Genomic DNA, 55,487 nt, shown 5'->3' on the forward strand with positions numbered 1-55,487 from the left:
TTTGCTGACGATGAAGCCGCAGCTCGCGGTGCTGTTCCCGCTCGCGCTGCTGTGCGCGGGTCAATGGCGCGCGCTGGCCGCGTGGGCCGCGACGATCGCGTGCAGCGTCGCGCTCTCGACCCTCGCGTTCGGGTTCGGCCCGTGGCTCACGTTCGCGCATGTGATCGACAACGTCTACGCGATCGTCGGCGCCGGCCAGGCCAAGTTCGTGCGCATGCCGTCGGTGTTCGCGCTCGCGATGATGGCAGGCTGGCCCGCCATCGTCGCGGACGGCCTCCAGCTGCTGTCGGCCGCGATCGCGTCGATCGCCGTCATCTATGCATGGCGCGGCGCCTGCTCGTACGCGCTGCGCGCCGCGACCCTCGCCTGCGCCTGCCTGCTCGTCAGCCCCTATCTGTACGACTACGACCTGACCGGGTACGGCATCGTGATCGCGTGGTACGCGCGCTATGCGTGGACGCACGGCTGGCGCCGCTTCGATCGCGAATGGCTGCTGCTGCTGTGGCTGATGCCGCTCACGGGCCTCGCGGTCGTGCCGCATCTGTCGTTCCAGTTCATGCCGCTCGTCACGCTGGCGTCGCTCGGACTGCTCGTGAGCCGGATCGCCCGGGAACGACACGACGTGCCGTTGATGCCGGACACACGCGACAACTCGACCGAAACCGCGTTCTCGCATCAGGCCCGAACGCACCACCGCCCGGCGTACGGAATGCGCCGCACCGGCCGACCGACCATCAGCGCGCATCGGTGAAACGACATCACAAGGGGAATCATCATGCGGGAACCACTCTATACACCGCTCATCTCGCTGGTCGTGCCGTTCTATAACGAAGGCGAGGCCGTTGAGCACTTCTTCGACGTCGTGATTCCGCTGATGACGTCCATCGACGCGATCCGTTTCGAGATCGTCTGCGTGAACGACGGCAGCCGCGACGACACGCTCGACCGGCTGATCCGGATCAGCACCGCCGAGCGGCGCGTGCGCGTGATCGACCTCACCCGCAACTTCGGCAAGGAAGCGGCGCTCACGGCCGGCCTCGACGAAGCGCTCGGCGACGCGGTGATCCCGCTCGACGCCGACCTGCAGGATCCGCCGAGCCTGATCCCCGTGATGATCGAGCACTGGCGCGACGGCGCGGAAGTCGTCGCGGCGAAGCGCAGCAACCGCGCGTGCGACTCGTTCGCGAAACGCACGGCGGCCGCGATCTACTATCGCGTGCACAACCTGCTGTCGGACGTGAAACTGCCGGAGAACGTCGGCGATTTCCGGCTGATGGACCGCAAGGTCGTGAACGCGCTGCGCAACCTGCCCGAGCGGCATCGCTTCATGAAGGGGCTGTTCGCGTGGGTCGGCTACCGCACCGTGATCGTCGAATACCAGCGCGACGCGCGCAGCGCCGGGCACTCGAAGTTCTCCGGCTGGAAGCTGTGGAATTTCGCGCTGGAAGGCATCACCAGCTTCAGCACCGTGCCGCTGCGCAGCTGGACCTATATCGGCGTCGGCATCGCCACGCTCGCGTTCCTGTACGGCGCGTTCATCATCTTCCGCACGCTGCTGTTCGGCAATCCGGTGCTCGGCTACGCATCGCTGATCTCGGTCACGCTGTTCATCGGCGGGATCGAGCTCATCGGGATCGGTGTCGTCGGCGAATACGTCGGGCGGATCTACGACGAGTCGAAGCAGCGGCCCGTCTACCTGATCCGCCGCCGCTACCAGGCGCACGGCAAGGTGATCGAACTCCCGGTCGCGCGCGATGCGCGCCGCCAGATCGCGCGCCGGCGCGTGCAGCCGACCCGTGCGCGGATCGGCGCACGCTGACGCGCGCCAACGGCCATGATCGCCCTGCTCCATGCCGAGCGCACGCGGCTCGTGCGCTTCGGCGTGTCCGGGCTCGGCTCGACCGCGATCCACACGCTGGTGGCCGCGGCGCTGTTCGCGCGGTTCGACGCGACGCTGGTGACGGCGAACGCGATCGCCTTCCTCTGCGCGACGGCCTTCTCGTATCTCGCGAATACGCTGTGGAGCTTCTCGTCGACGGTGGGCACGCGCAACGCGGTGCGCTTTCTCGCGGTCACGCTGGCCGGCTTCGTCGAAACGATGCTGCTCGCGCAAGCAGCCGAAGCGCTCGAAGCTTCCCGCGCGATGAGCATCGTCGCGATCGCGCTGCTGGTTCCGCCGACCACGTTCGCGCTGCACCGGCTGTGGACCTACCGGTAAGCGATCCTTCCCCGCCCGCCGCTGCCGGACATCATCGGCCATTCGATTAACAGGTTCAATGTCGTTATATTTATGTAACGCATCGAGCCGACTGAAGCCGATTTTAAAATTACCGCCCGAAATAACATTAATACCCTGTTTACTTTTACAGCTTCCGGAATTAACCGAACGGGATAATCTGCATTCGCCATCTCGCCTGCACGTGCCTTGACCGGCACGAAGCCTTGCAGGACAAGGCGATGGCGGCCGCACGAAGAAATTCGCGCAACAATAAGTCCCATTCATTCAAACGGGAGCTTCTATGTCACGCGTCACTGATGTGCTCGTCTCTTTCGATACCGAAACCATTCTCAAAAAATATCCGAATCCCAGCAAGAACCCGGCCGCACCGACGCTGATCGATTGGCGCTATGTCTATATGGTGACCAACCAGGACAACGTCATCTCCGGGCAGGCAGGCGGCGAACTCGACCTGAAGGCGCAGGTCGGCGACCTGATCCGCTGGCGTGAAACGAGCCTGTCGCTGGGCTTCGAGAACCAGGTCGTGTTCTACAAGTTCGTCGGCAACGTCGGCAACGAACTGATCTCGACGCCGACACCGCGCGTCGCGGAAGCGTCCATTCCGGTGCCGAACACCAGCAAGCCCGAGGTGCCGACCTGCCAGAAGGTCGCGAACTACTACTGGTCGTCGGAGTGCCTGAAAGTCGGCCGCGTAACGTACCACTTCCAGTTCCAGATCATCGATCGCAACTGCCAGAGCCAGGGCTGCTTCTCCTGGGATCCGTTCATCTCGATCCATAACTGATCGCGGCAGGCGGGCGGCCGCGCGGCGGCTGCCCGCATCATCCACTTGTTGCGGAGGAAGCGCTCATGTCTGGTCTTCGTTGCGATGCGCTGGTGATCGTCGACGCCGTCACGTTGCTGTCGGCCTACCCGGAGGCAAGCCGGGATCCAGCCGCGCCGACCGTGATCGACGGCCGGCATCTCTATGTGGTGAGCCCCGGCGACGCCGCGCCGCTCGGCCACAACGACAGCCGCCTCTTTACCGGCCTGTCGCCGGGCGACCAGCTGCGCCTGCGCGAAACCGCGCTGGCCTTGCGCGCCGAGGTAAGCGTGCTGTTCGTCCGGTTCACGTTGAAGGATGCGGGCATCGTCGCGCCGATCGAACCCGAAGTGCGCGACGCGGCCACGCCCGTGCCGAATGCCGACGACCTGCTGCATCCGCCGTGCCATCCGATGAAGGACCACTACTGGCGCAGCGACGTGCTGGCCGCGGGCGCCACCACGTGTACGGCCGATTTCGGCGTATACGACCGCGACGGCACCGTATCGGGCTATTTCCGCTGGGAAACGTCGATCGAGATCGCCGGGAGCCAGGCGGACACGAAGCAGCCCGGTTTCAAACCGTCGTCGGATCGCAATGGCCACTTCACGCTGCCGCCGAATACGGCATTCAAGGCGATCTTCTACGCGAATGCCGCCGACCGGCAGGACCTGAAACTCTTCATCGACGATGCGCCGGAACCGGCCGCATCGTTCGTCGGCAACAGCGAGGACGGCGTCAGGATGTTCACGCTGAACTCGAAAGGCGGCAAGATCCGGATCGACGCGTCGGCCAACGGCAGGCCATCCGCGACCGATGCGCGCCTCGCGCCGCTGTCCGCGGGCGACTCCGTCTGGCTCGGCTGGCTGGGTGCCGAGGACGGCGCCGATGCCGACTACAACGACGGGATCGTGATCCTGCAGTGGCCGATCACGTGAGCGCTGCAGCAATCGGCACGCGGGCGGTTCAGGTACGCGGCAGCCCCGGCGGATTGGTCTGCGACCGCTCGATCGCTTCGGCGTCGAGGCTCCAGCGGCCGAGCACCTTCCGGTAGCTGCCGTTCGCGATCAGCGCATTGATCGCGACCGTCAGCGGATCGGCGAGGCCGCTGCCCTTGCGCGTCGTGATCGCGATGTCCGCGGTGCGCGGCCAGCCGCCGCTCACCGTGCCGATCAGCTTCGCATCGCCGCGCAGCGACGCCTGGTACGCGAGCATCGAATTCACGCTGAAGATCGTGTCGACGCGCCCCGACTGCAGCGCGACCCAGCGCTCGGCCGCATCCGCGTAATACTGGATCTCGACCGGCGCGAGGCCGCGCGCGACGTTCTGCCGGTTCCACTCGAGCAGGATCTTTTCCTGGTTCGTGCCCGAATCGGTCACGACGCGCAGCCCGGCAACATCTTTCGGCTCGCGGATCGCAGCAATCCGGCTGCCGTTCTTCACGTAGAAGCCGAGCTGATCCTTCCGGTAGGTCGAGAAGTCGAATTTCTCCTTGCGCTGTTCGGTCACCGTCACGTTCGAGATCACCGCGTCGACCTTGCCGGACTGCAGCGCGAGCGGCCAGTCGGCCCACGAAAGCGGCACGAGCTTCAGCTTGCGGCCGATGCTGTCCGCGACGAGCTGCGCGAGATCGGGATCGAAGCCGACCACCGTTCGCGCATCGGTCGCATAGGTGCTGAGCGGCGGCAGGTTCGGCGCGATGCCGATCGTCAGCGTGTTCGCCTCGGCAAACCGGAAGCCGGCCGGCAATGCCTGCTCGACCGCGGGGTTCACGGTGCCGCGCTGCCGGCCGGGCTGCTCTGGGCTCAGGTCGAACGTCGCGGCCTGCGCGGCCACGCTGCCGCCGATCAGGACGGCGGCCAGCACGCGAACGACGCGCGCAACGGGAAATGCTGTTCTTTTCATGTCTTCCGGATTCCTTTGTTTTTTTGATGACGCGTGTGCGGAACGCGGGCGGGCCGAACGATGTTCACCGCCCGTCGCCGCCTGGCGCTCCCGGCCCGCTCAGGCGGGCGTCGCTTCGAGTTCGGCCGCGGCCGCGCGTTGCGTCACCGGCTGGGCGACCGGCGACGGGCGCGTTGCTTGCGACTCGCCCGCATACAGCGCCTTCGGATCGAACACGCGCGCCTGCAGCGGCGTGAACGCGCGGAAGTTCCACAGGCTGCGCGCGACGAACACGCGCTGCACCCAGCGGAATGCCCGGTCGTTCTCGTCGTATTGCGGATCGAAGCTGTCACGCGAATGCAGCGTGAAATGGTTGTTGATCAGCACCAGCTTGCCCGGTTGAACCTGCACGCCGAACGACACCTCGCGCACCGCGCGATACAGGTTGGCCAGCGCCTCCTGCGCGCGCGTGTTGACCGCCAGCACCATGTCCGGATAGAACGCGACCGTCACGCGCGGCGCATCGAGCGGCCCCGACAGCACCGCGCTCAGGTCGGTGTTGTCGCGCGGCGTCGGCGCGGCCCCGCGCCACCGGTACGGCACGCGGATGATGTAGTGCTCGCCGTAGAGTTGCGCGATATCGTCCGGCGACAGCAGCTGCAGCGCACGACGCGCATCGGCGAGCCGCGTGTACGGGCCGCCGCCGGCTTCGCTGCGCACGCCGAGCAGCAGCAACGCGAACGGCGACGTATCGCCTTCCGGCATGTGCGCCTGCGCGGCGTTCTCGATATGGAAATCGAGTTCGACCTCGGAGCCCAGGCCCGTATAGTCGCGCGCGGTCGCCTTGTGCGGCGTGAGGTTGTTCACGAGCTCGCGGCCTTCGTGCGCAATCGAATACGGCTCGCCGGCCAGCGTGCTCAACGCGACCAGCACGTTCTCGCTCAACACGCCGGCCTTGAATGAGCGGCCGGTTTCCTCGAACCGCGGGCTGCCCTTCACGTCGTCGTCGATCGGCAGGTTGTCGATCTCGATCGAGCCGTGCGCATCGGCGGTCGGCGCCTTCGCGCGATCGAACGCGTCGACGACCCGGTCGGGAAACGCGGTGTAGGCAAGCTTGCGCACCGCGCTGATGTAGCCCGCACCGCCGGCCGGATCATAGGCCAGTGCGCCGAGCGTCGTCCGGATGTGACTCGATTCCGCTGCCGTCAAAACGATGCGTGCATCTGCGAGATAGGTCATAGGTCTCTCGTATAAAGATCGGAGGTCGATAAGCGGCATGGCACTACCGCCGCGCGTGGCCGTCCTCGGGGCCCGGCGCTCGACAAGACTAGGAGACCGTCATTGCATTGCGAAATGATATTAATTCGATTGCAAACAAAAAATTTCGATATAAGTTCAGCAACGCGGCGAGCGGCGGGCCGCGTCGTTCGTGCCGTCGCTTAACACGAATGGTTGTTAAAAAATCGCTGGTTATTATTTGTATTCGCTAACGGGTCGATGCTAGTTTTCTGTCGGATTCGACGATGCGCCGGCCGTCGATCGGCAGCCGGCGCCCTTCCTCCGCCCCACGGAAACCCGTTAGATGAACCGATTCCATCTGCTGCGCAGTACGCCCGGAAACGACGCGCCGTTGGCTGCATGCCGCCCCACCCGCCACGCGGTGCGGAGGACACGATGAGCGATCGCGCGCCGGCACTCGAGCGCACGCTAGCCGCCGGCGTGCCGCCGCACCGCACGTCGCTGCGTGCGATCTTCCCGACCGTCGCGGCCGCGAGCCTTGGCTTCGCGATCGTCCAGCTCGACGTGACCGTGGTCAACGTCGCGATTCCGAGCCTCGGCCATTCATTCGGATCGAGCGTCCACGGGCTGCAGTGGATCGTCGATGCGTACACGCTATCGTTCGCCGCGCTGCTGCTGACGTCCGGCACGCTGGCCGACCGCTTCGGCAGCCGCCGGCTGTTCGCGTACGGCCTTGCGCTGTTCCTGCTGGCATCGCTCGGCTGCGCGCTCGCGCCGTCGCTGGCCGCGCTGATCGTCGCGCGCGTCGCGCAGGGCGTGGGCGCCGCGATGATCCTGCCCACGTCGCTCGCGCTCATCACGCACGCGTGCGCCAACGATGCCGCCGCACGCGTGCGGGCCGTCGCGTGGTGGAGCGCGACGGGCGGCGCGATCAGCGCGGCCGGGCCGACGCTCGGCGGCCTGCTGATCGATTCGCTCGGCTGGCGTGCGATCTTCTTCATCAATCTGCCGATCTGTGCGGCCGGCCTGTGGCTCACGCTGCGCCACGTGCGCGATTCGGCCGCCGCGCGCACGCGGCTGTTCGATCCGGCCGGCCAGATCGTCGCGGTGCTCGTGCTCGCGCTGCTGACGGGCGGGATCATCCGGGCCGGCGCGCAGGGGGTGGGCGATCCGTATGCGGCCGGTGCGCTGGCCGCGTCGGTCGTGCTCGGCGCGCTGTTCGTCGCGATCGAGCGGCGCGTGGCCGCGCCGATGCTGCAGCTCGCCTTCTTCCGGATCGCGCGCGTGCCGGGCGTGCTCGCGATCGGCGCGGTCACGAATGCCGCGTTCTACGGGCTGATCTTCTCGCTGAGCCTCTATTTCCAGAACGCGCGCGGCTTCACCGCGACCGAGTCGGGGCTCGCGCTCGCGCCGCTCACGATCATCATGCTCGCCAACATCGCGAGCGCGCGTCTCGCCGTCCGCCATGGCTTCCGCGCGACCGTCATCGTCGGCCTCGCCGTATCGCTCGCGGGCTACGTGTGGCTGTGGCAGACGCTCGGCGCGCACACGCCGTATGCGCTGCTGGCGCCCGGGCTCGCGGCGATGGCGATCGGCGGCGGGATCGCGATTCCCGCGCTGACCTCGACGATGCTCGGCAGCGTCGAGGCCGGCCGCGCGGCCACCGCGTCGGCGATCCTCAATACCGCGCGCCAGGTGGGCGCAGCCGTCGGCGTCGCGGCGCTCGGCGCACTGGTCGCGGGCCAGGGCGCGGCGATCGTGGCCGGCGCGGCACGCGGGTTCGCGGTCGCGGCCGTGCTCGTCGCCCTCTGCATCGTGCTGGCCGCGCGCTGGCCCGGCGATGCGCCCAGCAATGCGCCCGATAGCGGCCCGCGGGCCTGAGCCCAAGCCCCCTTCAACCGATCCCACAGCCCAGCGAGGAATCCATGCCGCACCGCTTCATCGATACCGTCCTGATCGTCGACGGCGCGTCGACAGCCGCCTATCTGGCGCCCGCGTTCCGCGCCTACGGCATCCGTTGCGCGCACGTGATCAGCGACCCCGACCTGCCGGAAATCTACCGGAACCAGTTCGTCCCGTCCGACTATATCCGCCAGGTCCAGCATCACGGCGATATCGACGCGACGCTCGCGCAGTTGAGCGACCTGCGGATCGGCGCGGTGCTGCACGGCCTCGACGCGGCGCTGGAGCTGGCCGACACGCTCGCCGAACGGCTCGACGTGCCGACGCGCAATCCGCTCGCGACGTCGGCCGCGCGGCGCGACAAGTACGCGATGAACGAGCGGATTCGCCAGGCCGGCCTGCGTGCCCCGGCCCATTTCCACAGCACGTCGGTCGACGCCGCACTCGAATGGGCACGCGCGTACGGCAAGCTGCCGCTCGTGGTGAAGCCGGCGCGCAGCGCGGGCGTGACCGGCGTGAAGATCTGCCGGACGCTCGATCAGGTCGAGGCCGCCGCGCGCGACGTGCTGGCCACCCGTTCGCTGTACAACCAGCCGAACGACGACATCGTGATCCAGAGCTATTCGGAGGGGCAGGAATACATCATCGATTCGGTGTCGTTCGAAGGCCGCCACCGGGTGGTCAGCCTGTGGGAAGTGCACCGCGACCGCACGCATGCGCCGCGGCTCGACAAGATGCTGGTGCTGAATCACGCCGATCCGCGCTACGCGCCGCTGCTCGACTACGCGGCCGCCGTGCTCGACGCGCTGGACGTGCGCTTCGGGCCGACCCATCTCGAACTGTTCGATACCGCCGACGGCCCGACGATCGTCGAGCTGAACGCGCGACTGCACGGCAGCCTCGATCCGCGGCTGACGAGCGCGGTCAGCGGCGAGAATCATGTGTCGGCTGCCGTGGAAGCGGTGCTGCATCCGGAGCGGCTGTTCGGTGACGTCGCCGCACCGACGGATTTTCGGGGTTACTGCGGGCACGTGCTGCTGCTGTCGTCGCGCAACGGCGTGCTGCGGCAGGACTTCACGTGGCAGGCGATCCAGGCGCTGCCGTCGTTCGTCGGGCTCAAGCAATGGGCGAGGGTGGGCGACACGCTGCGCGTGACGACCGACCTGCAGACAGCGCTCGGCACCGTCGGCCTGTACAGCCCGACGTTCGAGCGGCTGCTGGAGGATTGCCGGCGGATTCGCGAGATCGAGGCTGAATTCTTCGCGGATGAACGGGCGGTTGCGCCGGCGTAGCGCGATCGGCACCGCGCGTGCGGCGCGGTGCGGCGCGCCGAGTTGCGCCCCGCTAGCGCCCGAGCAGCGCCCCCGCCTGCCGCCCCAGCACCGCACGCAATGTATCGAGCTCGGGCAGCTCAGGCGCTTCCTCGGACGTGACGAGATAAGTCGTCACAATGTCGAGATCGTCGAACGAATGCGCCCGCAGTTCCTTGCGCGCCACGTGCTCGGTCGTGATCCGCTTCGGCAGGATCGCGACGCCCATGCCGGCCGCCACGCAGCCGAGGATCGCGCCGAACGTGCCGAACGACGCCACCGACTCGATCGCGATGCCGCGCGCCTTCAGCCAGTGCTCCGCGACCGCGCGATACGGGCAACCGTCGTGAAACGCGAGCAGCCGCACCGGGTTGTCGGCCAGCACCTGCCGCCGCGTGGCCGTGGTCGCGCTCACCAGCACCATCTCTTCGGCGAACGCCGGCTCGTAGCGCAACCCGGGGCGCACGACCGCGCGCGCGGTGAGCGCGGCGTCGATCCGGCCGCGCAGCAGTGCATCGGCCAGATCCGGTTCGCTGCCGATCTGCACCGCAAGGCCGAGCGCCGGGTCGCGCGCCTTCAATGCAGCGGCGAGCGCCGGCAGCCGCGTGGCCGCCGTGCTTTCCATCGAGCCGAGCCGAAAGCTGCGCGCGACCGGTGCCTCGCGCACCACCTGCGTCGCTTCGTCGACGAGGCGCAGGATGCGATCGCAATACGGAATCAGCCGACGCCCGGCGTCGTTCAGCACCAGCCGCTTGCCGTGCCGGTCGAACAGCGGCGCGTCGAGCGACGCTTCGAGCAGGCGCAGCCGCGCGGTGACGTTCGACTGCGTGCAGCCGAGCCGTTCGGCCGCGCGCAGCGCGCTGCCTTCCTGAACGACGGCCCGGAAGGTTTCGAGCAGAGGGATGTTCATATCACTTTCTCTTGTTACTGATCGCAGTTATATCATTTTACTTCGCCAAAAATCCGAATTAGCCTTGCGGATACCCGGTGCCCGACGGCCCGCTCCCGAGGAATCCGCATGCCCTTCTCCGCCTGCCCAGGTCGTACGACCGTCCGCCGTCGTCCCGAGGCTCGCCCGTGCGCACGCTGATCGCCGCGCTGGTGCGGCGCGGCCCGACCGTGCTCGCGTGCGGCGTCGGCCTCGGGCTGCTGGTGCCGCCGCTCGCGGCTCTCGCGCGACCGCTGATGCCCGTCACCGTGTTCCTGTTCGTGCTCGGCACGCTGCTGCGCGTCGAGCCCAGCGCGGTGCGCGCGGTCGCGCGGCGGCCGGCCGTGTCGCTGCTGCTGCCCGCCGCGACGATGATCGCGTGCCCGGTCGCGCTCGGCATCGCCGCGCGGCTCGCCGGCATGCCGTACGACTGGGTCGTCGCGCTGGTGATCGCGTACTGCGCGCCGCCGTCGAGCGGCACGTCGACGATCGCGCGGATGCTGTCGCTCGACGCGAGCGTCGCGCTCGTCGCGACCCTCGCATCGATGGTGTTCGTCCCGCTCACCGCGCCGCTGCTGACGGCCTGGTTCAGCCACGATGCGGCCGTGTCGATCTCGCCGCTGAATCTCGCGGTGCGGCTCGCGCTGCTGATCGGCAGCGCCGAGGGCGTTGCGCTGCTCGTGCGGCGCTTCGCCGGCGCCCGGCTCGACCGCTATGCGACACCGATCGATGCAACCGTCGTCGTTGCGCTGCTGGTGTTCGCGCTCGGCACGATGGCCGGCATGCAGCAATCGATCATCGACGCGCCGCACCGCGCGCTGACCGCGATCGCCCTCGCGTTCGCCGTCAACGCGGGCTTCCAGGTCATCGCGTACGGGCTCACGCCCGGCGACGTCCGCACGCGGCTCAATGTCGCGCTGATCGTCGCCAATCGCAACGTCGGCCTGATGTGGGCCGCGCTCGGGCTCGCGGCGACGCCCACCATGGCGCTCGTGTTCACCTGCGCGCAGCTGCCGATCTACACGCTGCCGCGCGTCGTCCAGCATCTGCTGCCGCGCCTCGAAGCACAGCGCCTGCGCCGCCGCGCACGCTAGCCGGCACGCGATGCCGTTCCCCTCTTCCGCCCTCGATCAAGGATCCAGCATGAAGCGACTCATCGTGATCGGCGCCCGCGCCACCGGCAGCAGCCTCGCGCTCGTGCGTGGCGCGCTTGCGCGGCAAGCGGCCGTGACCGTGATCACCGCCCCCGGGCACCGTCTCGACGGCGTCTTTCCGGCGGGCGTCGAGACGATCAACCTCGAACCCGATGCCGGCCAGCTCGCCGGCTGGCTGCGCACGCGCTATCCGGACGAGATCGACACGCTGCGCGTGACGACCGCGCACGACACCTACGCGCGCACCGCCGCGTGGGTCGCCGACGCGCTCGGCCTGCCCGGCCCCGATGCGCGCCACGTCGCGCACGCGGTGTCGAAGTCGAACCAGAAGGCGCTGCTCGCCGCGCACGGCATCCCGGCCGCACAATTCGTCACGGGCACGCTGGCCGCGCCGGCGGCGCTCGCGGCCGCGGCAGACCCGCTGCGTTTCCCGGTGGTCGTCAAGCCGTCGGAAGGCTCGGCGAGCGACGGCGTGCGGCGCTGCGAGGACATCGCCGAGGTCCGTGCGCAGCTCGACGCCCTCGCTGCCGGGCAAGCCGACGCTCAAGCGCTCGCGACCGAGCGCGTCGTGATCGAGGAATTTCTGAGCGGCAGCGAATACTGCGTCGAGTATTTCGACGGCCGGTACGTCGGCGCGCTGCGCAAGCTGAAACGGCACGGGGCGGGCTTTCTCGAGCGCGGCTATACGTCCGAACTCGACCTCGACGCGAGCACGCTGCGCGCACTGATCGACGTCGGGACGCGCGCCACGGCCGCCGCCGGGCTGACCTGGGGGCCCGTGCACCTGGACTGCATCGTGCACGACGGCGTGCCGCACGTGATCGAACTGAATCCGCGCATCGCGGGCAGCTTCATCTGCGACATCGTGCGCGACGGCTATGGCTTCAACGTGGTCGAAGCGTTGCTCGACAGGCTCGACGGACGCCCGGTGGAGATTCCCGAGCGGTTCGAACCGCAGGCGTATGCGCGCGCCGAATTCCTGCTCGACAGCGACCCCCGCGCGTGGCGTTTCGCGCAGGCGGGCGAGATTCACGACGGCACGGTCACGATCAGTTACGGGCCGCAGGTGCTGCCCGATCGCGAGCGGCGTGCGTTTCTCTATGTGCGGGTGGCACTGCCGGTCGCGCACGGTGTGGACGGCGCGCCCGCGCATCCCGGTTCGTCGGCCCACGGAAATCCCGTCGGGCAGCACGCCGTTTCCGGCTCGCCTTGAAACGGCCAACTGCACGCCCTCCCGGGCTCGGCCGAACGCTGTCGTGCCGCGTGGCTTCGGTCAGGCACCGTCACAAACGACGCCCCAGCAACTGCCCCGGCCACCCTTCCACGTCGAAGGGTGAAATTCGCTCATAGCCGCACGACTCGTAGAAACGCACCAGCGCGCCGGTCCCGCCGCCGTAGCAGTCCACCCGCAAGCGCGCCACCCCGGCCGCCCGGGCGCGCTCGTCCGCGAAGGCCATCAGGCGCCGGCCGACACCCCGCGCCCGCGCATCGCGCGACGCCACCAGCACGCGCACGTAGATTTCCGGCTCGGTCGCGGGCGGCACGTAGGGCATGGACTCGCCGAGGATCAATGCGCCGAGGACGCGGCCGTCCTGATCCTCTGCGACCCACGCGTCGGGCAGCGCGCAGGCGTCGGTCACGAGCGCGATCCGCCGGGGTTGCGTCGACCAGGGCTCGCGGCCCCATTGCCCGTCGTTGCCGATGGCGACGAACCACGCAATCACGTCGTCGAAGATCGCCAGCACGGCCGGGGCATCGCGTGCGCTGGCACGACGGATTCTCACCTTGTCCACGCCTGTCACCGTCACGTTCAACACTCCTTCGCCTGCGTCATCGACCGGCGCGCAATGGGATGTCAAGCCGGGCTGCCCAGGGACACGCGATGGAAGCCCGGCGATCAAGCCTGCTACGGTACTGACATTCCACCCGATTGATCAAGGTGTGACGGCCCGCGATTCGACATGACGGGTTGTCTTCGTGAAAAACCCGGGCCAACGAGCCGCCACGCTGCCGGCGGATCAACACGGCAACGTGGTTCGAGGCGTAGTAAGGAAGCCGAAAGATCGTGCTGCAGCGCATTGCCCACGACGCTCCGCCGATCCGGCGCAACGCCCCGCCGCCTGCTCCGCCCCGGATCGCAGCGAATCGCTTCCCGCGCGAATGTCGGCGTTCACGGCAAAAATATACAATCGACGCGATGCATCGCAGGCATGAAGCGCCAGCCGCCCACTCTCGCTCGCCACCATGAACGCACCCGCTGATTCCACCTCCTCCGCCCCGTCGGTACTCGGCGTCTATCGTCAACTGGCGGACCCGTCCGCCGGGCAATGGATCGTCAGCCGCTCCGAACGCGCGCACATGTACCGCATCCAGCATCACCGCCCTGACGGCAGCACCTCGGTCGATACGGTCGTCGATGCGGACAACCTCGATGCGAAGCTGCACAAGTGGATCCAGGAGGGCTTCGTCCGGCGTGAAGCCGGCGATCGCGTGGCGCCCACTCATCGCGGCGCGTTCATGCAGGCGCTGCGAAGCGCGCACGCGGCGCGACCGGCGGCAGCCGGCGACGCAGCGCACGTCGCGCAGGTGGGCGGCGTGCCGATGCCGCGCGGCCCGGGCGGGCCGCTCGTGCCGCCGGTGAACCTGGCCTACCTGTTCACCGCGCGCGTGACGAACGTGCTGGAAGACATCGTCGAGAACCGGCGCATCCTGCTGATCGGCCACACCGGCACGGGCAAGACGAGCCTCATCGAGCAGGCCGCCGCGCTGGCCGGCCATGGCGTACTGCGCTCGAACATGAACGGGCAGACGACGGTCGGCGACTTCGTCGGGTTCTGGACCGTCAAGGGCGGCGAGACGATCTGGGTCGACGGCGTGCTGCCGACCGCGATGCGTGAAGGGCTGTGGCTCATCGTCGACGAGATCGACTTCGCGGAGCCGGCGATCCTCGCGGTGCTGACCGCCGTGCTCGAACCGGCCGGCCGCTTGTTGCTGAAGGAGAAAGGCAACGAGATCGTCGTCCCGCATCCGTCGTTCCGGCTGTTCGCGACGGCCAACGCGGTGGGCGCGATGGGCCAGTTCCGCCATCTATACCAGGGCGCCAACGTGATGAACGAGGCGTTTCTCGACCGCTGGCGCGTCTACCGCCTCGACTACCTGCCGCCGCCCGATGAGGCGCGCGTGCTGCAGCGCACGTTCGGCCCGGCCATGACCGCGGCGATGGCCGACACGCTCGCGGCCATCGCGGCCGACTGCCGCGCCGCGTTCGTCCGCGAGGATCTGGCCAGCGCGTTCTCGACGCGACGCCTGATCGACTGGGCCGAGCTGATGCTGCGCACCGGCGATCCCGAATCGGCCGCCGGCCCGACGATCTATGCGAAGGTCGGCGCGGAAGACGCCGACCTGATCCGCAGCATCATCCGCCACTACATCGACGTCGAGGCCTGACGCGATGGACCGGGACGACGACGCGCGGTCGCTCCACCTGACCCGGCTGGCCCGCACGCTCACGCAACGGCACGGCATCGAGGTGCGGTTTGCACGCCACGGGCCGGTCGCGCGGCACGACTTGCTGGTGCTGCCCGACACGCTGCTCGCCGGCGACGCCGATGTCGACGTCGACGACGATGCGATCACCGGCCTCGTCGACCTCCATGCAGCGCGCATCCGCTTCGGTGCAATCGATGACATTGCCGCACTGTCGTCGCCCGCGGTGCAGGCCATTGCGCAGGCGATCGACGACCGGCGCGCGGCCGGCTGCCTCGCTGCGATCTATCCCGGTGCGATGACGTTCCTGCGGCGGATGCGCGCGGCGACGGCCGCCGACGTGCGCCATCGGTGGCCTCGCATGGCATGGCGCGACAGGCTGGTGTGGCGCATCGAACGGGCGCTATGGGACGAACCGCCGCCTTCCATCGAGCGCATGCCGTCGCTCGACGCGACGATGGCTGCATCGGGCGATCTCGTCGACGCAGCGCGTGCAGCCACGTCGACCGCCGACAGCATCCGCGCCGCACGCCGGATCGTCGAACGCGTGCGCGCGCTGGCGTCGGCCGGTGCGAACAACATGATGTTCACGGCCGATACGGGCAGCACGATCGACAGCGACAGCATCGCCGCCGAATTCGAATCGGACGGACAGCGCGCGCCGGACGACTCACGCGCGCCCGTTTCCGCCGAATCGGGCGCCGGTGCGATCGCCGACACGGCATCGTCCACCGAAGCACCGACGCCGGCCGATGCGATGCCCGGCACGATCCGCCTGTCCGCGGACAGCCGGCCGCTGCTGTCGGTCCCGCTGACCACCGCGTTCGACACGGTGACGGACTTCACCGGCAACGGCGAACCGGCGCGCTGGCACCGCCTGCGAAGCGCGGCCCGCGCGCAGACCGAGCCGCTCAAGCTACGACTCGAACGGGCGTTGAAAGTGGACGAGCAGACGCGCTGGAAACGCGAACAGGAACGCGGCGAGCTCGACCGGATGTCGCTCGCCCGCCTCGTCACGTCGCCCGGCTATCGCACGCCATTCCGCATCCGGCGCGCCGCACCCGGGCGCGACGCGGCCGTCAGCCTGCTGATCGATTGCAGCGGGTCGATGGCCGGCAGGAAGATCGAACTCGCCAGGCTGTGCGCGTCAGCGCTGTGCGATGCGCTGACGCAGCTCGGCTTCGCGTGCGAAGTGCTCGGCTACAGCTCCGTCGAAGACGCGGCGATGCGCGCGCACTACCAGCGCTGGATCGACGCCGGCCGCGACACCTTCGGCTATAACCGGTTCGTCGAACGGCTCGACCTGCGCGTCTACAAGCGGTTCGATTCCGACAACCCGAGCGGCCTCGCGTGCATCGAATGCGGCCACGAGAATCCCGACGGCGAGGCGTTGAGCTGGGCCGCCGAGCGGCTGCTGGCGAAGCGGGCGCGGCGGCGAATCCTGATGGTGCTGTCGGACGGCTATCCGGCCACCGGCGACGGCAACCCGGCGATCCTGCGCACCGACCTGCGTGCCCGCGTCGACGCGCTGCACGAGCGGCGCGTCGAACTGATCGGTGTCGGGATACTCGACGATGCGGTGGAGACCTTCTATCCGGTCAGCAGCGTGGTCGAGCATCTGCATGAATTGCCGGGCGCGGCGTTCAGTGTATTGAGCGATACACTGCTGGATCGGCGCTAGCCTCGCGCGCGACAGGGTCGAAGCACACTTCGATTCGCCGGCGCGTCACATCGGACGGTTAGCATCGCCGATGGCCGACTCGAATCGCCGCGATGACGCAGGATCCCGCGTTCCGTTGCATTCGACCGGCCGACCGGTTTCGATGTGCACGCGGCCGGCAGCACGATCCTTGCTCCGCGCCCCCTTTCGATTGTCAACGCGACGGCGGAGTCGGCCGCATCTTCCTGCCACGGTCGGCCGCCGGCACGAAACTGCACATGCCCAGGAAAAAAACCAGCCTCTGGTTGCGGCCCCTCGAACTGCTCTCCGTCGCCGCCGGCGCGCGCCCGACGAAGCGCACGAGCAAGCCGCGACCGGCCGCCAAGCGGGCGGTCAAGCCGGTCGCCCGGCCGGCCGCCACCGTGCGTCCCGCCAGACGCACCGGCACCGTGCATCCGGCCCGCGCCCCGGCGGACAAGGCGCCCGGCACGTGGCTCCGCTCGTTTCATTCCGCCGGCCCGAGTGCCGGCCGCTACGTGAACCATCTTGCCTACGCGTTGTATCTCCCCGCCGCACCGGCGACGACAGCCGGCATGCCGGTCGTCGTCATGCTGCACGGCTGCAAGCAGAGTGCCGAATCGTTTGCCGCGGGCACGCGCATGTGCCGTCTCGCCGAGCGCTCGGGGTTCGCCGTGCTGTTCCCCGAACAGGCCAAGACCGCGCATGCGCACCGCTGCTGGCACTGGCATGGCGACGCGACGCAGTCGGAAGCCGCGGCCGTCACGTCGCTGGTCGACGCCATCGTGCGACAGCACGGCTTCGACCGCGACCGGATCTACCTGGCCGGCATGTCCGCCGGAGCCGGGCTCGCCGCGGCACTGGCCATCCGGTATCCCGACCGCTTCGCGGCCGTCGGCCTGCACTCCGGCCCGGCCATCGCCCCGTCGTCGTCGACGTTGGCGGCGATGAACCTGATGCGTCGTGGCCTGCGCGACGACCCGATATGCGCGGTCGATGCGTGCACCGACGTCGCGTCCTATCCCGGCATGCCGGCCCTCGTCATGCACGGCGCACTCGATACGGTCGTGACCGACCGGAACGCGACGCAGCTCGGCATCGCGTTCGCGCGGCTCAACCGGCTCGTCGACGAGCACGGCGCGATGCGGGTGGGCGAGCAACGCACCTATGCGCGCGACGATGCCGACTATGTCGACTATCTCAAGGCCGGGCGTCTCGTCGTCCGGGTCTGCATCGTCCGCCGGCTGCCGCATGCGTGGAGCGGCGGCGACCCGCGCGAGCCGTTTCATTCCGCCACGGGGCCGGACGCCACCGCGATGTTCTGGCAATTCTTTCGTCGCCAACGCCGCAAGCGGCTGCGATGACGTGCGACAACCGCGCCGGCCCGCGGCACGCGGCGCCGTCACGCGATCACGCCCGGTGCGCCAGCTCCGCCGTGTTCTCGCGCTCGCCGGCGCGCCGGATCGGGATCCGGACGCAGAACGTCGTGCCCCGCCCGGGCTCGCTCGTCACGTCGATGGTGCCGCGATGGCGCTTGACGATGCCATGCGATACCGACAAGCCCAGCCCCGTGCCCTGCCCGACCGGCTTCGTCGTGAAGAACGGATCGAAGATCCGCCGGACGACGTCGGGCGTCATCCCCGTCCCGGTGTCGCTGATCGCGATCGACACCTGCTCGCCGTCGCTCGATGTGCGGATCGTGATCACGCCGCGCTCGGGAATCGCGTGCGCCGCGTTTACCAGCAGGTTCATGAACACCTGGTTCAACTGCGACGGCAGGCATTCGACCTGCGGCACCTCACCGTAATCGCGCACGATGTCGGCCTTGTACTTGAGTTCGTTGTGGACGACGTTGAGCGTGCTTTCCAGGCCCGCGCGGAGATCGACCACGCTCCACTCGTCGCTGGCCGGGCGCGAGAAATCGCGCAAGTCCTGCACGATGCGCCGCACGCGCAGCGCGCCGTCGATCGATTCGTCGATCAGCGTCTCGATCTCGCCGCGCACGTAGTCCAGGTCCGCCGCGCGGCCCGTCGCCGCCAGCGCATCGCGCGCGGCCGGGTCGAGTTGCGGCAGCGCGGCTTCATGCGCGGCGATCACGTCGAGCAGACTGCGCACCCATGTCTTCAACGTGTTGAGGTTCGCACTGACGAAGCCGATCGGATTGTTGATCTCGTGCGCGACACCGGCCGCGAGCTGACCGATCGACGCGAGCTTTTCCGACTGCAGTAGTTGCACGTGGGTTTCCTCGAGCACATGCAGCAGGCGCCGCTGCTCGTCCTTCTCCTGTTCGAGCCGCGCCTGCGCGGCCTTGCGTTCGTCGATCTCGGTCGCCATGTTCTCGCGCGTGCGCTGCAGCATCGCCGTCGTCTGCTCGTAGCGATGCAGCGCGCGTTCCAGTTCGACGGTACGCAAGCGCACGAGCCGCTCGAGCGTGTCGGTCATCCCGCGCAGGAAAGTTGTGCGCGCATCGAATCGGGTCAGCAACAGCGTGACGACCAGGGTTCCCGTCGTGAACAGCGTGACCGTCGTCGCGAGCCAGGGCGTATCGACCCCGTTCGCGGCCCCGCACCGCGCGTCCGGCGCGAAATGCGCGGCCGCCATCGCCGTGTAGTGCATGCCGGTGATGCCGACACCCATGATGAAAGCCGCACCGACCCGCTGGGCGGTCGCATGGCGCGCCTGCTGCACGCGCAACGCCTGCGCGATCCAGAGCGCGGCCGTCGACGCGATCACCGCGATGCCGATCGACGCGGCGAACAGCGCGGCATCGTAGCGGATGCCGGGTTCCATGCGCATCGCGGCCATCCCCGCGTAATGCATGCCGGCAATCCCGGCGCCCATCAGCGCGCCGCCCACGAGCAGCCGCCGCCAGCCCAGCCGTGCGCGCGTGACGACCGTCAGCGCGAAGTACGACACGAGCACGGCAATCGCCAGCGACGCGCCCGTATCCGGCCATGCATAGCCGAGCGGAATCGGCAGCGAAAACGCGAGCATGCCGACGAAATGCATCGACCAGATGCCGGTGCCCATGGCCACCGCGCCGCCGCCCAGCCACGCACGCTTGAGCTTCGGGTTGTCGAGCAGCGAAATGAAGGCGGCCAGGTCGAGTGTCGTATACGAGGCCAGCGTCGCGATCGCGAGCGACAGCAGGACGAGCGGGAGATGGTAGGTGCCGTACATGATCGAGCGCCCGGATCGAGGTGAGTGCGTTGCCGCGGCGCGCAGTCGTGCGCCGCGGCCATCAGGCCGCGCGGCCGGGCTCAGGCCGGCGCCGCCCCCGCATTCGGCGCGCTCTGCGCCGGCTTCGCCGCAGTCTGGCCGGCCAGCACGAGGATGTCGAACGACGTCCCCTCGCGCGTCTCGAAGCGGCGCACGAGCTCGATCTGGTGCGCCGACATCACGCTGCCCTTGGTCATCAGCAGCACGCCGCGATGCGTGCGCAGATCGTCGGCGAGCTGCATCCCCTCGCGCAGCTGCGCGGACTTGACCTCCGCGACGGACGCCGCGATGCCGAGGCTCGCCGGGTCCCGCATCAGTTCGGTCAGGCCGTCGACGATTCGCGGGTCGTAACGCACGCCGGCCTGCGAGCGCAACGCGTCGAGCGCCTGCTCGACCGAATGCGGCGCGCCGATGTCGCCATTGCGCAGCCCTTCGAAGTCGCGCGCGATCGCCAGGATTCGCGAGCCGAGCGGGATCGTGTCGCCCGCCAGGCCGTCCGGCGTGCCGCGTCCGTTGAAGCGCTCGTACTGGTGCAGCACGATCGACGCGACCTTGTGCAGTTGCGCGACCGGTGTCAGCACCATCTGCGCGCGCAGCGGATGCTGCAGGAACAGGCCGTGCTCTTCCGCCGTCATCTTCGCGAGCGGCTTGCGCAGCAATTCGTCCGGCAGCGACAACTTGCCGATGCCGTGCAGCAGCCCCGCGAAATAGACGTCCTGCGCATGCAGCTCGCTCATCCCGGACGCCAGCGCGAGCCGCCGTGCGATCTCGCCGACCCGCATCGCGTGACCGCTGGCCGACCCGCAGCGTATCTCGATCATGCTCGCGCAGACCTGGACCATCGCGGTGAAGCTGCTTTTCAGGTCGCGTTGCGCGGCTTCGAGGAACATCACGGTCTGGCCGAGTTCCTCCGTGCGTGCGCGCACCTGCGTTTCGAGTTCCGTGTTGAAACGGCGCAGCGCTTCGTTCTGCGCTTCCGTCAGCGCGGCCAGCCGGGCCGCTTCGCGCCGCAAGTGCCGCTGCTCCAGTGCGTGTTCGATGGTCAGCAGCAGGTCGTGGTCGTCCCACGGCTTGTTCAGGTAGCGATAGACGCCGCCGTCGTTGACGGCCTGCACGACCGACGCGATCTCCGCATAGCCGGTCAGCAGGATGCGCATCGTGTCCGGGTAGAGCGCCCGTGCGCGAGCCAGAAACTCCGCGCCGCTCATGCCCGGCATCCGCATGTCGGACACGATCAGGTCGACTTCGGTCGACGCCAGGATCTCGAGGGCCGCCTCGCCGCTTTCCGCGGTCAGGATCGCGTAGCCGGCGGGACGGAACACGCGGCTGAGCGCCGACAGCACGCTCGGCTCGTCGTCGACCAGCAGGATCGTCGGTACGCCACCCGCATCGTCGGATGTCGCTGCCGCCCCGGTCGTTTCAGGCGATACCGCATTCGGTCCGTTTGTTGCAGATGTCGTCATGATTGGCCTCGGATCATGTATTTGTATTCTCTCTGCATCATCGGCATGCGCCGCGCATTCCGTATCCGGGAAAACGCTGACGCGCTCTCCCGAATCACACCGCGAACGCGATCTACACCGTCGCCGAACCCGGTGCGCGCACGTAATAGATGTCCCACTCCGCTTCGTCGGCCTGCACGAAGCCGTGCCGGGCATAGAAGCGGTTCGAATCGCTGCCGCGCAGCGCGCCGACGCGAACGGGCACCTGCTGCGAATCGGCGTCGGCAAAGATCTTGCGCAGCACCGCCGCGCCGATCCCCTTTCCCTGATGCTCGGGCACGATGTACAGATGGTCGAGCAGCCAGTGATCCTCCTGCGGCCGGACCACGAAAAAGCCCGCGCTCACGCCGTCGACTTCGATCAAGCGACATCGCGCCGGATCGAACGACGCGAGAAACCGGTCGCGCGCACGCTGGGGATCGAAGCGACCGATGCGTTCGAGGCTGTCACGCATCGCGGCGATGCGGATGGCGACCAGCGTCTCGGCGTCGGATCGGGTGGCGAGGGGAAAGGTCAGGTTCATTGGCAAGTTGTGCTCATGCGGAGAAAAGCCCGGCATCCCGGCGCGGGCGTCGAAGCCTGCTCGCGACGCCGGCCGGCACGAACCACGCGCGTCAGGGCGTCTCGATGCCGTCTGCCCGCGTCGCCAGGAATCGCAGGTACTTGCCGTCCTCGTCCTCGAACAGTTCCGGCCCGCCGCTCGCATAGGCGCGCATCAGTTCGTCGGCCGCGCGATCGAGATCGCCCAGCTCGAACTGGCACTGACCGAGCCTCAGGTGCAGGAACGGGTTGCCGATCGCGTTGGGGAAATGCATCGACTGGGCGAGATTGTCGCGTCCGGCCGCGTAGTTCTCTTGATGGAAATTCACGTCGCCGATGGCGGCCATTAACCACGTGCCGGCTTCCCAGTTGGTCTTGGGTTCGGGAAGCAGGTCGAATCCCGCCCAGAATTTCTCGAGCGCGCCTGCGTAGTCGCCGTCTTCCATCAACGCATCGCCCGCGTCGCTCAGCGCGCCGATCCGTTCGTACAGCGCGTTGTCCAGTTCTGCCATGTCGAGTCCCTGTTTCCGAGTTGAAGTCGGCCCGGTGCGGCCAGTGGTTGCGATACGATCGCGGTGATTGTTTGCAGTTTTGCCGTCCTGATCGCCGATCCGGCCGGCCTTCATCCAGCATACTCGAGCTGCATGACGCGCGTGCCGCGACTTTCGGCGCACCGTCGTCTGCCCGGGCGCGTCGCTTGTCGCATTACACTATCTGCCGCCACGCTACGCGTCCCGACAATCCGTGTTGCCAGGCCTGCCGCTGACCATGATGTGGGTCGCGCTCACCTGGCGAATTTTCGTTTGACTATCGATCCATGCTCCGCTTCGACAAACTCGGCAAGCGCTACGACAAGCGCGTCATCTTCAAGGGACTCCACTACGCATCCGGCGCCGGATGCGTGGCGCTGTGCGACGAAACCGGCAGTGGCAAATCGACGTTGCTCGCCATTCTCGCCGGCACGCTCGACGCGGACGAGGGCGAGGTGTGGATCGGCGGCCATTCGCTGCGCACCGCGCCGCACGATGCGAAATCCGCACTGGCGTACGTGCCTGACGATTGCCTGGCGTATCCGCACCGGACGGGGCGCGAGTTTCTCGATCTCGTGGCGGCCGGCAGGAAGACCGTCGTCGACGCCCGCACGCTCGAGCTGGCCGATCGATTCGGGCTCGGCCCGCATCTTGAGAAGCGCTTCGAGCAGATGTCGTTCGGCACGCGCAAGAAACTGTTCCTGACGGCCACGACGCTCGGCGCGCCCGCCGTCGTGATCGCCGACGATCCGGACAGCGGGCTCGATGCCGCGTCGCGTGCGGTGCTGATCGATCTGTTCAAGACACTGGCTACAGACCGTGCGGTCTTTTTTTCGACTTACGATCCGGCGCTGGCGCGCGCCTGTGACGCAAGGGTCACCACTTTTGCGGAGCTTGGATTCGCTGGATAGACGGCATCGTCGCCGGCGCAGTCGCGGGGAAGGATCGGGGGTGGCTGATGGTTGGAGGGAGAACGACGCAGCGACAATCGATCGCCGTCTTTTGCCGCAAGGAAGTGCGAAACGGCCCCTCCCGCCTCGCACTTCCGTGACCTTCGCGATACGCACGGCCGCCGCACCGGGCTTCGATCAACCGACTGTCCGACACCCGAGCCGGTTATCGTTCGCCCCGCGCACGCGCCCGGCCATGGGCGCCGTCAGGCCTTCAACGCCCCGAACACCTCGTCCAGCATCTTCTTCGCGTCGCCGAACAGCATCCGGTTGTTGTCCTTGTAGAACAGCGGATTGTCGACGCCCGCATAGCCGGACGCCATGCTGCGCTTCATCACGATCGAGGTCTTGGCCTTCCACACCTCGAGCACCGGCATGCCGGCGATCGGGCTGCCCGGATCTTCCTGCGCCGCCGGGTTCACGATGTCGTTCGCGCCGATCACCATCGACACGTCGGCTTCGGGGAAGTCGGCGTTGATCTCGTCCATCTCCATCACGATGTCGTACGGCACCTTCGCCTCGGCGAGCAGCACGTTCATGTGCCCCGGCATGCGGCCGGCCACCGGATGGATCGCGAAACGCACGTCGACGCCCTTCTCGCGCAGCACCTTCGTGAGTTCATGCACGGTGTGCTGGGCTTGCGCCACGGCCATCCCGTACCCGGGCACGATGATCACGCTCTTCGCATCGCGCAGCAGCTCGGCCGTCTCCAGCGCACTCACCGCCACCACTTCGCCGGCCGGCTGCGCACTGCCGCCGGCCGCCGCGGGCGCACCGCTGCCGGTGCCGAAGCCGCCGGCAATCACGCTGATGAAGTTGCGGTTCATCGCGCGGCACATGATGTACGACAGGATCGCACCCGACGAGCCCACCAGCGCGCCGATCACGATCAGCAGGTCGTTGCCGAGCATGAAGCCGGTGGCGGCCGCCGCCCAGCCCGAGTAGCTGTTGAGCATCGACACCACGACGGGCATGTCCGCGCCGCCGATCGCCATCACCATGTGCACGCCGAACAGCAGCGACACCACCGTCATCACGATGAGCGGCGTCATGCCGTCCTGGACCGTCTCCGCATGCAGGAACGCGCGGCCGAACACGATCACCACCACCAGCGCGGCCAGGTTGAGCCAGTGCCGGGCCGGCAGCAGCAGCGGCTTGCCGCCGATCTTGCCGGAGAGCTTGCCGAATGCAATGACCGAGCCCGCGAAGGTCACCGCACCGATCAGGATGCCGACGTAAATTTCCACTTCGTGGATCGCGTGCTCGGCACCCGTGAACTGCACCGACGTATCGATGTAGCTCGCGAAGCCCACCAGGCACGCCGCCAGGCCGACCAGGCTGTGCATCAGCGCCACCAGTTCGGGCATCTGCGTCATCTGCACCTTCTTCGCGGCGTAGAGCCCCACCGCGCCGCCGACGACCAGCGCAGCCACGATATACGGAACGCCCTCAACCGACACGCGCGGGCCGAGTACCGTGGCGAGCACGGCGATCAGCATGCCGATCATGCCGAGCAGGTTGCCGCGCCGTGCGGTCTCGGGATTGGCCAGCCCACCGAGGCTGAGGATGAAGAGGATGGCCGCGCCGATATAGGAGACGGTAGTCAGATTGGAAGTCATTGTTATCGTCTCCTTACTTGCGGAACATCGCCAGCATGCGACGCGTCACCGCGAAGCCGCCGAACATGTTGACGGCCGTGAGCGTCAGCGCGCCCACCGCGAGGCCCAGGATCAGCCCGGACGGACGCCCCCCCGCCGCCGTGTCGCCCAACGGCGGCGCGACCTGCACCAGCGCGCCGATCGCGATGATCGACGAGATCGCATTGGTGACGCTCATCAGCGGCGTATGCAGCGACGGCGTGACGTTCCAGATCACCATGTAGCCGACGAAGCAGGCCAGCACGAACACCGTGAAGTGCGCGAGGAACGTGGCCGGCGCGAACTGGCCGACCAGCAGGAACAACAGTGCGCCGACCGCGAACGTGATGGCGAGCGACTTCGCCGACATCGGCGCGCCGCTGCCGTGGCCGTGGCCCTTGGACGCGGTTGCCGCGACCGGCGGCGTGGCGGGTTTCGGGGCGGCGGCCGGCTGCTGGATCGGCGGCGGCGGCCAGGTGACGTTGCCTTCCTTGACGACCGTGAGGCCACGGATCGCGTCGTCGTTGAAATCGACGTTGATCGTGCCGTCCTTGCCCTTGCACAGCTCCTCGACCACGCGCAGCAGGTTGGTCGCATACAGCGTCGACGACTGTCGTGCCAGGCGCGACGCGAGATCCGTGTAGCCGACGATGGTCACGCCATGACGCACCACGGCTTCGCCCGGCACCGTCAGTTCGCAGTTGCCGCCTTGCTCGCCGGCCATGTCGACGATCACGCTGCCCGGCTTCATCGACTGCACCATCTCGGCCGTGATGAGCTTCGGCGCCGGCTTGCCGGGGATCAGCGCGGTGGTGATGATGATGTCCGCCTCCTTGGCCTGCTGCGCGTACATCGCGCGCTGCGCCTGCTGGAAGCCTTCGCTCATCACCTTCGCGTAGCCGCCGCCGCCCGAGCCTTCCTCCTCGTAGTCGACCTTGACGAACTCACCGCCGAGCGACTTGACCTGGTCGGCCACTTCCGCGCGCGTGTCGTTGGCGCGCACGATCGCGCCGAGGCCCGCGGCCGTGCCGATCGCCGCGAGGCCGGCGACGCCCGCGCCGGCGATGAACACCTTGGCCGGCGGCACCTTGCCCGCGGCCGTGATCTGCCCGTTGAAGTAGCGGCCGAACGCATGAGCCGCCTCGATGACGGCGCGGTAGCCGCTCACGCCGGCCATCGACGTGAGGGCATCCATCTTCTGCGCGCGCGACAGCGTGCGCGGCAGCGAATCGATCGCCAGCACCGTGGCCCGCTTCGCGGTCAGCTGCTGCATCAGTTCAGGGTTCTGGGCCGGCCAGACGAAGCCGATCAGCGTGCCGCCCTCGCGCATCAGCGCGACTTCGTCGCTGCTCGGCGGGCGCACCTTGAGGACGATGTCGCTGCGGCCCCATAGATCGGCGGCCGTCGGCACGACTTCGGCGCCGGCCGTGCGGTAGTCGTCATCACTGAAGTTCGCGCCGGTGCCGGCACCGCTTTGCACGGCCACCGAGAACCCGAGCTTGATCAGCTTTTCGACCACGTCGGGAACGGTCGCTACGCGCCGCTCCTCGTGGGCCGTCTCCAGAGGGACCCCAATCAGTAATGTCATATCCTGAACTGTCAGTAGTGGCCGTCGCGAGGAATTACGGCCTGCGTTTCACGTCACCCAACTCAATCCGTGTACGACTTTGCTCCGCGCGCAGCTTGGCACTCCCGCGCAGATTTCACAAACGATCGGTCCTCTAATCGATGGTCTTGTCAGGGCAAACCGGTTCATGCTCTTGCCGGATTATGCTGACGAATATCCGGCGCAGGTTCCGATCGGATAAAACCCGTCAAGCATATCCCGTGCCAGAGTCTTTCCAAAATTTATCTTTTGAATCGGCGCGCATTCAATCCATGAATCCCCTGTCTGGACACGACGGGGCTGGCACCCTCGCGCTCACCGGCCAGAACCGCGCGGCACGGGCCGCCGGCACGTGAATCCGTTTGAAACGTGAATAATCGGCGATCGGCACACGAGCACCGGAATCGGTTTCATCGAGAATGCCCTTGCCTACCGGAACAATGCCATTTGTCGCGCGCCAACGACATAATCCGTGTGGCCGACGCGCTTCAGTGCCGGCGAGTTTAATGGAGAATGCTGACTGACTGTTGCCCCCCATCCGGTGACGATCATTCACGCAGCGCATCGACGTGGGCACGAATGCGGCGCGCGCCTTCCTCCGGCGTGCAGGTCGATGTGTCGATGCGCAGCGAGTAGGGCCGTGAATATGCCGGATGCCCGAACTGCGATCGCGCCATGCCTTCGCCTCGATCCACTCTCGCGCGTTCGCGCTGTTCGAGGATGTCCAGCGGGCACGTCACACCGATGACGAAGGTCTGACGCGGCGACAGCGCAGCAATGCATGCGTCGAGCGCGCACTGATCCCGAAGCACGAGGTCCAGCACGATCTCGAAATGGCTGGCCGCAATCCGCGCGAGCGTCGACTGCAGGTTGTGGTGGTGAAGCCTCAGCGCCTGATTCAGTTCTTCTTCCGATCGCATGTCACGCCGGCGCGACATTTCGACGAACGCGTCGAGCGATACGTGAAACATCGGCACGTCCGAACACTGTTGGAGCGCGCGTGCCAGACTGCTCTTCCCTGCACTGGTCGGGCCGTGCAATACGACAGCGACGGGTTTCATGGCGATGGTCCGCGGGAGAGATTGCCGGTTGTCCGGGTGCAACGCTAGATCAGCTCGGCGACGCGCACGATGACGAGCGCGGCCGGCACGAGCACCGCTTGCGCACACAACGTGCCGAGCACGCGCGCGCCCGCGAGTGTCGTGATGGCCCGCCGAAAGCTGTTCTCCGAGATCCGCCCTTCGATGACGTCGTCGGTCATGACCGAAACCTGCGGGTCGATGACGACCGCCAGCACGACGGTCGCGAAACCGTTGATGACGGACGACAGGTTCGCGCACGTCACTCTCAGGTCGGGCTTCAGGTAGCCCGCATAGAGCGACGCGAACACGCCGACCGTCCAGATCGCCATCGCGGCGACGTTCAGCGCAATGACGCCCCATGACACACCGGTGTTCGCGGTCAGTTGCGTGACGTTCTGGCTGGAAGGCAGTCGTGCGCCGACGCGCAGATAGTTGATCCCGGCGCGACTGCACGCATCCAGCAGCAAGCGGGGAATCGAGCGGTTCACCTGGAAGTGTTCGACGGCGCGACTGAAATAACGCTGGAACGTCGGGATCAGGAACGACCCGACGACGGTCGCCACGGTGGCGGACAGCAGGAACCACCGGAAGTCGGCCAGCAACCCGCTCCCCATCCGGTGCGCGATATCCATTTCAACGCGTTTCGCGATGAACGGCCCCTGAAAGGAATTGGCCGTTCGCGACACGAGCGCGATGATCCCGAACAACGAAAACGACAACGCGATGCGTCGCGTGCGCACGCCGGCGATCCGCACGGCATAAGCCAGCGTCGCGATCACATGGATGACGAAGGTAAGCCCGCAGATGATCCAAAGCTGACTGTCCATGCTGGTGCCGCGTGCGTGACGGGATCACGAGTGTACCCGAGCACGGCGCATCAGCCTGGCGACGCCGCCGTCGCAAGCGTAACGGTTGGACGATGCGCGTCAGCCGCTGCCGCCCGGCGCCAATCCCCGCGCTTCATCCAGCATCCATGTCGCGAAAGCCCGCAACGGCCCGTCGGCCAGCTCGATCGGTTCGGGCAGGACGAGGCAGAAGTTTTTCGTCACCGTCTTGCCCTCCGGCCAAGGCGCAACCAGCCGCCCCTGCTCGAGCTCCGCGTCGATGTACAGGCGCGGCACCAGCGCGACACCCAGGCCGGCCAGCGCCGCTTCGATCAGCATCGAATGGAGGTCGTAGCGCGCGCCCACCGCCGAATTGGTCAGCACGATGCCGGCCGCCTGCGCATAGGCCTGCCATGCGTCGGGATTCTGTCGTCGATGAAGACGCGGCAGTGCATCCAGTGACGGCGTCGCCCCGGCGCCCGCGAGCAACGCCGGACTGCAGACGGGCACCAGCACCTCCTCCAGCAGCGGGTGCAGGTGCATCCCCGCCCATGCCGGATGCTCGAAATGAATCGCTGCGTCGAAACCGCTCCCGGCCAGCAGGAACGGCTCCATCCGCTCGGCGATATGCACTGTGATGTTCGGATGCCGCGCCTGAAAATGTTTCAGCCGCGGGATCAGCCAGCGCGTCGCGAAGGTTGGGATGGCGGCGATATCGAGGCTCGCGCCTTCGATCGGCTGCCCCATCAGGTACAGGCTGTCCCGTTCGAGCCGATCCAGAATCTCGCGAACCTGCACCGCGTATCGCGCACCGTTCGGCGCCAGCCGCACCCGATTGCCGATCCGCTCGAACAGCGTGACGCCCAGGAACGCCTCCAGCCGGCCGATCTGGCGACTGACGGCACCCTCGGTCCGCGCCAGCTCTTCGGCGGCTCGGGCAAAGCTGCCGTGTCGGGCCGCGGCTTCAAACGCCTGGAGCGCGGAATTGCTTGGGATCTTGCGGGACATGGACGTCTCGTTGGTCGAAGTGTGTTCGCCATCAGCTTGAGCAAATATCACTGAAGGCTGACTTTATTTCGTTTTATGGCGCGGAATCACGAGCTTAGCATTACGTTACCGCACTGAACATCACACGTTCCCAGATGGACGTGCATCCTGCCCAAAGGACAATCCCATGATCTACACCGTGGAATGCAGCTTCGCCGACCTCGACAGCGAAGCCGAATGGAACGACTTCTACAGCCTTGAAAAGCTGCCCGCGCTGATCTCGGTCACGGGGTTTCACACGTCGCAGCGGTTCAAGGCGATCACCGGCGGTTGCCCGGTTTATCTGGCGATCCACACGATCGACGGCCTCGATGTCCTGACCGGCGACGAGTATCGCCGCAAAGGCGGCGGCAATTTCGCGAAGTGGCAACGACACATCACCGACTGGCACCGGAATCTCTACAGCGATATCGGCTTCGCGCCGGCGGTAAAGGACGGTGAACATCTCGCAGTAAGCGCCGGCGGCCCTGATTCGCTGATTCAATTGGGCCTCCAACCGCTGGCCATGCAGGCCGTTGCGCTCGAGAAGTGTCCGGCACGCCGTTGGCTCGCCGTCGTGCCACGGAACAGCGCGCAGCTTGTCGAGGCGCTCCCGGAAGGCATTCACCTTTACGCGCCGATGACGGAGCAGTTGACAAGCACACGCGCCCTTTCGATTGCACAGGAGTAGACCGCGATGCCGAACGTCACTTTCTCGATCGATGCGACGCGGATGCCGGCTGATGAAAGCCTTGCCGAGCTGTCGCGCGATTGCGTCGAACTCTGCACGCAGGTGCTTGAGGCTGAACTCAAGAACGTCCATGTCATTTTCCTGGCGGTTCGGCACGGGCATGGACATCCCGTCTTCGCCGACATCCGGTATCGCGTCGGCACGCGTCGCACGCCGGAGGTCATGAACCGGTACATGGACGCGCTGGATCAGGCGATCGTTCGCCGCACCGGCCTCACCGCGCGCATTCGGTGCTTTGGTTATACCGCGTCGAGCATTCACGCTCGCAACTAGCCGATTCGGAGCAACACGATGTCCACCCTTACCTTTCCTGTTCAGCAAGTCGGGGATTTCATGATCACCGCCATCAGCGATGGATATCTCACTGCCAGTCTCGACTTCCTGTCGAATATCGCTTCGGATGACGCATCAAAAATGCAGCGTGATGCCGGACAGAAAGAGCCGACGGCCGTCCATATCAATTGCTATGTCGTACGCGGAGCGGGCCGCACCGTTCTCATCGACGGTGGGGCTGGCGGGTTCAAGCAATGGAGTGGCCAGCTCAAAACGAACCTGATACTTGCCGGCATAGAACCCGCTGCGATCGACACCATTCTGCTTACCCATGCGCATCCCGATCATGTCGGTGGGCTGGTGAATGGTGCGGGACAGGCCGCGTTTCCACATGCGGAACTGGTCGTGCATCAGCGAGAGGTCAGGTTCTGGCAGGACGACGGAAATCTCAGTCGCGCCAGTGAGCGGGCTCGCGGCAACTTTGCGAAGGCGCGTCAGGTGTTCGATGCCTATGACGACCGGCTTCGCCTGTTCGAAGACGGACACGTGCTCCCCGGCATCAGCGCGCTGCCGTTGCCGGGACACACCGATGGACACACCGGATATGTTCTCGAATCCCGCGATCAAGGCCTGCTTGTGTGGGGGGATGTGGTGCATTTCCCGCATATCCAGATTCAGCGGCCGGACGTCTCGATTGCGTTCGATCACGATGCGTCGCTGGCAGCTGCTACACGGTCACGCATTCTCGATCAGGTCAGCGCGGACGGCCTTCTGATCGCCGGCATGCATCTGGGGGAACTCGGGTTCGCACGTATCAAGCGGACGAGCGACGGGTATGGGTTGCTTTACGAGAACGAAGGCTGAAGCCACACGTGTACCGATGTGCGATGCCGCCACCTCACGCCGACGTGCTTGAGTCACTCGTTTGATCCAGGTGTCGTTTTTTGAGGGTTATACGACCTTTGCGCCATCCGCTTCGCGTTCCATACTGCACGTGGAAGAGCGAGCAGCGAAAAGCACAAACGCCATCGCGTCTTGCGCTTTCGGCCCGATCAATCACGACGTAGAAAGGAGCAGAAGATGAGGCTTAAAGACAAGTCGGCGTTAATCACCGGTGGGACCAGTGGCATCGGTCTTGCCACCGCGAAGCGGTTCATTGCGGAAGGCGCCCGCGTCGCGGTGACGGGTCGCGACGAGGCGGTGTTCGAGCGCGTGAGGGCCGAACTCGGCGAGCATGCGCTCGTTCTCAAGGGCGACGTCCGTTCGATCAACGACATGCGGGCGATTGCCGCCGAAGTCGGCGAACAGTTCGGCGGCCTGGATATCGTATTCGCGAACGCCGGCTGGGCGTTCCCGTCGGCAGTCGACGATATCGACGATGCGCTTTACGACGAGATCATGGACATCAACGTCAAAGGCGTGGTGTTCACGCTTCAAGCGGTGCTGCCGCAATTGCGAGCGGGCTCGTCCTTCATTCTCAACACCTCGTTCGTCGCGCAGACCGGCAAGCATGGCATCTCGTTGACGGCAGCCGCGAAGGCCGCCGCGCGATCGCTTGCCCGCAGTTGGTCCTACGAGTTTCTCGACCGGAAAATCCGCTTCAACGCGATCGCGCCCGGCGCGATCGACACGCCGCTGCTGACCAAGTGGGGCATGCCGGACGAATGGGTTCGCGACCGCAAGGCCGAGTTCGCCGACACCATTCCGGTGGGTCGCATGGGTACGGCCGAGGACATCGCCAACGCCGCGCTCTATCTCGCCAGCGACGAATCCGCGTACGTCGTCGGCACCGAACTGGTCGTCGACGGCGGTGCCTCGCAGCTTTGACCTGCGGCGCACGCACGGTTCCGGAGCCCGGCATGTCATCGCGGCTCATCCACCTATCCGACCTCACGTTCGCCACGCTTTGAGTCACGGCGGCTATTTCATCCGGCCCAGCCTCGTAACGCTCGCAGCAGGGCCGACCCGCAAGGAGAATTGATCTTGACCGACAGTAGCGAAAACAATGCTTCCGGACCGCCGCTCACCCAAGCCGGTCGTTCGCGCCGGGATGTGCTCAAGTTCGGCAGCATCGCGACGCTCGGCGCCGTCCTCGGTGGCGGCGCCCTGCTTGGACACGCCGCCCCTGCGCTTGCCCAGACCGGCGGCGACGGCGCACTTGCCCCGAACGACCCGCTCGATATCCTGATCGTCAATTACGACGGCGGCACGCTGCTCGACTTCGCCGGCCCCAGCGAAGTCTTCCATCGGCTACCGAATACGAACGTTCGCTACGCGAGCCTCGATGGCGGCAACGTCACGCTCGAATTCGGCGTCGTGTACGGCAAGACCGAGCGGCTGGCCGATATCGACAAGACGGACGTGCTGCTGGTCCCCGGCGGGTCCGACCTGTCGGCGCCGATGCGCCCCGCCTATCAAGCGCAGATCCGGCGCCTGGCAGAAAGTGCCCAGCATGTGACGTCCGTCTGCAACGGATCGCTCGTGCTAGCCGCAACGGGAATTCTCAACGGCAAGCGAAGCGCCTGCCATTGGGCCTTCGTCAACAAGCTGGCCGAATACGGCGCCATTCCCGTGCCCGATCGCTTCGTCGAAGACGACAACGGCCGGTTCATGAGCGGCGGCGGCGTGACGGCGGGCATCGACTTCGCCCTTCGCGTGGCGGCGAAGCTGCGCGGTCGACAGGCCGCCGAACTCACTCAGCTCGTGATCGAATATGATCCCGCGCCGCCGTTCCACTCCGGCCATCCGAGAGATGCACGGCCGGAAGTCATCGCGATGGTCGACAAGAAACTGCCCGGTGCATCCAGGGGGCTCGCACGCGTCCCGGGCGTTCGTTGAATCGCTTGCAGGCAATGTGAGCCAACCCATCGACAGACTGCGATGAACACCGCGACCGACATTGCCTGCTTCATCCTCCACTTTCGCAGTCCTTTCCATTCAAACCATGCACGAAAATCACTCGATGCAACAGACCCGTGTTTTCACCGCTGCTCTTGCAGCCTGCTTCACCTTTTTTGCGTTTGCCGCGCCCGCGACTGCCGCTGGTTCGCCACGTCCGCCCGAAGCGGCCATCAAGGCCGAGAATGCGCGCTGGGCGGATGCCTTTGCGCGAGGGGATTACGAGGCGATCGGCCGCCTCTACACCCGCGACGGCACGCTCTTGCCGCCCGGAGGCAACAAGATCACGGGACGCAACGCGATCATCGGGTACTTCACCAAGGGGTATGCCGGATCAAAGCCCGCCACCGTATCGTTCAGCAATGACGAGTTCTACGGTAACGACCGGGTCGTGACAGAGGTGTCGGATGTGGAGGTCCGCGACCACGACGGACAACTCAAATTCCGCGGCAAGCAGACGCTCGTCTTTCTGAAAGAGGACGGCGCGTGGAAGTTGCATCGCGACATGTGGAACGATGACGGCCCGCTGACGGCGGATGGCCATTGAGCGTCTGGTGAAACGCATGGCCATCTACCCAACGCGCCGCTAGTCCGCGAGAGGGACCTCGGCCAGGCAGCGCGCGGATCGGCCGGCAGACGCTGGTCGATCAGCGCGCGCCGTTCGATCGGCTCTCGCGTCGAATCGCTTGCGGCGGGTGCCCATGCAGTTTGATGAAGGCCCGCCGCATCCGTTCCGGGTCGGTGAACCCGACAGCCAGCGCGATCTGCTCGATCGGTTCGCTGCCGCCCTGCAGGCGCAGCCGCGCCGCTTCGACACGCAAGCGCTCGACCGCCTTCGCCGGTGTTTCTCCGGTTTCCCGGCGAAATGCGCGCCCGAACTGCCGCAAACTCAAACTTGCGGCCTCGGCGAGCCGCTCGACGGGCAACGCTTCCGCCAGGTGTTCCCGCGCAAAATTCAGCGCGATGCGGATGCGATCCGATTCCGGCTCCATCTGCGACATCGCCGAGAATTGGGACTGACCGCCCGGCCGACGATACGGAACCACCAAAAGCCGGGAGACAGCGCGCGCAACCTCCGCGCCCATATCTTTTTCAATCAAGCCGAGTGCCAGGTCGATTCCGGATGCGATGCCCGCCGACGTCCAGATGCGGCCCGCCTCGATATAGATACTGTCACCCTCGACCCTGGCGCGCGGGAAGCGCGACTGCAATTGGGCCGCGTATCGCCAGTGCGTCGTCACGCTCACGCCGTCCAGCAAGCCGGTTTCCGCAAGCAGAAACGCCCCCGTACACACGCTTGCCACCCGCGCAGCCCTGGCGCCCAGTTTCTTGGCGGCGGCGATGTTCTCCGGCGTCTGCATCGGATCGATGTCACCGCCCACGAAGATGACGGTGTCGAACGTGCGCCTCCCGATCGGCTTCGTGTCGACCGACAGGCCCGTATTGCCGGGAACCGGGCCGCCGGACTGCGAGATGACGTGGAGCTCATAGGGCGCGTGGCCCGCCGCCGTGGCGACCTGGTTGAAGGCCGACAGTGGCCCGCCCAGATCGAGCGCATCGTAGCCACGGCAAACGAAGAATCCGATTCGATGCATGACGAAGTCGTTAACTGGAAATCCCGAAAAGTCGCATTTTATAAGGAACCCTCAAATAGCGCCACTCAGCCTGAAATAAGGGAAATACGTCGTTTACGTCGTGATCGATTGTCCGTACGTCTAACCGCCGACATCTGCCGTGCCAGGATGGCAGCCAGCCCCACCCTACTCCGCATTCACCTTCCGCCACTGCATCGGCGACATCTCGTACCGTCCTCGAAACGCGCGACTGAACGCCGCTTCCGACGTATACCCAACCCGCCCGGCAATATCCGAAATCGGCGCGCGGCTGTACCGCAACAACTCCGCCGCCCGGTCGAGGCGCCAGGTCGTGAGGTAGCTCAGCGGCGCCTGCCCCACGACACGCTGGAACCGGTCTGCAAAAGCCGACCGCGACAGATTCGACAACTCGGCAAGATCACTCACGCTCCACGCCCGCCCGGGATCCGCATGAATGGCCGACATCGCCGGGTTGATCCGGCTGTCGATCGCGCCGGACAGCCACCCGTGCCCCGCCGAGCCCTCCGTCGCCCAGGTGCGCAGCAACTGGACGAAGATGACGTCCAGCAATCGGGAGATCATCGCGGCGGCGCCCGCGCGCGGACTCAACGCCTCGTCGAGGATGAAATGACAGCTCAGCTCCAGCCACTCGAACGGCCGTTCCCGCAACCCTTTCAGCACCAGCACCGGCGGCAGCACGGACAGCAACCGTTGCGACAGCACGCCGTCGAATCCGAAGTCGCCGCACAGCCAGGTAGTGTCGCCGCTCCCGATCGTCAGGCGCTCGCGATCGTAGTACTGTGGCGCGAGATCCGTGACGAGACGCGCGGAGCGGCCCGGCCGGTCGGAGATGACATGGCCGTGGCCATGCATCAGCATGACCAGGTCTCCCTGCGACGCGTGATAGCGCTCGTCGATCCCGTCCACTTCGATCGCCACGCTGCCGCTGCGGATGATGTGCAGACGATACTTGCCGGCAGGAAAGCGCAATCCGAAAGGCGCCGATGCCGCGCACGTGAAGACCGTGTTGCCGCGGATGCGGATCAGCTCCAGCACGTCGGAAAAGGCATCCCGCTTGAAGGCGAACGGATCTGCGTCATCGTCCAGCGCCGTCGGCGTTTGAGCAAAGAATTCCGGCTTTTTGGCCATGTCGCGTACTCGGATGGTCTTTATGATGGACACATCATTCACGCTGAACGACGCCGGTGTCAAAGACTATTCTCAAGGTGCGTGGCATTCGGCAATCGCGTAGTACCCCTTGTTTCGTTGCTGGCAAGCATGGGGCGGACGGATCCGGAAACACGAGGTCTCACGGGCGCGATGTTCGTCATCCAGCAATCACAGGAGCAGGGATATGAATCCGGAAACGCGTACCGATACGGTTGTACTGATTCACGGCCTGTGGATGACGCCGTTGTCGTGGGAACATTGGGTCACGCGCTACGAGCAGCGCGGCATGCGCGTCATCACGCCGGGATATCCGGGTGTCCAGCCGGGCACGGCCGGCGTCGAGGCGCTCCGCCGCGACCCGTCGCCGCTGGTGAATCTCGGCGTGCGCGAGATCTTCGATCACCTGGCCCGAACGATCGCCGCGCTCGACACCAAGCCGATCATCATGGGGCATTCGTTCGGCGGCGCGTTCGCCCAGCTTCTTCTCGACGCGGGCTACGGCTCGGCCGGTGTGTCGATCGACGGCGCCGCGGTGAAGGGTGTATGGGCGCTACCGTTCAGCCAGATCAAGGCGGCGTTCCCGGTCCTGCGCAATCCGGCCAACCTGCATCGTGCGGTGCCCATCACCGAGCACGAGTTTCACTATGCGTTCACGAACAACCTGAGCCTCGAGGAATCGAAGAAGGTCTATGACCGCTACGCGGTGCCCGTGTCGGGGCGGATCCTGTTTCAAGGCGCGTTCGCGAACGTCAACCCGAATGCCCCGACGCGCTACAACTTCGCGAACGACACTCGCGCACCGCTGCTCTTTATCGCCGGTGGGAACGACAACATCCTGCCGCCGGCCGTACAGCGCGAGAATTTCGAAAGGAATGCGAAGGGCTCGCGTACGATCTCGGCGTACAAGCTGTTCGACGGCCGCAGCCATTACACCTGTGGCGAGAAAGGCTGGGAGGAGGTTGCCGACTTCGCGCTCGACTGGGCGCAGGCGCCTGCGGCAGGGGATCTCGGCAAGGGTTGAGTTGCTGGTCAATGGCCCCATAAACGGCTATGGCCGTGAACCCGCCTGCTCTCCTTCAACAACTCTACCGGGCGGCCGATCCAGCCTCGCACGTCGATTCTTTTATCGCTCGTGCATGAGGCGAGTCGCGCACGATATGTGAACCCCGTGGAATCCTGAACGACGTCTTGTAGCGTCAACAGACCGTTGAACGACTTGTCGGCCTGACGCATTCTCCGGTTCGCCATTCGAGGCAGGCACCCCGTCGCGTTCCGTTTTCAATGCGCGAGCGGCACGTCGGCGGACATGGTGTTGGATTGCCCCGTCCTGGCACCCTCGGCCACGGGTGCAGGTCAGGCAATCCATCCTGGCACGCGTCACGCGCGCCGGCTTACGCGGCCTTGGCCAGCTCCGCGTCGATGGCGGCGACCAGCTTCGGGTCGTCCGCGGTCGTATCGGGCGAGAAACGCGCGACCACTTCACCCGTTCGGCTCACGAGAAACTTCTCGAAGTTCCACAGCACTTCGGGCGCCGGGTTCGGTTGAATGCCGTAGCCTTCGAGGCGCGCACGGAACGGGCCGTCGCCGGTCGCCTGCGGCTGCGCCTGGGTGAGCGAGCGATAGAGCGGATGCTTGTCGTCGCCGATCACGGAGATTTTCGAGAACAACGGAAACTTCACGCCGAAGGTGCCGGTGCAGAACGACTGGATTTCCGCATCGGTGCCCGGCTCCTGGCCCTTGAAGTTGTTGGCGGGGAACGCCAGCACTTCGAGACCTTCCGCGCGCTTGCCTTCGTAGAGCGCCTCAAGCCCTTCGTATTGCGGCGTCAGCCCGCATTTGGACGCCACGTTCACCACCAGCAGCACTTTGCCTTCGTAGGAACGCAGGGTTGTTTGCGCGCCGTCGATGGCGTTGACAGGAATATCGTAAATCGTGCCCATGTCTGCATCCTTCAATTGATCAAATCGGTTGGCGAGCCGCAGGAATCGCGGTGTATCGCGTTCATTGGAAAACTTTGGACGTCGGTCGGCAAAGGCGCGTTGTCGACGCTCGTGATCTGCGCGTGGCAGAGCCCTATCCTACTGCGATCGGTCAACTTCCTGCTTGCAGGCGCAGCCCGTGGGGGCCAACAGGCGACCTGGAAAGGCCCAGGCTTCGATACAACGACAGAATGGCTGCATAAGCATCGCCCCGTTGCCGGGGTACGCCATCAGCGGATGCGGTGCGTGGCAATATCCGAACCTTGGTCAGACTTCGGAACGCTCTACGACCACCTCGCTGATTTGAAGCACGGGCTGTATATCCGTGTAATTGGCGATGTCGGCCATGATCTCCTGCGCATGCGGGTCGCGCGCCGCCTGGAAAGCTTCGATAGAAGTGCAGACGAAGTCGCACTTGGCCACGTAGACAGGATCAGTGCCCGGGGCACCGCCTGCGATGCCCTTGTCCACCGTGTAGTACAGACATGCCGCACCGAGCCGCTGCTTCACCATTGGCATGTGCTTGTCGCGGTAGTAAGCATGATCGAATCGCGCGCCTGCGGCGTACGGGTACATGACACTGACTTTGATCATCGGGTTCTCCTGTTGCTTCATGGGAATCGAGGCGCCAACGCTCGCGAGACGACATCGAGGTCGCTGATACAGAGCGCGGCGGTTCTCGATTTTGCAAAAAACTCATCGAATTAACGATCCTATCCGATCAATGCGAGGCGAAGGCGGCAGTTGTATCGCTTTCAGATCGTCGCGGTCAGCGCTTCTTTTCTGCCGGGCGCACCAGACTCTCTCCAGTATCCGTCAACCTGGCAATGCTGTCTTTATCTAGCGCTGCGCTACTCATGGCCCACTTGCTTGAGCCACGCGTTTAATTCGCGCGTACGATCACGTGTTCGGTCGATTTCGCAAGTCAGTAGATCAAGATTACGATCTGCGCCTGCCTCGTTTATCAGATACCAGGCGGTACACTCGTTGTCGAGAAAACGGACCCATTGCCGCTGAGTCTGGACAAATTTCACCTTGAGTGCCGGATAGTCGACGTACTCGTCACGTGGGCGAGACATCGACTTCAAAACCTTTTGGTACGTGCGATTCAATTCGTCGTCTGCTTGCTGATATTCTTCTTGGCTACGCTGCAGCAAGCACTCGGGCGCCACGCTATCAGGTGTGCAATTCCGCGCTTGCGCAGCAGTGAACCACGAACATGTCAGCGCCATGGCGACGCCGAGCGCTGCGCGACGACGGCTGAACGCCGATGCGCGAGCATGCACGCTTGCTCCCATTCCTGTCTTTCCCGTTCAAATTGTGATCTGAGTCATTCTCGCATCGATCGCGGTCAACAGCGCCGACCGAAGCAGATACCGCCGACTTGCTTTCAACAAGCGCGACCAACGTTGAAAAACCGCTTGTCAACGAACGGCACGACCATGTCGGGTGACTGAAAATGGCCGATCGCAGCCACCCATCCACTGCGACAACTGGTCGGATTCGTCTTTACGAAGAGGACGATTCGACGCAATCACTTCGACGAATCAGGACCCTTATCGCGCGCAACAGATGTTGGTTTATCGTCGGAATCAGAGTTGCCGGAATCTCATGAGGTCCTGCGGTTCGGAAATCGGCCGCTCGCAGGATGTGAGCCTGTCCGCCGTTGAATTGCACGAACGCTTCGATCGTCGGGTCGTCCCGTATTGCCGCTTTCATGGCATCTTCATCGAACCAGTTTGACGAATAGAGGGTGAATGTCGGTGTATCGACTGGCGGAAGCGCCCGGAAACCTGCGTGAACGAGCCAGTCGAATTGCGCCCGGTCCATCTTGACGATACTGGACGCGCCGTAAAGACTGCTACCGTTGCGCGCGAGATGGTCGATCCACCAGTCGTTTTGCCATCGCTCGTAACCGAGCAACGCACCTTCCAGGCGCTCCATGTTCTCGCAGCCATCGCCGTGCAAGTTGATGTTCTGACGAAAAAATTCCAGAGCCGGGATGCGCCACTCCTCGCCTTTGAGCGTATACAGGATTTGCCCAATTCGACGCGCTGAACGGCCTGGTCGGGCCGGTGCATCAACGATGATTTCGTGCGAGTGCAAGACGCCTTGAGCCACATACTCGTCGAAGCGCGCCTTGAGTAGGACCGACGGCCGCCATTCGCTGTTGAATTCGATGAACCCGAATGGTTTGCGCCCTTGCACCATCAAAGCCAGCTCGTAACCTGTATGGACAAGGTATGGGATACGAACACCAATATCGACATACTTCGAGATAACGGCATCGCGCGAACCATGATCAAACTCGATCGCAAAGGCGTCGCATACGGCCGCGACCTGTGCCGGCGACAGAAGATAATAGTCATCGAGGTCCGCATCCTCGGGTGCGTCCGGGTCGACCAGCCGCCGCAGCGCATCCAGGTCGTCGGTTTCGAATCGAATCTCGAGGCACGGATACAGAAGATCCGGATCGATCGCCGACAGAATGAACGGGGTGCTCGGATAGGCCATGGCAGTTTCCGGTGCGTCAGTTTGAAGACATCGACATACGCCAGGTCACCTTCGATCGCCGATGTTTCCAAGTTGATCGCAGAAATCCACGGACATCACACGCAATCGGAGACGGCTTGGCGCAGAAACGCTGGACTAGACCACGCAGACACCATCTGGTCGTCTGACGTCAGTAGCAAACGAAAATCAGCTCCCGATCTGGCGCTGCATGAGATAGAACCTCATGTCGTCGCGCCCCTGCATTGAAACCGGTTTCGGATCGCGATTAAAGCCGAGCATCTCATAAAATGGGTATGCCGATTCCCGCGCCGTACACCAGAGCAATAATCCACGCTGTTCGCGGACATGGCGAATGGACAGATTGACCAGAAGGCGTCCGAATCCCAGACCACGCACCGATGGATGGACGGCCATGCCGCGAAGGCGCCAGGCTTCAGCGTTCAAAACACCGGATTGTCCTTCTTGACACACCGACGCCACCGCCACAATGCCGTCGTTATCACGCACGGCAAAGTGCCTTGTCGTCGGGGCGAGGTCTCCGGGTAGCGCACTCCCTTCTTCATCTCCGGCCATCAAGATTGCGGCCCTGAGGGGATAGGTTTCTTCCGCGCGAACGGCGCAGATGGTAAAGCGCACATCTTGTGAAGTCATCTAATTGTCGGCTCGCTTCATCACGCAGATAGTCTTCCGGTTCGCTTTCAGCATACCCACTCGCAAAATTATCAGTTGCCGGGCGTAACCAGTAAGGGTAATTTCCTATCCGTTATCTCTTTTTCAATCATACGCTAACTGCGATCACAGATGACGTCGAAAGTCTCGACAGATGCAGAGCTTGCCTACGACGAGATCCGATCGAGGATCTTTGACGGCCGCCTTGCGCCTGGGCAGAAAGTATCCCATCGAGGATTATCGGACGAACTCGGTTTCGGCCAAATGCCCGTGCGCAGCGCATTGCATTTGCTCGAGTCCGAAGGGCTGGTCGTGGTGATCGAAAAGAGTGGGACCTATGTCGCCTCGCCGACTACGAGCGATCTCCGCGAAATTTTTGAAATGCGGCTGGCCCTCGAGAGTACAGCGGCGTTTCTTGCAGCCAGGTCGGGCGTAACGGCAGACCTTCGCGACGCGGCAGAGAAAATGCAGGTGCTGATTGACCAGGACGTCGCGGACATCATGCTCGAGCAACGTGTCGGTTGGGTATTTCATCAAGCATTGTTTGCCGCCGCAAGAAACGTGCGAATCTCATCCGCGTATAGTCTATTGCGAGCCCAAACCTTGGCGCTAAACGAACTCCCGCGTAGCGACGCCGAAACCGTTCGGCGCGGCACGATCGAGCACCTGAAAATCTTTCACGCAATCGAAGCAAACGACGGCGAGCTTGCGCGTCAGCATATGTGGAATCACATCGTTGACGGCACGCCCGCCCGGATAAAACTACTAAAGGCGCGGCATGAACACGAAAAATAAGGGGCTTTCCCTCCCGCTGCAAATGCTTGGCGGGCTTGTCCTGGGCGTCGCTTGCGGCGTATTTGCTCCTGGCTTTGCCGGGAAGCTGGGCTTTCTCAGTGCGATGTTCGGCCACGCGATCAAGATGGTCGTCATGCCGTTGATCTTCCTGTCGGTCACGGTCGGTGTCTTTCGTGCGGGCCGACTGCGCGAACGGCTCGGAAAGGTCGCACTATCCAGCATCGTCTTCTTCGTTTTGATGACTGGCCTGGCTGCGTCGCTCGGCCTGCTGCTCAACTTCGCATTTCGGCCGGGTCTCGGTGCGAGCCTCACGCACTCCGGATCGATGCCAGCAGCACTCGCATCCAGCATCGACTGGACGAAATTTCTCGTTGATTTGATCCCCGCGAACATCGTCGCTGCGCTCGCCGCAGGGAATTCTCTCCCGGTGCTCGTTTTCGGCGTCATTTTCGGTGCGGCATTGGCGGCTGCCCCGGAGCGTGCCGAGCCTGCGATTGCCGTTTTCGAGGCGCTGCTGTCGGGACTGTTCAAGATGACCCAGTGGGTGATCGCATGGTCGCCGCTCGCGATCTTCGCCGCGATCGCGCAGCTGTTGTCAGCCAAGGGCTTTGCCGGCGTGCACTCGCTCGTCGAGCTTCTGGGCGTGGCCTATCTCGGCATGGCGATTCTGGCGGTGGTACTCACCCTCGTCATTCGCGTCGCCGGTCAGTCGCCTCTCGCCGTTCTCAGGAAAGTGAAGGAACCGCTGATCCTGGGTTTCACGACGCGTTCGTCCGAAATTACCTACCCGTTGCACCTGAAGAAGCTGGTTGAATTCGGCGTTCCCCACGGCGTGGCGTCCACGATCTTGCCGCTCGCCTATATTTTCAATCGCGACGGCGCGGTCCTCTACACGGCCCTCGCGGTCGGCTATCTGGCTGACGCCTATCATCTCGCCTGGTCCTGGCCGCTGGTGATCACGATTTTGATTTTGACGATCATCACCATCGACGGCGCAGCCAACGTGCCCTCCGGAGCAATCGTCGCCATCACCATCGTGCTGACGTCGATCGGGTTGCCGGCCGATGCGGTGCTGCTGCTGTTGGGCGTCGACGCCTTTTTCGACATGGGGAGAACTGCCCTGAACGTCTACGGGAGCACGGCGGCGGCGGCTGTCGCGGTGAGGCTTTCCGGTTCGGAGGACGGTATCGCCGCCGAAACCGTAACGCGTCAGGCAAGCGTGTGAGTGCTTCGGAAGCGACGGGCAGGGGGCGCTTCACTGTTGCGCCCGCCCATTGCAAGGCGCCGGGGCACATCTACTCGAGCATCCGGGTACGGCGACGAGAACAGGATTGGATGATCGTTCGTTTCCATTGATCTTCGGTTAGCAGAACGACGGATCTTTTGCAGGAGAAACAGTATGGTTGGTTCAGAGTCCGCAGATTATTTCATGCTGCGCCTAGGCACGCCGCATCCGACATGGGCGTTGACTGATGACAGCAACATGATTGGCATCGGCAATTGTGACGGCGTGGTGAGTGCCCTGTTCGAGCTGGATCGCAACCAGATCGCACGGATTAGAGCATTGGGCCAAGCGGTGGAGAGAATCAGGTGTATTTGCGACCGCGCGGGCCGGGAGCTGCACTTTTATCTCCACGGCAGACAGGTGTCGCCCGGCGTGTGGGCCGGAGTCGCGTCGGCCGATCCCGACTATCTGCCGACCGCCGCGATGATCTCAACATGGACAGTACCGACGAAGCCCTGCGATGCCTTCAAGTTTCCGAGCGTGAGTGCACGTGTGGTCGCATCCGTTAGCCCAGCCTAAACTGCGATCACAGATTATTGCGCAAGGTCGAGCCGGATAAGCCCCGACTTTCGGGGGCCGATCGTTTGACATGTTCGTCCGGCCGCGCGCGCACGCCGTTCAGTGCCTTTGGTTCTGGCACACTCAACCTCGGATCGCCAGGACCATTTTGCTGGCCAGTTCATCGGCCAGCACTTTTCATTCATGGGTATTCGGTCATCGAGCGACGCCCTTTCATCGCGAAGCTCAAGCACGAGACTACGCGGAAGCCCGCAAAAAACATCCCGCCAACCCTGCAGCAGAGCCTGCGCCGCACGTGACGAGACGCAACGCGTGACGTTCGCCAAGCCCCACGCCCGCCCGCTCCAAGACCGAAAACTCTGCGCTCCTCAACCGCCCTACGGCGCTCACCGCATCACCGCCCAGGCCCCCTGCTCGCCCCGAGCGCTCCCCGTTCGAACATAATCCGAAACATTCAGCGAAACCGTATCGGCCTTCGCCTTTGAGCGCGTCTTCCGCGCGACTGCCAGGATCGGCGTCAAATGCTCGTAAAAGCATTCGAGCTGTCGTGCGTCAGACGCCAGTCGCTCAAGATCGCACGCCCGCTCGAGAATCAATCGAGCAATATGAAAACGCTGAAGCCCGTGGCCGACCCGAATCTGAAACACGACGCCATCGCTGCTATGCGGCACCCCCGCCCACACAAGCGAACTGCGATCCATAAAGCCTCCGAAAAATCCCAATCGTCACACCAATATGCCAGCCATCTCCGACGTTGCATATTTGTATTTCAAAATTGTGGCGTTTCACACATTGGCATTTTCGTAAAACTCGAATATTGCGCCGCAGCAAAAGTATCCGTAGACTGGGTTTGCGCGTCCGATGTAGTTGCCCCGCAGTCGTCCCATGACGGGAGAGCACGCGATGACGACTTCTTCACCAGCACTGAACCAGGCACCCCCTGCGCTCCACGTGTTCCAGCAAGATGGCGGCTGGCACTGGGGCATCACGGTTCCTCGCTCCGCGGGATCCGGCTTCAAACTGATCGCATTCAGTACCGACATCTTTTCCACGGAAGACACCGCACAACGCGACGGTGATCGGGCGTTGGCCTCCATCGTCGCCAGGAACGTGCATTGAATCTGGCGGATCGGGCAAGTGCGCCTTCCTTGAATTTTCACAGCCAACTGCAATACTCCTATCACCCTTCGTTGCGGGACCCTTTACCGCGCGCGATGACGGACTTCGCCCCTTGTCTGACCTACCCGATCGTCGGTGACGATCCAGGCCAGCCGGTCGCTGCCTGCGGCCTCGGTTGCGGTACGTTGCAATCAAGCTCCCGGCGAACGTCATACGAGAAAAATGCGGCACAGCGGCTGCTGCAACCACGCAATGACGCACCGTGCTCGAAAGCAATCGAGAGACGATCACTGCCGCGGTCAATCGACAGACGTTGCCGAAAGGCGGCCGACAGCCCCCACCCAACCAGTCAGACTGCTCAACCGAGGCCCGCTTGCGGCCGGCATGCCGATAGCAGACAGGAGACGTTACGTGAACATCCGGATCTTGATGCCCTGCACCCTGGTTCTTGTTGCCCTCCATGCTCACGCGGCAGATATCACCGGCGCAGGCAGCACTTTCGCAGCACCGATTTATGCAAAGTGGGCCGATGCGTACAAGAAGGCGGGCGGCGGCAAGGTCAACTATCAAGGCATCGGCTCGTCGGGCGGCCTGAAGCAGATCAACGCGAAGACGGTCGACTTTGCCGGTTCGGACGCTCCGCTGAAGGATGACGAGCTCGCGAAGGCAGGCCTGTTCCAGTTCCCGACGGTGGTCGGTGGCGTGGTGCCGGTCGTCAACGTGCCGGGCGTGAAGGCCGGCGAACTGACACTGTCGGGCCCGGTGCTCGGCGACATCTACCTCGGCAAGATCAAGAAGTGGAACGACCCGGCGATCGTCGCGCTGAATCCGAAGGTCAAGCTGCCGGACACGGACATCGCCGTGGTTCGTCGTGCTGACGGCTCGGGCACGAGCTTCATCTGGACGAACTACCTGTCGAAGGTCAACGGCGAGTGGAAGTCGAAGGTCGGCGAAGGCACGGCGGTCAACTGGCCGACGGGCACGGGCGGCAAGGGCAACGACGGCGTCGCAGCGTTCGTGCAGCGCCTGCCGGGCGCAGTCGGCTACGTCGAATGGGCATACGCGAAGAAGAACAACATGGTCTACACGGCCCTGAAGAACTCGACGGGCACGGTGGTCGAGCCGAAGACGGAAACGTTCAAGGCCGCTGCTGCCGGCGCGAACTGGTCGAAGTCGTTCTACCAGATCCTGACGAACCAGCCGGGCAAGGACGCGTGGCCGGTCGTCGGCGCGACGTTCGTGCTGCTGCACGCAACGCAAGAGAAGCCGGCACAAGGTGCGGAAACGCTGAAGTTCTTCGACTGGGCATTCCACAACGGCAACCAGGCCGCCACGGAATTGGACTACATCTCGCTTCCCGAATCGGTGGTGTCCGAAATCCGCACGCAATGGAAAGCGAAAATCAAGGATGCTTCCGGTAAGCCGGTTGCAAACTGAGGATTCCGGATGAGACGCGCAATCGCCCGCATTCACCTCGCAGCGCAGGAGGACGCAACCGCCGATCGACGCACACCGCGATGGCGAGCGGGCCTGATTGAAGCATGAGACGGACGCACTGCCGATTACGTTGCAATCAGCGGACGATTTGAGCCATGCGCGAAGAAAGCGCTTCACCGAACCAACGCGCTCCTGAAAAGCTGACCCCCATGCCTTGCGAAGCCTGCACGACCATGCACGCGACTTCCGATCCTGTCGCCCATCGGGAAATGGTGGAATTGCACAAGCCAACGAAACTGCGGCCGCTAGGACGGCCCGCAATCGTCGTGCGACAGTATCGCTGCCGTCTTTGTCATACGAACTGGCTGGTGGAGTCCGATCCGTTGCAAGCCGGCGTCACTGAATGGCTCTGCCTGAACGGGTCAGCGAACATTCTCGCGCCCTCTTCCACACCGCAGCCGGATGACGTGGCAACCGGGCGCGCCGAAGAAGCCGCTATCGGGAACACGACGTTGCGGCTGAACCCGGCGCCTTGCGATGGAGGGAACGCCATTTTTTATCGCACTACGGCAGGTAAGGCGTGATGTTCGTCAACGCGCGAGAAACGTACTCCTCCTTCTCCCCCACCGGCGCCACGTAGTGCAGTGCGCTCCGTGCGGCTTCCTCGCCTTCCAGGCGCGCGATGATCCACGCGGCCAGATACTGCGAAGCAAAGCAGCCACCTGCCGTTGCGACGTTGCCTTGTGCGAAGAATGGCTGATTGAGGACTGCGACGCCCGCCTCGACGACCCAGGGTTTGGTCGTGAGGTCCGTGCACGCCGGGATGTTGTCGAGAAGGCCGAGCTTTGCCAGCACCAGCGTGCCCGAACATTGGGCGCCAATCAGTTGCCGGGTCGGATCGAGATTCAGTTGCTCCATCAGCGTCGCGTCGTTGACGACATCCCGGGTTTGAATACCGCTCCCGACGATGACGGCATCCGCCGCGCGTGCGTCCGCCAACGTCGACTGCGCCTGCACGGTCACCCCGTTCATCGATGTGACGAAATGCTCCGGGCATGACAGCGTCACCCGCCAGTCGGGCTTCTTGATTCGGTTGAGTACGCCCAGCGCGATGAGGGAATCGAGTTCGTTGAAGCCCTGAAAGGTCAGAATGGCGATGTGCATGGGGTGCCCTGGCTGAGGTCTGTCGATGCATATTGCCAGATCGGCGCGATGTACGGATTGACGTTGGCGAAAACTGACGGTTGCTGTTTCGGCCACGGGGGCCTGGTCGGAAGGTGCACGTCGCGTTCTCACATCGGCGCTGCTTTCCGGGGCGGCAGTTCATGAAGCGTAGCCTCACCGAGGAATCGCTTTCCGTTTGGCCCCGTGGGTTCGGAAAGTCAGTGGATTGGCTGTCCGACAACCCGGGCCCACATCGCCCGAACGCGTCGCGCGCGGTCTTCGAAGAGATATGACGCCGCAAGCGTCAAGACACCTGAAATGGCACCCGTCACGATGTGCTCGACGTAGGGGATGCGGTAGTGACTCGTGTGCGAGTAGGCATCGCCCACCGTGGTCAGGACGCCAACAACCAGCGCATTGCCGTATCGATTCGCGTAGAGTTTTGCCACGGGCGTGAAAGTCAGAAGGACAGCCAGGAGTCCGGTCAGCAGCCCCGTCTGAAATGCGATAGTCCAGTGGGCGAGGCTCATGATATTTCCCCAGCTCCCCGGCATGCACGTCATGCACGCACTGGTCGGCTGCCAGAAACGCTGGACAAACAGTCTGACGCGGTGATTCCACTCGGTTGACATGATGCATTCCCATCCATGCCGTCGCCGCGGCCGGAGCCGCCACACGTATCGTTGAAGCAGTTTTCGAACTTTTCGGCGAGCTCGCCGCCGTCGTCACGGATGGGTCGGCTGTGTGCCGTGGAGACTTGGCAATGCCGGACATGGGGGAATACTACTCCACGATTAGACGGCCGCTGTTTCGATCGAGACCGAAATTTCAACGCTCGAGTCTATCGGGGCGGCCCCGTCCGTGATGCCTGTCGAACGAGGTGCTTGCGCGCGAAGTCGCCGGCCGGCATCGACCCGAAGGGTCGGTCGCCTTGCCAGTAAGCGGCCGTTCGAACTATCTATACTTCCCCGACAACATGCTGCCTCCCTGAGCCAGAACGCAAAAGGACGCTCCCATGAGACTGCTAACAACTGCTGAAGCTGATGAATACCTTCAGAAGATTGGCATGCACATCGGAAGTTGGAATCAAATCGCCGACATACCGCGTGAAAGTACTGTACGCACCTACCTGCCGTACAGTGCGCCCACTAACTCGAGGGAACTGTACGTGTTTGCGCATCACGCGGCCGGCTGGTTGCCCGCAGGCAAGTGGAAAATATTCCAGATCGACAATTCGAGCGCATTCCGCGGGGACGAGCTTCGGTTCATCGATACCCTGCTCGGATCAAATACGGACCTGGACCGTGAAATCGATGTTGGGTCCCGATCTCTTTTGTTCGATGGGGCCGCAAACGCGAACCTCGATGTTTCTACTGAACTGACCATCGCAAGGCTCATCTATCTTTTCTTGCTTTTCGAACAGCATGCCTATGTGGTCTCCTCGGCGAGTTTGAATGGTCAACGGCTAGGCGTACAAGACGGCGTTATCTATTTCGAGTCCGATGTCTTCTATCGCCCTATAGCTGACCAACTGATTCGCGTGTTCGAGTCTGAGCCATTGCGGCTTCCGTCATGGATGGACCGCTTTTTAGATATCGCTTGATTGACCGCCGCTGGCCGGCCGCTGTTCAATGCGGCCGCCCAAATACGCCCCGTTGCTGCAGATCGAGCCGTTGCACCTCAAGGGCAAGTATCAGAGCACTACGGTCACGCGCTCCGAAGCGCCGAAAGCTTGCCCTCCTTTGACGGATCGGCTTCAGCAACCGAAAGCCCGGCACACCTCGCAATTGACCTGACTCCAGCCCTGCACCCATCACGACTTGCGGCCCCAATGGCAAGCAACGATCAGAGATCTCCGCGCACTTCACCGGTTCCCAGCGCGCTCCGCTGCCGGTTGACTTCCGCCCAAAGCTCATCGCTGTCGTCGTTGCGCAGCACGACCATCCAGTCCAGTTGATCGTCGGTCACGCCGAAGTATTCCAGGATTTCCCGTCGAGCCGCATCGATGAACTGCGCGTATTCCGGGGTTGCCTGGGCCCGCGCGTGCAAGGCGTCGTATTCGGCATCGTCCGCGCCGCCGCCGTGCTCGTCGATATAGCGCGAGATCCACTGGTCCCGTTCGTGGTCGTAGTCCGCCTCGGCGCGCATCGCCTGCAACGCCGTGTAGAAATCCAATTGGGCAAACGCGGCGATCGCCGCCGTTGTCGCCTCGTCGAATGGTGTCGTCATTTCATCTCTCAAGTCAGTCATCGCACATCATCGCACGGGCCGCACCCGGGCCGGCCCCTCGAATACGAACCGCGCGCACATGCCATAATTCGCCCGTTCCCGAGCTACCGGATGCATCGTGTCATACGCGAAATGATTTTGATCAGATCACTTGCCGCCTGTCTGTTGATGGCTGGATGTCTTGCTGCAGCGCACGCCGAGACGTATCCACCCGAAGTATCGAGAAGCATCGACAAGCTTCAGTCCCAATGTTCCCGCAAGTCCAACGATCCCAAGGCGCCAGCCTGCATCGAATACAAGGCCACGTTGGCCCGCACCATTCCCTCTGCCGTCCAGGCATTGATGCATCAGGAAGAAGTCGCCAATGACCAATGCCGGAACGGTCCGGCGCCGAAGTTGTTGCCTGACGGGCAATATGCGCCGGGAAGCGCGTGCGCACAACGCGAACAACTGATGAAGACCCTTCACCAGCACGGCTGGTGCTGGGGCCATACGGACATGGATAGCTACCTTCCAGGTTGGGTGATCTGTCATCCCGGTGAATGGCAGTAAGACCGCCCCCATAGCGGGACAGCATTCCGCAAGGCTGCGGCGGCGGATTGGAGGTTCCAGCCTTCGCCGGCGAAGCTCGCACCCGCTGTTGCCGCAGCAAAGAGTCGAACAGGTTTCCCGGCCATCCGTTCAGTCGCTCGATCTGCCTTTGCAGCGCTAATCCTCGCCGCCGTCCTGGCATCAGCAACGGGCGCTTGTCCCGGCGGACTTTCCTGAACCTCCCGTTTCAGCCTGAAACGGTGGCCCTGAAATTTACGTCGACGGATCGCAATGGGCTGCAGATTCAACCCGACGACGCCACGCACTCGAAGTTGCCTTCAGCCGCCAAACCGCCAGCCATATTCAATGGCTGGCGAGCCGCATCCCCACGCATCAGGACGGACGTTTCCCGCGAGCGCCAGCGGGTTTGCCAGCCGGCTTGCGCGCGCCCGCCGCCGGCTTGCCGGCAGATTTGCCACGCGGCTTCTGCACGCTGAACGGGCTGCCGATGGTGTAGGCCGGTCCGTTACCGGCCGGCTTCGCATGCGGCGCCGCAGCCTTGTGCTTGTTCTCACCACCTTGCGGACGCGACTTTTTGCCCGACACCGGCATGGCAGCCGACGCAGCGTGCGGCACTTTCGGCTTCTTGGGCTTTTTCGGTTTCTTGATGATCTCGCCGGTCGCGCTGGTTTCCGGCACGCGGTGTTCGGCCTCGAAACCCGGCTCTTCTTCGCGGCGCAGCGTTTGCTTGATCAGCGCTTCGATCGCGGCCAGTTGCGGCGCTTCATCCGCGCACACCAGGGACACCGCCACGCCACTGGCACCCGCGCGGCCGGTACGGCCGATGCGGTGCACATAGTCTTGCGCCACGATCGGCAGGTCGACGTTGATCACCAGCGGCAGGTCGTCGATATCCAGCCCGCGCGCCGCCACATCGGTGGCCACCAGCATCTGGACTTCGCCCGTCTTGAAGCGCTCCAGCGCACGCAGGCGCGCCGGTTGCGGCTTGTCGCCGTGAATGGTGTCGACGGCATAGCCCGCTTCGTCCAGCATCGCCGCCAGGTAATCCACGCCGTTGCGCGTCTTGACGAACACCAGCGCATGCGCCCACTTGTTCTCGGCCACGAGGTGCATGAAAAGATCGGGCTTGTTCCGCTTGTCCACCGTCACCACCCACTGCTTGATCTTGCTGGCCGTGGCATTGGGCGGACTGACGCTGATGTTGACCGGACTGCGCAGAATGGTCGCCGCCATCGCGCGGATATCGTCGGTAAACGTGGCCGAAAACAGCAGCGTCTGACGCTGCGCGGGCAGCGCGGCAAAGACGGCGTTGAGTTCGCGCGCAAAGCCGAGATCCAGCATGCGGTCGGCTTCGTCCAGCACCAGCGTCTGCACCTGATCGAACTGCACCGCGTTCTGGCGATTGAGGTCCAGCAAACGGCCCGGCGTGGCCACGAGCACATCCACGCCCTTGCGCAACTTCATCATCTGCGGATTGATGCTCACGCCGCCGTAAGCGGCCAGAAACCGCAAATCGAGGCCCTTGCCGTACGCGATGAAGCTTTGCAGCACCTGTTCAGCCAGTTCCCGCGTCGGCACCAGCACCAGCACACGTGCGCGGTTGCTGGACACCGCCGGGCCGTGTTGCACCAGCCGCTGCAGCAGCGGCAGCGCAAAACCCGCGGTCTTGCCCGTGCCGGTCTGGGCGCCCGCCATCACGTCCTTGCCACCGAGCACGGCAGGAATCGCCTTGGCCTGCACCGGCGTGGGGGCCTGGTAATTGAGGTCCTGCAGGTTACGCAGCAAGGGATCGATCAGGCCGAGCGAGGCAAAAGACATGGACGTATTCCGGACTAAAACCGCAATTCTAGCGGTTGCCGGGCGAATCAAGGCCCACTGCACCCGGCTGGACGGCGCCGACGGCGAGCGACGCCACGGCCAACCGACAGCCGCCGCTGGCGCGAAGCAAGCAAATCGCCTCCCTCTTCCCGCATCAAATCGCCTCTCGCAGTCACGCAATCCCTTTGCCCGTCCATCACTGTTGGGGCCACAAGATGAGGGGAACGCACCTGTCTCGCGTCGCCCGATTGGCGCCGAAGGCAGGCTTGCGCCGCTCGATGACGCTCGATGACGAAAGCCAGGTGATAAGCTCGATGCCGACGCGCGGTCGCGCATCGCCGCGCGCCACACCCCGCCCCTACGACCGTCACGAGCCTGCCATGCCCCTCGCCCCTTCCGTCCTCTCCGCGTTCACGCCGACCGGCAAGCTGCGCGCGTCGATCAACCTCGGCAACCCGATCCTCGCGAACCGCGACCCGGCGACGGGCGAACCGTTCGGCGTGTCGATCGACCTTGCGCGCGCGTTCGCCGAGCGTCTGTCGGCCGAGCTGGAACTGGTCGTGTTCGACACTGCCGGCAAATCGGTGCAGGCGCTGACCGACGAGCGCGCCGACTTCGGCTTCTTCGCGGTCGATCCGCTGCGCGGCGAAACGGTCGCGTTCACGGCGCCGTACGTGCTGATCGAGGGGTTCTATCTGGTGCGTGACGCGTCACCGATCCGCGCGAACGCGGACGTCGACCAGCCGGACCACCGCGTGACCGTCGGCAAGGGCAGCGCCTACGACCTGTTCCTCACGCGCGAACTGAAGGCCGCGCAGATCGTGCGTGCGCCGACGTCGCAAGCCGTCGTGCAGACCTTCGTCGAACAGCAACTGGAAGTGGCCGCAGGCGTGAAGCAGCAGCTCGAGGCCGACGCCGCTAAAACACCCGGCCTGCGCCTGCTCGACGAGCGGTTCATGGTGATCCGGCAGGCCATGGGCGTGCCGAAGAGCCGCGGCGAAGCGGCCGCGGCGGCATTGAATGCGTTCGTCGAGGAAATGAAGGCGTCAGGCTTCGTCGCGGATTCGCTGCGGCGGCATGGCATCTCTGGGGCATCCGTCGCGCCGCAAGCGTGATTGCATCGGGCGTGACGCAGCGATCTACAGCTGCGATCCCCCCGCTTTGCGGCCGCCCGACTTCGCGCGGCCGCGTCGGGTGCAGGAAGCGGTGATCGAGATGAAGTCGTCGGGCATGGGCGGAACCGATCTTCGCGACCTTCGATACAGATCGGACCGCAGATCAGCGCTTTCGATTGTCCAACTCGGCAGGGTGGATACGACCGGCCGGAACAAGGCCCCTTCGCTCAGTACGACTTGACCGCCACCGTGGCCGGAGACTCGCTCAACGGGACGAATCGGCGCGTGGTGCCGTCGAGTGCGTCGATGCGCCCCATCTCGATGTCGTAGACCCAACCGTGCAGATTCATGCGTCCTTGCTCGAGCGCGAGCGCAACCGACGGATGCGTGCGCAGATTGGCGAGCTGTGCGATCACGTTCTCTCGCACCAGACCGTCGAGCTTGTCCCGAGGGGAGTCGAACTGATGCGCGGCATTGATGGCTTTCGCGGCATCGGAATGGCGCAACCAGTTCGCAACAGCCGGCATATGGTCGAGACACGTACACCGTGAGATCGCGCCCATCGCGCCGCAATCCGAGTGCCCGCAAATGACGATATCCCGCACGCCGAGCACGGCGACCGCATACTCGACCGTGGCCGACACGCCGCCCGGTTCCGGTCCGTACGACGGGACGATGTTGCCCGCGTTGCGAATCACGAACAGTTCGCCGGGCTCGCGCTGCGTCAGCAGCTCGGGCACCACGCGGCTGTCCGAGCACGTCACGAACAGCGCCTTGGGATTTTGGGCGGTTGCGAGCTGCTTGAACAGCTCGACACGTTGCGGATAGACCTCGCGCTGAAAGCGCAGGAAGCCGTCGATGATGTCGCGCACGGGACTCTCCTGATACGAATTCACGGCGGGCGGGCAACGAGATCGTACGCTGCCGTCCGCCAAGGCGGCCGACATTATCGCAGATCGGCGACGTCGTGATGAGGCTGGCGCGGACGTCGGCCAGCCGGACTTACCTCGACGCGCCCCCATGCGCGCACGGCACCTCCAATCCGGTCCGCCCGGGACCGAAAACCGGCACGATCCGGGGACGTCCGTCGCACCGACGCACCACCCTAAGTCGGCAGCGGCGCCCTTGATTCGATCCCGGGTTTCGGTATATTTGCGGGACACACGAGGGGATGGCGCACTCGCAAAAACAGGGCGCCCTCAAACGACCAAAAAGCCTATAACCGAGAATAACGATCATGTCCGGCACCTACGACCTTACGCTCGTCGTACTTTCCTGCCTGCTTTCGATCCTCGCATCGTTCACGGCACTCAATATCTCCGATCGCCTGAATCTCATCGGGAATCGTTCGATCTGGCCCTGGATCGCGTTCGGCGGGTGCATCATGGGGCTCGGCATCTGGTCGATGCATTTCGTCGCCATGCTGGCATTTCATCTGCCGGTGGCTGTCGGATACGATATTCCCACCACCGTCGCTTCCTTGCTGATTGCGATTGCAGCTTCGGCCGTCGGCTTCGTCCCGCTCGCCCGCTTCGCCCTGCACTGGCCGCAACTCATCGTCAGCGCAATCGTCATGGGACTGGGCGTCGCCGGCATGCACTATCTCGGCATGCAGGCAATGAGCATCTGCTCCGGTATTCGATACCAGCCCTGGTTGGTCGTGCTGTCCGTCATCATCGCGATCCTGGCAAGCGGCGCCGCCTTGTTGCTCGCCTTCGACCTGCGCCGGCCGAGCACATTCGGCAGAACACGCCAGATCGGCTCGGCCATCGTCATGGGCGTGGCCGTGTGCGGGATGCACTATTGCGGCATGGCAGCGGCCAGTTTCGAACGAGGCAGCGACGCGACGGCAACCCTCTCCAACCTACCCGCACCGTGGCTGGCCGGTATCGTCGTGACGGTCAGCCTGGTGATTTTCCTGGTCGCCGCCGCGATCATGCTGCTGGATGCCAGGATCAACACCCAGGCGCGAGAACGCGTTCAGGCGACATTGAGCACCCATCTCGATCGACGGAATCCGACTCGCTGACAGCGCACGCTCGGCTTCATCCGGCACGTCAAACGGGC

General features: G+C 64.7%; 56 protein-coding genes (1 of these 56 only partly in view). 30 read left to right on the plus strand and 26 right to left on the minus strand.

Annotation, left to right across the window (positions count from 1 at the left end):
* From CFB40_RS33515 to CFB40_RS33535, 5 genes are all read left to right on the plus strand, one after another.
* Positions 1-751, plus strand: the 3' portion of a protein-coding gene (locus CFB40_RS33515) for a glycosyltransferase family 87 protein (protein ID WP_089433737.1). 629 nt of this gene lie to the left of the window's left edge; 751 of the gene's 1,380 nt are visible here — the last part of the coding sequence; the start codon falls outside the window, past its left edge; its stop codon occupies positions 749-751.
* A gap of 24 nt (positions 752-775) precedes the next feature.
* On the plus strand, positions 776-1,819 hold the full coding sequence (locus CFB40_RS33520; RefSeq protein ID WP_089433738.1) for a glycosyltransferase family 2 protein: 1,044 nt from the start codon (positions 776-778) through the stop codon (positions 1,817-1,819).
* 15 nt (positions 1,820-1,834) lie between these two features.
* Entirely contained in the window at positions 1,835-2,218 is a 384-nt protein-coding gene (locus tag CFB40_RS33525; RefSeq protein ID WP_089433739.1) for a GtrA family protein, read from the plus strand.
* 301 nt (positions 2,219-2,519) lie between these two features.
* Positions 2,520-3,023 (plus strand): inclusion body family protein, encoded by a 504-nt coding sequence (locus tag CFB40_RS33530; RefSeq protein ID WP_011349899.1) that lies wholly within the window; start codon positions 2,520-2,522, stop codon positions 3,021-3,023.
* 65 nt (positions 3,024-3,088) lie between these two features.
* On the plus strand, positions 3,089-3,979 hold the full coding sequence (locus tag CFB40_RS33535; protein WP_089433740.1) for an AidA/PixA family protein: 891 nt from the start codon (positions 3,089-3,091) through the stop codon (positions 3,977-3,979).
* Between the two features lie 28 nt (positions 3,980-4,007).
* Here the strand turns inward: CFB40_RS33535 and CFB40_RS33540 are convergent, their stop codons facing one another.
* Positions 4,008-4,946: an ABC transporter substrate-binding protein gene (locus CFB40_RS33540; RefSeq protein ID WP_089433741.1), complete on the minus strand. Its 939-nt coding sequence runs from the start codon at positions 4,944-4,946 to the stop codon at positions 4,008-4,010.
* A 99-nt stretch (positions 4,947-5,045) separates the two neighbouring features.
* The gene (locus tag CFB40_RS33545; RefSeq protein ID WP_089433742.1) at positions 5,046-6,164 is read right to left on the minus strand and encodes a TauD/TfdA family dioxygenase; all 1,119 of its coding nucleotides are present in this window, start codon (positions 6,162-6,164) and stop codon (positions 5,046-5,048) included.
* A gap of 435 nt (positions 6,165-6,599) precedes the next feature.
* Between CFB40_RS33545 and CFB40_RS33555 the strand changes: the two genes are divergently transcribed.
* On the plus strand, positions 6,600-8,045 hold the full coding sequence (locus tag CFB40_RS33555) for an MFS transporter (RefSeq protein WP_089429738.1): 1,446 nt from the start codon (positions 6,600-6,602) through the stop codon (positions 8,043-8,045).
* A 44-nt stretch (positions 8,046-8,089) separates the two neighbouring features.
* A complete protein-coding gene (locus tag CFB40_RS33560; protein ID WP_089433743.1) occupies positions 8,090-9,358 on the plus strand; it encodes an ATP-grasp domain-containing protein in 1,269 nt (422 codons plus the stop codon).
* A 52-nt stretch (positions 9,359-9,410) separates the two neighbouring features.
* Here the strand turns inward: CFB40_RS33560 and CFB40_RS33565 are convergent, their stop codons facing one another.
* On the minus strand, positions 9,411-10,286 hold the full coding sequence (locus tag CFB40_RS33565; protein WP_089433744.1) for a LysR family transcriptional regulator: 876 nt from the start codon (positions 10,284-10,286) through the stop codon (positions 9,411-9,413).
* A gap of 167 nt (positions 10,287-10,453) precedes the next feature.
* Between CFB40_RS33565 and CFB40_RS33570 the strand changes: the two genes are divergently transcribed.
* Entirely contained in the window at positions 10,454-11,398 is a 945-nt protein-coding gene (locus CFB40_RS33570) for a hypothetical protein (protein WP_089433745.1), read from the plus strand.
* 49 nt (positions 11,399-11,447) lie between these two features.
* The gene (locus CFB40_RS33575; protein ID WP_089433746.1) at positions 11,448-12,671 is read left to right on the plus strand and encodes an ATP-grasp domain-containing protein; all 1,224 of its coding nucleotides are present in this window, start codon (positions 11,448-11,450) and stop codon (positions 12,669-12,671) included.
* Positions 12,672-12,741: 70 nt separating this feature from the next.
* Here the strand turns inward: CFB40_RS33575 and CFB40_RS33580 are convergent, their stop codons facing one another.
* Positions 12,742-13,266 carry a GNAT family N-acetyltransferase gene (locus tag CFB40_RS33580; RefSeq protein WP_089434021.1) on the minus strand — a complete coding sequence of 175 codons (525 nt, stop codon included), beginning with the start codon at positions 13,264-13,266 and terminating at the stop codon, positions 12,742-12,744.
* 436 nt (positions 13,267-13,702) lie between these two features.
* Between CFB40_RS33580 and CFB40_RS33585 the strand changes: the two genes are divergently transcribed.
* The 3 genes from CFB40_RS33585 to CFB40_RS33595 all read left to right on the plus strand — a co-directional run bounded on the left by CFB40_RS33585 (position 13,703) and on the right by CFB40_RS33595 (position 17,986).
* Positions 13,703-14,905 carry an AAA family ATPase gene (locus CFB40_RS33585; RefSeq protein ID WP_089433747.1) on the plus strand — a complete coding sequence of 401 codons (1,203 nt, stop codon included), beginning with the start codon at positions 13,703-13,705 and terminating at the stop codon, positions 14,903-14,905.
* A gap of 4 nt (positions 14,906-14,909) precedes the next feature.
* Positions 14,910-16,625: a cobaltochelatase CobT-related protein gene (locus tag CFB40_RS33590; protein ID WP_089433748.1), complete on the plus strand. Its 1,716-nt coding sequence runs from the start codon at positions 14,910-14,912 to the stop codon at positions 16,623-16,625.
* A 257-nt stretch (positions 16,626-16,882) separates the two neighbouring features.
* On the plus strand, positions 16,883-17,986 hold the full coding sequence (locus CFB40_RS33595; protein WP_089433749.1) for an extracellular catalytic domain type 1 short-chain-length polyhydroxyalkanoate depolymerase: 1,104 nt from the start codon (positions 16,883-16,885) through the stop codon (positions 17,984-17,986).
* Positions 17,987-18,032: 46 nt separating this feature from the next.
* Here CFB40_RS33595 and CFB40_RS33600 read toward each other — a convergent pair whose 3' ends face one another.
* From CFB40_RS33600 to CFB40_RS33615, 4 genes are all read right to left on the minus strand, one after another.
* Positions 18,033-19,802, minus strand: coding sequence for a histidine kinase (locus CFB40_RS33600; RefSeq protein ID WP_089433750.1), 1,770 nt, complete (start codon positions 19,800-19,802; stop codon positions 18,033-18,035).
* Between the two features lie 80 nt (positions 19,803-19,882).
* Complete coding sequence (locus tag CFB40_RS33605; protein WP_089433751.1) at positions 19,883-21,304, minus strand: HD domain-containing phosphohydrolase; 1,422 nt, start codon at positions 21,302-21,304, stop codon at positions 19,883-19,885.
* A gap of 112 nt (positions 21,305-21,416) precedes the next feature.
* Positions 21,417-21,866, minus strand: a complete 450-nt coding sequence (locus tag CFB40_RS33610) for a GNAT family N-acetyltransferase (RefSeq protein ID WP_089433752.1) — start codon at positions 21,864-21,866, stop codon at positions 21,417-21,419.
* Between the two features lie 91 nt (positions 21,867-21,957).
* Positions 21,958-22,509: a tetratricopeptide repeat protein gene (locus CFB40_RS33615; protein ID WP_256976956.1), complete on the minus strand. Its 552-nt coding sequence runs from the start codon at positions 22,507-22,509 to the stop codon at positions 21,958-21,960.
* A 191-nt stretch (positions 22,510-22,700) separates the two neighbouring features.
* On the opposite strand from CFB40_RS33615, the gene CFB40_RS33620 reads away from it, so the two are divergent.
* Entirely contained in the window at positions 22,701-23,324 is a 624-nt protein-coding gene (locus tag CFB40_RS33620; protein WP_089433754.1) for an ABC transporter ATP-binding protein, read from the plus strand.
* 245 nt (positions 23,325-23,569) lie between these two features.
* Here CFB40_RS33620 and pntB read toward each other — a convergent pair whose 3' ends face one another.
* From pntB to CFB40_RS33645, 5 genes are all read right to left on the minus strand, one after another.
* Complete coding sequence (gene pntB, locus CFB40_RS33625) at positions 23,570-24,982, minus strand: Re/Si-specific NAD(P)(+) transhydrogenase subunit beta (RefSeq protein WP_089433755.1); 1,413 nt, start codon at positions 24,980-24,982, stop codon at positions 23,570-23,572.
* Between the two features lie 13 nt (positions 24,983-24,995).
* Positions 24,996-26,588 (minus strand): Re/Si-specific NAD(P)(+) transhydrogenase subunit alpha, encoded by a 1,593-nt coding sequence (locus CFB40_RS33630; RefSeq protein WP_089433756.1) that lies wholly within the window; start codon positions 26,586-26,588, stop codon positions 24,996-24,998.
* A gap of 566 nt (positions 26,589-27,154) precedes the next feature.
* On the minus strand, positions 27,155-27,667 hold the full coding sequence (locus CFB40_RS33635) for a chloramphenicol phosphotransferase CPT family protein (protein WP_089433757.1): 513 nt from the start codon (positions 27,665-27,667) through the stop codon (positions 27,155-27,157).
* Positions 27,668-27,711: 44 nt separating this feature from the next.
* The gene (locus CFB40_RS33640) at positions 27,712-28,515 is read right to left on the minus strand and encodes a lipid II flippase Amj family protein (protein ID WP_089429754.1); all 804 of its coding nucleotides are present in this window, start codon (positions 28,513-28,515) and stop codon (positions 27,712-27,714) included.
* A 99-nt stretch (positions 28,516-28,614) separates the two neighbouring features.
* A complete protein-coding gene (locus tag CFB40_RS33645) occupies positions 28,615-29,520 on the minus strand; it encodes a LysR substrate-binding domain-containing protein (RefSeq protein ID WP_089433758.1) in 906 nt (301 codons plus the stop codon).
* 166 nt (positions 29,521-29,686) lie between these two features.
* Between CFB40_RS33645 and CFB40_RS33650 the strand changes: the two genes are divergently transcribed.
* The 6 genes from CFB40_RS33650 (at position 29,687) to CFB40_RS33675 (ending at position 34,007) form a co-directional block, all read left to right on the plus strand.
* A complete protein-coding gene (locus CFB40_RS33650; RefSeq protein ID WP_089433759.1) occupies positions 29,687-30,229 on the plus strand; it encodes a sugar ABC transporter in 543 nt (180 codons plus the stop codon).
* 6 nt (positions 30,230-30,235) lie between these two features.
* Positions 30,236-30,562, plus strand: coding sequence for a hypothetical protein (locus CFB40_RS33655; protein ID WP_089433760.1), 327 nt, complete (start codon positions 30,236-30,238; stop codon positions 30,560-30,562).
* An 18-nt stretch (positions 30,563-30,580) separates the two neighbouring features.
* The gene (locus tag CFB40_RS33660) at positions 30,581-31,426 is read left to right on the plus strand and encodes an MBL fold metallo-hydrolase (RefSeq protein WP_089433761.1); all 846 of its coding nucleotides are present in this window, start codon (positions 30,581-30,583) and stop codon (positions 31,424-31,426) included.
* A gap of 216 nt (positions 31,427-31,642) precedes the next feature.
* Positions 31,643-32,389, plus strand: coding sequence for an SDR family oxidoreductase (locus CFB40_RS33665; protein ID WP_089433762.1), 747 nt, complete (start codon positions 31,643-31,645; stop codon positions 32,387-32,389).
* A gap of 156 nt (positions 32,390-32,545) precedes the next feature.
* Positions 32,546-33,400: a DJ-1/PfpI family protein gene (locus CFB40_RS33670; RefSeq protein ID WP_089433763.1), complete on the plus strand. Its 855-nt coding sequence runs from the start codon at positions 32,546-32,548 to the stop codon at positions 33,398-33,400.
* A 124-nt stretch (positions 33,401-33,524) separates the two neighbouring features.
* The gene (locus CFB40_RS33675; protein WP_089429761.1) at positions 33,525-34,007 is read left to right on the plus strand and encodes a YybH family protein; all 483 of its coding nucleotides are present in this window, start codon (positions 33,525-33,527) and stop codon (positions 34,005-34,007) included.
* A 100-nt stretch (positions 34,008-34,107) separates the two neighbouring features.
* Here the strand turns inward: CFB40_RS33675 and CFB40_RS33680 are convergent, their stop codons facing one another.
* Both CFB40_RS33680 and CFB40_RS33685 read right to left on the minus strand, forming a co-directional pair.
* Positions 34,108-35,055 carry a GlxA family transcriptional regulator gene (locus CFB40_RS33680; RefSeq protein WP_089433764.1) on the minus strand — a complete coding sequence of 316 codons (948 nt, stop codon included), beginning with the start codon at positions 35,053-35,055 and terminating at the stop codon, positions 34,108-34,110.
* A gap of 165 nt (positions 35,056-35,220) precedes the next feature.
* Positions 35,221-36,204 (minus strand): AraC family transcriptional regulator, encoded by a 984-nt coding sequence (locus CFB40_RS33685; protein ID WP_089433765.1) that lies wholly within the window; start codon positions 36,202-36,204, stop codon positions 35,221-35,223.
* Between the two features lie 205 nt (positions 36,205-36,409).
* Here CFB40_RS33685 and CFB40_RS33690 point away from each other — a divergent pair, with 205 nt between their 5' ends.
* Entirely contained in the window at positions 36,410-37,246 is an 837-nt protein-coding gene (locus CFB40_RS33690) for an alpha/beta hydrolase (protein WP_089433766.1), read from the plus strand.
* A 370-nt stretch (positions 37,247-37,616) separates the two neighbouring features.
* Here CFB40_RS33690 and CFB40_RS33695 read toward each other — a convergent pair whose 3' ends face one another.
* The 5 genes from CFB40_RS33695 to CFB40_RS33715 all read right to left on the minus strand — a co-directional run bounded on the left by CFB40_RS33695 (position 37,617) and on the right by CFB40_RS33715 (position 41,369).
* Positions 37,617-38,165, minus strand: a complete 549-nt coding sequence (locus CFB40_RS33695; RefSeq protein WP_089433767.1) for a glutathione peroxidase — start codon at positions 38,163-38,165, stop codon at positions 37,617-37,619.
* A 306-nt stretch (positions 38,166-38,471) separates the two neighbouring features.
* Positions 38,472-38,798 carry an EthD family reductase gene (locus tag CFB40_RS33700; protein WP_089430128.1) on the minus strand — a complete coding sequence of 109 codons (327 nt, stop codon included), beginning with the start codon at positions 38,796-38,798 and terminating at the stop codon, positions 38,472-38,474.
* Between the two features lie 257 nt (positions 38,799-39,055).
* A complete protein-coding gene (locus tag CFB40_RS33705; protein WP_089433768.1) occupies positions 39,056-39,502 on the minus strand; it encodes a lysozyme inhibitor LprI family protein in 447 nt (148 codons plus the stop codon).
* Between the two features lie 211 nt (positions 39,503-39,713).
* Entirely contained in the window at positions 39,714-40,718 is a 1,005-nt protein-coding gene (locus CFB40_RS39300; protein WP_256976957.1) for a hypothetical protein, read from the minus strand.
* Positions 40,719-40,904: 186 nt separating this feature from the next.
* On the minus strand, positions 40,905-41,369 hold the full coding sequence (locus CFB40_RS33715; RefSeq protein WP_089433769.1) for a GNAT family N-acetyltransferase: 465 nt from the start codon (positions 41,367-41,369) through the stop codon (positions 40,905-40,907).
* A gap of 150 nt (positions 41,370-41,519) precedes the next feature.
* On the opposite strand from CFB40_RS33715, the gene CFB40_RS33720 reads away from it, so the two are divergent.
* The 3 genes from CFB40_RS33720 (at position 41,520) to CFB40_RS33730 (ending at position 43,986) form a co-directional block, all read left to right on the plus strand.
* Entirely contained in the window at positions 41,520-42,182 is a 663-nt protein-coding gene (locus CFB40_RS33720) for a GntR family transcriptional regulator (RefSeq protein ID WP_089429767.1), read from the plus strand.
* Entirely contained in the window at positions 42,166-43,407 is a 1,242-nt protein-coding gene (locus CFB40_RS33725) for a dicarboxylate/amino acid:cation symporter (protein ID WP_089429768.1), read from the plus strand. The genes CFB40_RS33720 and CFB40_RS33725 overlap by 17 nt, the downstream gene beginning before the upstream one ends.
* 174 nt (positions 43,408-43,581) lie before the next feature.
* Complete coding sequence (locus tag CFB40_RS33730; RefSeq protein WP_089433770.1) at positions 43,582-43,986, plus strand: hypothetical protein; 405 nt, start codon at positions 43,582-43,584, stop codon at positions 43,984-43,986.
* A gap of 386 nt (positions 43,987-44,372) precedes the next feature.
* On the opposite strand, the gene CFB40_RS33735 is transcribed toward CFB40_RS33730, so the two are convergent.
* A complete protein-coding gene (locus tag CFB40_RS33735) occupies positions 44,373-44,687 on the minus strand; it encodes a hypothetical protein (protein WP_089433771.1) in 315 nt (104 codons plus the stop codon).
* Positions 44,688-44,889: 202 nt separating this feature from the next.
* Here CFB40_RS33735 and CFB40_RS33740 point away from each other — a divergent pair, with 202 nt between their 5' ends.
* The 3 genes from CFB40_RS33740 to CFB40_RS38390 all read left to right on the plus strand — a co-directional run bounded on the left by CFB40_RS33740 (position 44,890) and on the right by CFB40_RS38390 (position 47,126).
* A complete protein-coding gene (locus CFB40_RS33740) occupies positions 44,890-45,105 on the plus strand; it encodes a hypothetical protein (RefSeq protein ID WP_089434022.1) in 216 nt (71 codons plus the stop codon).
* A gap of 429 nt (positions 45,106-45,534) precedes the next feature.
* Positions 45,535-46,542, plus strand: coding sequence for a phosphate ABC transporter substrate-binding protein PstS (gene pstS, locus CFB40_RS33745; protein WP_089433772.1), 1,008 nt, complete (start codon positions 45,535-45,537; stop codon positions 46,540-46,542).
* 155 nt (positions 46,543-46,697) lie between these two features.
* Entirely contained in the window at positions 46,698-47,126 is a 429-nt protein-coding gene (locus CFB40_RS38390) for a hypothetical protein (protein ID WP_143329925.1), read from the plus strand.
* Here the strand turns inward: CFB40_RS38390 and CFB40_RS33750 are convergent.
* Positions 47,107-47,706, minus strand: a complete 600-nt coding sequence (locus tag CFB40_RS33750) for a DJ-1/PfpI family protein (RefSeq protein ID WP_089433773.1) — start codon at positions 47,704-47,706, stop codon at positions 47,107-47,109. The genes CFB40_RS38390 and CFB40_RS33750 overlap by 20 nt on opposite strands.
* A gap of 218 nt (positions 47,707-47,924) precedes the next feature.
* On the minus strand, positions 47,925-48,338 hold the full coding sequence (locus tag CFB40_RS33755) for a hypothetical protein (RefSeq protein WP_089429773.1): 414 nt from the start codon (positions 48,336-48,338) through the stop codon (positions 47,925-47,927).
* Between the two features lie 383 nt (positions 48,339-48,721).
* Here CFB40_RS33755 and CFB40_RS33760 point away from each other — a divergent pair, with 383 nt between their 5' ends.
* On the plus strand, positions 48,722-49,309 hold the full coding sequence (locus tag CFB40_RS33760; RefSeq protein ID WP_143329926.1) for a hypothetical protein: 588 nt from the start codon (positions 48,722-48,724) through the stop codon (positions 49,307-49,309).
* Positions 49,310-49,551: 242 nt separating this feature from the next.
* Here the strand turns inward: CFB40_RS33760 and CFB40_RS33765 are convergent, their stop codons facing one another.
* Entirely contained in the window at positions 49,552-49,935 is a 384-nt protein-coding gene (locus CFB40_RS33765) for an ATP-dependent protease (protein WP_089429775.1), read from the minus strand.
* Positions 49,936-50,046: 111 nt separating this feature from the next.
* Between CFB40_RS33765 and CFB40_RS33770 the strand changes: the two genes are divergently transcribed.
* A complete protein-coding gene (locus CFB40_RS33770) occupies positions 50,047-50,487 on the plus strand; it encodes a hypothetical protein (RefSeq protein WP_254600112.1) in 441 nt (146 codons plus the stop codon).
* A 372-nt stretch (positions 50,488-50,859) separates the two neighbouring features.
* On the opposite strand, the gene CFB40_RS33775 is transcribed toward CFB40_RS33770, so the two are convergent.
* On the minus strand, positions 50,860-52,305 hold the full coding sequence (locus CFB40_RS33775; protein ID WP_179255333.1) for a DEAD/DEAH box helicase: 1,446 nt from the start codon (positions 52,303-52,305) through the stop codon (positions 50,860-50,862).
* A 380-nt stretch (positions 52,306-52,685) separates the two neighbouring features.
* Here CFB40_RS33775 and CFB40_RS33780 point away from each other — a divergent pair, with 380 nt between their 5' ends.
* The gene (locus tag CFB40_RS33780) at positions 52,686-53,420 is read left to right on the plus strand and encodes an ABC transporter substrate-binding protein (RefSeq protein ID WP_089434023.1); all 735 of its coding nucleotides are present in this window, start codon (positions 52,686-52,688) and stop codon (positions 53,418-53,420) included.
* Between the two features lie 227 nt (positions 53,421-53,647).
* Here the strand turns inward: CFB40_RS33780 and CFB40_RS33785 are convergent, their stop codons facing one another.
* Positions 53,648-54,292 carry a carbonic anhydrase gene (locus CFB40_RS33785; RefSeq protein ID WP_089429778.1) on the minus strand — a complete coding sequence of 215 codons (645 nt, stop codon included), beginning with the start codon at positions 54,290-54,292 and terminating at the stop codon, positions 53,648-53,650.
* Positions 54,293-54,657: 365 nt separating this feature from the next.
* Between CFB40_RS33785 and CFB40_RS33790 the strand changes: the two genes are divergently transcribed.
* Positions 54,658-55,449 (plus strand): MHYT domain-containing protein, encoded by a 792-nt coding sequence (locus CFB40_RS33790; protein WP_089429779.1) that lies wholly within the window; start codon positions 54,658-54,660, stop codon positions 55,447-55,449.
* The last annotated feature ends 38 nt before the right edge of the window (positions 55,450-55,487 follow it).

The organism is Burkholderia sp. AU31652, from assembly GCF_002223155.1.
Lineage (GTDB): Bacteria > Pseudomonadota > Gammaproteobacteria > Burkholderiales > Burkholderiaceae > Burkholderia.

Coding starts and splice junctions, on each gene's coding strand:
- CFB40_RS33790 (WP_089429779.1), top strand. CDS start 54,658: ATGTCCGGCACCTACGACCTTACGCTCGTCGTACTTTCCTGCCTGCTT.
- CFB40_RS33765 (WP_089429775.1), bottom strand. CDS start 49,935: ATGACGACACCATTCGACGAGGCGACAACGGCGGCGATCGCCGCGTTT.
- CFB40_RS33770 (WP_254600112.1), top strand. CDS start 50,047: ATGCATCGTGTCATACGCGAAATGATTTTGATCAGATCACTTGCCGCC.
- CFB40_RS33685 (WP_089433765.1), bottom strand. CDS start 36,204: ATGGCCAAAAAGCCGGAATTCTTTGCTCAAACGCCGACGGCGCTGGAC.
- CFB40_RS33630 (WP_089433756.1), bottom strand. CDS start 26,588: ATGACATTACTGATTGGGGTCCCTCTGGAGACGGCCCACGAGGAGCGG.
- CFB40_RS33750 (WP_089433773.1), bottom strand. CDS start 47,706: ATGCACATCGCCATTCTGACCTTTCAGGGCTTCAACGAACTCGATTCC.
- CFB40_RS33640 (WP_089429754.1), bottom strand. CDS start 28,515: ATGGACAGTCAGCTTTGGATCATCTGCGGGCTTACCTTCGTCATCCAT.
- CFB40_RS33720 (WP_089429767.1), top strand. CDS start 41,520: ATGACGTCGAAAGTCTCGACAGATGCAGAGCTTGCCTACGACGAGATC.
- CFB40_RS33660 (WP_089433761.1), top strand. CDS start 30,581: ATGTCCACCCTTACCTTTCCTGTTCAGCAAGTCGGGGATTTCATGATC.
- CFB40_RS33535 (WP_089433740.1), top strand. CDS start 3,089: ATGTCTGGTCTTCGTTGCGATGCGCTGGTGATCGTCGACGCCGTCACG.
- CFB40_RS33775 (WP_179255333.1), bottom strand. CDS start 52,305: ATGTCTTTTGCCTCGCTCGGCCTGATCGATCCCTTGCTGCGTAACCTG.
- CFB40_RS33755 (WP_089429773.1), bottom strand. CDS start 48,338: ATGTCAACCGAGTGGAATCACCGCGTCAGACTGTTTGTCCAGCGTTTC.
- CFB40_RS33575 (WP_089433746.1), top strand. CDS start 11,448: ATGAAGCGACTCATCGTGATCGGCGCCCGCGCCACCGGCAGCAGCCTC.
- CFB40_RS33590 (WP_089433748.1), top strand. CDS start 14,910: ATGGACCGGGACGACGACGCGCGGTCGCTCCACCTGACCCGGCTGGCC.
- CFB40_RS33520 (WP_089433738.1), top strand. CDS start 776: ATGCGGGAACCACTCTATACACCGCTCATCTCGCTGGTCGTGCCGTTC.
- CFB40_RS33695 (WP_089433767.1), bottom strand. CDS start 38,165: ATGGGCACGATTTACGATATTCCTGTCAACGCCATCGACGGCGCGCAA.
- pntB (WP_089433755.1), bottom strand. CDS start 24,982: ATGACTTCCAATCTGACTACCGTCTCCTATATCGGCGCGGCCATCCTC.
- CFB40_RS33555 (WP_089429738.1), top strand. CDS start 6,600: ATGAGCGATCGCGCGCCGGCACTCGAGCGCACGCTAGCCGCCGGCGTG.
- CFB40_RS33585 (WP_089433747.1), top strand. CDS start 13,703: ATGAACGCACCCGCTGATTCCACCTCCTCCGCCCCGTCGGTACTCGGC.
- CFB40_RS33700 (WP_089430128.1), bottom strand. CDS start 38,798: ATGATCAAAGTCAGTGTCATGTACCCGTACGCCGCAGGCGCGCGATTC.
- CFB40_RS33725 (WP_089429768.1), top strand. CDS start 42,166: ATGAACACGAAAAATAAGGGGCTTTCCCTCCCGCTGCAAATGCTTGGC.
- CFB40_RS33715 (WP_089433769.1), bottom strand. CDS start 41,369: ATGACTTCACAAGATGTGCGCTTTACCATCTGCGCCGTTCGCGCGGAA.
- CFB40_RS33705 (WP_089433768.1), bottom strand. CDS start 39,502: ATGGGAGCAAGCGTGCATGCTCGCGCATCGGCGTTCAGCCGTCGTCGC.
- CFB40_RS33760 (WP_143329926.1), top strand. CDS start 48,722: ATGAGACTGCTAACAACTGCTGAAGCTGATGAATACCTTCAGAAGATT.
- CFB40_RS38390 (WP_143329925.1), top strand. CDS start 46,698: ATGCGCGAAGAAAGCGCTTCACCGAACCAACGCGCTCCTGAAAAGCTG.
- CFB40_RS39300 (WP_256976957.1), bottom strand. CDS start 40,718: ATGGCCTATCCGAGCACCCCGTTCATTCTGTCGGCGATCGATCCGGAT.
- CFB40_RS33540 (WP_089433741.1), bottom strand. CDS start 4,946: ATGAAAAGAACAGCATTTCCCGTTGCGCGCGTCGTTCGCGTGCTGGCC.
- CFB40_RS33690 (WP_089433766.1), top strand. CDS start 36,410: ATGAATCCGGAAACGCGTACCGATACGGTTGTACTGATTCACGGCCTG.
- pstS (WP_089433772.1), top strand. CDS start 45,535: ATGCCCTGCACCCTGGTTCTTGTTGCCCTCCATGCTCACGCGGCAGAT.
- CFB40_RS33655 (WP_089433760.1), top strand. CDS start 30,236: ATGCCGAACGTCACTTTCTCGATCGATGCGACGCGGATGCCGGCTGAT.
- CFB40_RS33600 (WP_089433750.1), bottom strand. CDS start 19,802: ATGTACGGCACCTACCATCTCCCGCTCGTCCTGCTGTCGCTCGCGATC.
- CFB40_RS33780 (WP_089434023.1), top strand. CDS start 52,686: ATGCCCCTCGCCCCTTCCGTCCTCTCCGCGTTCACGCCGACCGGCAAG.
- CFB40_RS33595 (WP_089433749.1), top strand. CDS start 16,883: ATGCCCAGGAAAAAAACCAGCCTCTGGTTGCGGCCCCTCGAACTGCTC.
- CFB40_RS33615 (WP_256976956.1), bottom strand. CDS start 22,509: ATGAAGGCCGGCCGGATCGGCGATCAGGACGGCAAAACTGCAAACAAT.
- CFB40_RS33675 (WP_089429761.1), top strand. CDS start 33,525: ATGCAACAGACCCGTGTTTTCACCGCTGCTCTTGCAGCCTGCTTCACC.
- CFB40_RS33680 (WP_089433764.1), bottom strand. CDS start 35,055: ATGCATCGAATCGGATTCTTCGTTTGCCGTGGCTACGATGCGCTCGAT.
- CFB40_RS33565 (WP_089433744.1), bottom strand. CDS start 10,286: ATGAACATCCCTCTGCTCGAAACCTTCCGGGCCGTCGTTCAGGAAGGC.
- CFB40_RS33740 (WP_089434022.1), top strand. CDS start 44,890: ATGACGACTTCTTCACCAGCACTGAACCAGGCACCCCCTGCGCTCCAC.
- CFB40_RS33645 (WP_089433758.1), bottom strand. CDS start 29,520: ATGTCCCGCAAGATCCCAAGCAATTCCGCGCTCCAGGCGTTTGAAGCC.
- CFB40_RS33545 (WP_089433742.1), bottom strand. CDS start 6,164: ATGACCTATCTCGCAGATGCACGCATCGTTTTGACGGCAGCGGAATCG.
- CFB40_RS33525 (WP_089433739.1), top strand. CDS start 1,835: ATGATCGCCCTGCTCCATGCCGAGCGCACGCGGCTCGTGCGCTTCGGC.
- CFB40_RS33620 (WP_089433754.1), top strand. CDS start 22,701: ATGCTCCGCTTCGACAAACTCGGCAAGCGCTACGACAAGCGCGTCATC.
- CFB40_RS33735 (WP_089433771.1), bottom strand. CDS start 44,687: ATGGATCGCAGTTCGCTTGTGTGGGCGGGGGTGCCGCATAGCAGCGAT.
- CFB40_RS33665 (WP_089433762.1), top strand. CDS start 31,643: ATGAGGCTTAAAGACAAGTCGGCGTTAATCACCGGTGGGACCAGTGGC.
- CFB40_RS33635 (WP_089433757.1), bottom strand. CDS start 27,667: ATGAAACCCGTCGCTGTCGTATTGCACGGCCCGACCAGTGCAGGGAAG.
- CFB40_RS33530 (WP_011349899.1), top strand. CDS start 2,520: ATGTCACGCGTCACTGATGTGCTCGTCTCTTTCGATACCGAAACCATT.
- CFB40_RS33605 (WP_089433751.1), bottom strand. CDS start 21,304: ATGACGACATCTGCAACAAACGGACCGAATGCGGTATCGCCTGAAACG.
- CFB40_RS33730 (WP_089433770.1), top strand. CDS start 43,582: ATGGTTGGTTCAGAGTCCGCAGATTATTTCATGCTGCGCCTAGGCACG.
- CFB40_RS33650 (WP_089433759.1), top strand. CDS start 29,687: ATGATCTACACCGTGGAATGCAGCTTCGCCGACCTCGACAGCGAAGCC.
- CFB40_RS33610 (WP_089433752.1), bottom strand. CDS start 21,866: ATGAACCTGACCTTTCCCCTCGCCACCCGATCCGACGCCGAGACGCTG.
- CFB40_RS33560 (WP_089433743.1), top strand. CDS start 8,090: ATGCCGCACCGCTTCATCGATACCGTCCTGATCGTCGACGGCGCGTCG.